We start from the raw sequence: 55,756 nt of genomic DNA, 5'->3' as shown, positions 1-55,756 counted from the left end.
GCGATGCTGCGGGCTGCCTTCGTGCAGGCGCTCCAGGCAGGCCATGCGCTGGCCCGCCTGCTCGGGCGGCAGGCAGGCGAAGATCCCCTGCAGCGCCGGCCCGTGGTGGGGCGACAGCGCCAGCGCCTGGTCGTAGTGCGCGCGCACGGGCGCGTCGGGCCGCAGGCGCCGCTCCAGGTCGCCGAGCTCGGCCCACTCGTCGGCGTTGCGGCTGCGCCGGGCACGCAGCTGCTCGATGCGCATGCGGATGCGCCCGAGCGCCGAATGGTGCTGCTTCCAGACCGTGGCCTGCTCGCGGCACCACTGGTGGTCGAAATGGGCGATCCAGCGATCGGCCTTGTGCCCCATCAGCTCGATGGCGGGGCGCTGCGACCACGCGGGCAGGCCGGGGGCGACGCCCAGCCGCTCGAGGCGGTCGCGCAGCACCGGGTGCGTGTCCTCGAAGCCGCTGTGATTGCGCAGCGCCTGCCGCAGGCTGCGCTGCGCGAAGGCCTCCGGCAGCGGCAGGGCGAGCAGCTTGCGCATCTGCGCGTACGGGCCGATCGGCAGGTCGTGCGCCGCCGCCTGCCCCCAGTGCGTGGGCCAGAAGTGCTGCTCGAGCCAGTCTCCCTTGAGCGCGAGTTCCGCCAGGGCCGCCGCCGCCACCCCGTTGCCCACGAGTTCGCCCGCGATGCGGTCGGCCTGGTATTCGTCCTGGCGCGCCAGCGCGAAGGTGCGCGCCACGAAGCGCGGGAAGTACCAGGCGAGGAAGCCCTGCGTCAGCGTCGCGGCGGGGCCGGCCTGGCCCTCCAGGCTCTCGTACAACCGGCTCCAGCTCGCGCGGGTGCGGTAGATCCAGGCGCTGAAGCGGCCGTGGTCGCGCCGCAGGTGCCCGTATTCGTGCGCCAGCACCGCGAGCACGCGCTGCCGGTCCAGCGCCATCAGCAGCGGCAGCCCGATCGTGAGCTGGTTGCGCGCGCCGCCCAACAGGCCCCAGCGGGGACGCTGCGCGATGCTGGCATCGAATTCGGCATCGAGCCGGACCTCGTCCAGGGCCGGCCCCTTCACCTTGCGCCGGATGCGCTCCAGTGCCTCGAACAGGGCCGGTGCGTCGTGCGGCAGCAGCCGGACGCCCGCCGCGGGCTCGAGGCGGAACCACAGGGCGCGCACGCTGGCCCAGAGCAGGCCACCGGCGGCGGTGAGGCCGAGGATCTGGAAGGCGCGGAAGTGGCCGTGCAGGAGGGCGCCGGCGATCCACGCCAGCGTGCCCGCGGCGAGCAGCAGGCAGCCCAGCACCCAGGCATAGCCCAGGCCGGCGAAGGCCGCCAGGCTGCGGCGGTAGGCCTTGCCGTTTTCTGCGCTCGCATGCTCCGAGAGCCGGACGAGATGCACGAAATCCGCGTGTCGCACGCGCTCGGGGCCTCCCCCCCAAGGTCTTTCAGGCAGCTTGCCTCAAGAGACTGGCGACCGCTCTCGGATAGATCAAATGTTCCTGCGTCAGCACGCGCGCCGCCAGCGTCGCCGCGGTGTCGCCCGGCAGGACCGGCACGACGGCCTGCTCCAGGATGGGGCCGTGATCGAGATCGGCCGTGACCTGGTGCACGGTCGCCCCGGCGAAGCGGCAGCCGGCGTCCAGCGCGCGCTGGTGCGTGTGCAACCCCGGGAAGGCGGGCAGCAGCGAGGGATGGATGTTCAGCAGCCGCCCCCGGTAACGCTCCACGAAGGCAGGCGTGAGGATGCGCATGAAGCCGGCCAGCACCACCAGCGCGGGCGAGTGGCGGTCGATGGCGGCAGCGAGCGCTTCGTCGAAGGCTTCGCGCGAAGCGAACTGCTTGTGGTCCACCACTTCGGCGGCCAGCCCCTGCTCGCGCGCGAAGGCGAGGCCGCCCGCGTCCGGCCGGTTGCTGATCACGGCGGCCACTTCCGCGGCGAAAGCCTTGCGCCAGTTGTCGCGCTGGGCCGCGCGCACAATGGCGGCCATATTCGAGCCCCCGCCCGAGATGAGGATCACGATCTTCTTCATTCCGGCGCATTATCCCAAGCCGATGGAACCCCTCACCCTTGTCGAAGCCCGCGTCCTGGGCACCCTGATGGAAAAGGCCCGCACGGTGCCGGACAGCTACCCCATGACGCTCAATGCGCTGGTGGCGGGCTGCAACCAGAAAAGCGCCCGCGAGCCGGTGACCAGCCTCGCCGAAGCGGAGGTGCAGGAAGCGCTGGACGGGCTGAAGCGCCGCTCCCTCGCGTTCGCCTCCAGCGGCAGCCGCGTCATGCGCTGGGAACACAACTTCCAGCGCGCGATGGTGGTGCCGGAGCAGTCCGCCGTGCTGCTCGGGCTGCTGATGCTGCGGGGGCCGCAGACCGCGGGCGAGCTGCGCATCCACAGCGAGCGCTGGTACCGCTTCGCCGACATCTCCTCGGTGGAAGCCTTCCTCGACGAAATGCGCAACCGCAGCGAACCGAAAGGTGGCCCACTGGTGGTGCAGCTGCCCCGCGCGGCCGGTGCGCGGGAGGCCCGCTGGGCCCACCTGCTGTGCGGGCCGGTCGACGTGGCCGCGGTGGCGGCGAGCGCCGAGTCCGCCGTCGGCGCGAACGGCCTGGCAGCGCGGGTGGCGATGCTGGAAGAGGAGGTGGCGCAGTTGCGCGAGATCGTCACCGACCTCGCCACGCAACTCGGTTTGTCACCGCCCGGACACACGGATACGAACGAGCGTGCTTGAATCGCGACTGCTTCCGGAGACAAACCCATGGATCTAGCCTTCACCCCCGAAGAACAGAAATTCCGCGAGGAGGTCCGCGCCTGGGTGCGCGAGAACCTGCCGCAGGAGATCGCGCACAAGGTGCACAACGCCCTGCATCTCACCCGTGACGACATGCAGCGCTGGGCCAAGATCCTGGGCAAGAAGGGCTGGCTGGGCTACGGCTGGCCGAGCCAGTTCGGCGGCCCCGGCTGGACGGCCGTGCAGAAGCACCTGTTCGAGGAAGAAACGGCCCTGGCCGGCGCGCCCCGCATCGTGCCCTTCGGGCCGGTCATGGTGGCGCCGGTGATCATGGCCTTCGGCTCGCCCGAGCAGCAGAAGCGCTTCCTCCCCGGCATCGCCAGCGGCGAAGTATGGTGGAGCCAAGGCTACAGCGAGCCGGGCGCCGGCTCCGACCTCGCTTCGCTCAAGACGCGCGCCGAGCGCCGCGGCGACAAGTACATCGTCAACGGCCAGAAGACCTGGACCACCCTGGCGCAGCACGGCGACTGGATCTTCTGCCTGGTGCGCACCTCCACCGAGGGCAAGCCGCAGACCGGCATCTCCTTCCTGCTGGTCGACATGAAGTCCCCCGGCGTGACGGTGCGGCCGATCGTCATGCTCGATGGCAGCCCCGAAGTGAACGAGGTGTTCTTCGACAACGTCGAAGTGCCGGCCGCGAACCTGATCGGCGAGGAGAACAAGGGCTGGACCTACGCCAAGCACCTGCTCTCGCACGAGCGCACCAACATCGCCGACGTGAACCGTGCCAAGCGCGAGCTGGAGCGCCTCAAGCGCATCGCGCGCAACGAGGGCGTGTACACGGACCAGCGCTTCCGCGACGAGGTCGCCAAGCTGGAGGTGGACGTGGTGGCGCTGGAGATGCTTGTGCTGCGCGTGCTGTCGGCCGAGAAGTCGGGCAAGAACCCGCTGGACATCGCCGGCCTGCTGAAGATCAAGGGCAGCGAGATCCAGCAGCGCTACACGGAACTGATGATGCTGGCCGCGGGCCCCTACGCCGTCCCCTTCGTCACGGAGGCGATGGAGGCGGGCTACCAGGGCGAGTACGTCGGCGCCGCCTACCTGGCGCCGCTGGCGGCCACCTACCTGAACATGCGCAAGACCACCATCTACGGCGGTTCCAACGAGGTCCAGCGCAACATCGTGGCGCAGGTCGTTCTCGGCTGACGCCGTAGAGCAACCTGCGCGTTGCGCGTATACACCGCTCCCCCGCGCCCCCTCCAGGAGGGGGCTCCAGCAAGTCGCTACGCGAGGCACAGAATGGATTTCAATTTTTCCGACGACCAGGAACAACTGCGCGACGCGGTGCGCAAGTGGGTGGACCGCAGCTACACCTTCGAGCGCCGGCGTGCCATCGCCGGCGCGGGCGGCTTCGACCGCGCCGCCTACGGCGAGCTGGCCGAACTGGGGCTGGCCGGCCTCTACGTCGCCGAAGACCACGGCGGCATGGGCATGGGCCCGGTGGAGGCGATGGTGGTGCTGGAGGAACTGGGGCGCGGCATCGTGCTGGAGCCCCTGAAGCAGACGCTCATCGCCAGCGGCGTGCTGGGGGGCTACGGGCCCGAGGCGCTGCGCTCCGCCTGGCTGCCGAAGGTCGCCTCCGGCGAGGCGCTGGTGGTGCTGGCCCACCAGGAGCGCAAGGCGCGCTACCGGCTGGACGCCTGCGAGGCGCAGGCCACGCAGGCCGGCGGAGGCTGGAAGGTCTCGGGCGACAAGAGCCTGGTGCCCGCCGGCGACCAGGCGGACGCCTTCCTGGTGCCCGCCCGGGCCGACGGCAGGATCGCCCTGTTCCTGGTCGAACGCGGGGCGCAGGGTGTCGCCGCCCGCGGCTACCCCACGCTGGAAGGCGGCCGCGCGGCCGAAGTGTCGCTGCGCGACGCGGCGGCCACGCTGGTCACCGCCGACGGCATGCCCGCGCTGGAGCACGCGGTGGACATCGGCATCGCCTGCACCTGCGCCGAAGCCGTCGGCGTGATCGACAGGACGATGCAGCTCACGGCCGAATACCTCAACACGCGCAAGCAGTTCGGCGTGACGCTCGCCACCTTCCAGGCCCTGCGCCACCGCATGGCGGACATGAAGATGCAGCAGGAGCTGGCGCGTTCCATGAGCTACTACGCGTCGCTGAAGCTGAACGCGCCGGTGGAGGAGCGCCGCCGCGCGATGGCGCGCGCGAAGTACCAGCTCGGGGTGGCCATGCGCTTCGTCGGCCAGAACTCGGTGCAGCTGCATGGCGGCATCGGCGTCACCGACGAATACGCGGGCAGCCACTACTTCCGGAAGCTGACGCAGCTCGAACTCGAATTCGGGGATACCCTGCACCACCTCGGCGAGGTCTCGGCAAGAATGCAGGACACCGCCGGCGTGTTCGCCTGACGGCCCGATGGCCCCGACAACGCCCGCCCGCCGCGGGCGTTTTCTTTTGCATTCGTTGGAGGAACGGACAACATGACCACCCGCCGCGAGGTCCTCGCACTTCCCGGTGTGCTGATTCTCGGCGCCTGCGCCACGCGCCCGGCGTCGAGCGAGCATCCCCCCATCGTCTTCGTCCACGGCAACGGCGATTCCGCCGCGCTCTGGCAGACCACGCTGTGGCGCTTCGAATCGAACGGCTGGCCGCGCGAGCGGCTGTTCGCGCCGGACCTGCCCTATCCGCTCGCCCGCGAGGACGACCGCGTCGAGCAGCCCGGTCGCACGTCGACGGCGCAGCACATGGAGTTCCTGCGCGCGGAAGTCGAGAAGGTGCTGCAGGCCACGGGCGCGCCGCAGGTGGTGCTGGTCGCGAACTCGCGCGGCGGCTACGCGGTGCGCAACTACATCCAGAACGGCGGCGGCGCCGCGCGCGTGAGCCACGCCATCCTGGGCGGCGTGCCGAACCACGGCTTGTGGAACGTCCCGGGGCGCTTGCCCGGCAACGAGTTCGCCGGCAACGGGCCCTTCCTGCAGGCGCTCAACGCGCCCAAGAACGCGCAGGGGGACGAGGTGGCGGGCCCGGTGAAGTGGCTCACGATCCGCTCGGACCGGCTCGACAAGTACGCGCAGCCCCTGGGCACCTGGATCGGGGACCCGAAGCTGCAGACCGGCGTCGGCTACGAAGGGCCGGAGTTGAAGGGCGCCAGCAACGTGGTGCTGCCGCGCGCGGACCACCGCGAGACCTCGTTCTCGGCCGCCGCGTTCGAAGCCGCCTACCGCTTCATCACCGGCCGGGCCCCGGCCACGCGGGAGATCGTGCCCGAGGACCACCTCATGCTCGGGGGCAAGGTCATGGGCCTGGGCCTGTCCTCCACGGACCCGGCCAGCGGCAGCTTCGCCAACAACCTGCCGCTGCCCGGCGCGAAGCTGGAGGTGTACGCCATCGACCCCGCCACGGCGGAGCGGCGCGGCCCGGCGGTGCTGACCCAGGCCGTGGGCGAGAGCGGCGCCTGGGGACCGATGCACGGCCAGCCCGGCACGCACTACGAGTTCGTGGTCGCGGCGCCGGGCTACGCGACGACCCACATCTACCGCAGCCCGTTCCCGCGCTCGAGTTCCATCGTCCACCTGCGCCCGGAGCGGATCCAGGCCTCCGAACGCAAGGCCGTCGCCGTGGCGATGCTGACGCGTCCGCGCGGCTACATCGACCCGGAGCGCGACCGGACCATCTTCGACCGCCGCAGCCCGCCCCCCGGCGTGCAGCCGGGCGCGGGGGTGTCGAGCTCGCGCCTGCAGTTCCTGGACACGGGACGGACCCTGCTGGCCGAGTTCAACGGCGAGAAGCTGGCGGGGCGGACGTGGCCGCTGGCGAACGAGGAGCTGACGGTGCTGGAACTGACGTACTGAACGCCGGCGAGGCCTAGGCGTGCAGCCGCGAATTCTTGGGCAGGTGCGCCATCAGGAATTCCATCTGGTCTGCCAGGATGCGGCGGTTGCGCAGGATGAAGTCCTCCCACAGGCTCGGCACGTAGGGCGTGTACAACAGCGCCATGTTGGCCTGCTCCGGCGTGCGGCTGCCCTTGCGGTGGTTGCAGGTGCGGCAGGCCGTCACCACGTTCATCCAGTGATCCCGGCCGTTCTGCGCGAAGGGGACGATGTGCTCGCGCGTGAGCTCCTCCTCGTGGAAGTGCCCGCCACAGTAGGCGCAGACGTTGCGGTCGCGCGCGAACAGCTTGCCGTTGGTGAGGCCCGGCTTGAGCTCGAAGGGGTTGATGTTCGGCACGCCCTTGGTGCCGATGATGCTGTTGACCGTGATGATCGACTGCAGGCCGCTGAGCGCATTGGTGCCGCCGCGGAACACGGCCACCTCCGCGCCTGCCTCCCACCGCACCTGGTCGGCGGCGTAGTGCAGGACGGCTTGCTCCAGCGAAATCCACGACTGGGGCAGTCCCTGGGCGGACAGCTTCAAGACCTTCAAGACGGGGCCTCCATTCAGCACGGACGTCGCCCCCGCCGGGCGCCAGCGCCCGGAGGCAGCGTGAGACACAATATACCGTGTTTTCGTGCTGCGCCTGTGTCAGGCCATGCGTGCGTCGGCCTCGGCGGCCGGCACCGGCCTGCTATCAAAAACATATCACCCCAATGCAGATCCTGCACGGTTTCCATCACCCCCAGATCGCCGGCGCCTGCGCCGTCACGATCGGCAACTTCGACGGGGTCCACCGGGGCCACCAGGCCATGCTGGCGCTGCTGAACAGCGAGGCGCGCCACCGGCGGGTCCCCAGCTGCGTGCTCACCTTCGAGCCGCACCCGCGCGACTATTTCGCGGCCGTCTTCCGCAAGCCCGAAGTGGCCCCGGCCCGGGTAGCCACCCTGCGCGACAAGCTCACCGAGCTGCGCAAGTGCGGGGTCGACCAGTGCGTGATCCTCAAGTTCGACGCCCGCCTGTCCAGCCAGCAGCCCGAGGCCTTCATCGACGAAGTGCTGGTCCGCGGCCTGGGGGCGAAGTACGTGCTGGTGGGCGACGACTTCCGCTTCGGCGCCCGGCGCGCCGGCGACTACGCCATGCTCGATTCGGCCGGCAGCCGGCAGGGTTTCGACGTGGCGCGCATGAACAGCTACGAGGTGCACGGCCTGCGCGTGTCGAGCTCGGCCGTCCGCGAGGCGCTGGCCCGCGGCGACATGGCTGGCACGGCCGCCCTCCTGGGCCGCCCGTACAGCATCAGCGGCCACGTGGTGCACGGCCGCAAGCTCGGTCGCGAGCTCGGCTTCAAGACCCTCAACCTGCGGTTCTCCCACTGGAAGCCGGCGGCCAGCGGCATCTTCGCCGTGACGGTCCACGGCCTGGGCGAGGCGCCCCTGGAAGGCGTGGCCAACCTGGGGATCCGGCCCTCGCTGGACCCGCGCGACGTCAACGGCGGACGGGTGCTGCTGGAGACCCATTGCTTCGATTGGCCGGCCCGCCTGGGCGAGGAAGGGGCCTACGGTAAAATCATCCGCGTGGAACTGCTGCACAAACTGCACGACGAGCTGCGCTACGACGGGCTCGACGCCCTCAAGGCCGGCATCGCGCGCGACTGCGACGCCGCGCGGGCGTTCTTCGCTTCCACGCACGCCGAAACCCGGCGCCAGACCACGCGCGACCGAATTTAACGACCTTGTCGCCGCGGGCGTCCCGCCCGCGATCCCGCCCCACGCGAGGCACGCCGCGTGGATGCCGGCACCGGGCCGGCATGACAAGAGTCCGTGAAGGCTCCCCAATGAACGACAAGACCGATTACCGCGCCACCCTGAACCTGCCCGACACCCCCTTCCCCATGCGCGGGGACCTGCCCAAGCGCGAGCCGGGCTGGGTGAAGGAGTGGGAGGACCAGGGCCTCTACAAGCGCCTGCGCGAGGCCCGCTGCGGCCGCCAGAAGTTCATCCTGCACGACGGCCCGCCGTACGCCAACGGCCAGATCCACATGGGCCACGCCGTCAACAAGATCCTGAAGGACATGATCGTCAAGTCGCGCCAGCTCAAGGGCCTGGACGCGGCCTACATCCCGGGCTGGGACTGCCACGGCCTGCCGATCGAGAACGCGATCGAGAAGAAGCACGGCCGCAACCTGCCCCGCGACGAGATGCAGGCCAGGAGCCGCGCCTTCGCCACCGAGCAGATCGACATCCAGCGCACCGACTTCAAGCGCCTCGGCGTGCTGGGCGACTGGGAGGACCCCTACCGGACGATGGACTTCGCGACCGAGGCCAACGAGATCCGCGCCTTCAAGCGCGTGATCGAGCGCGGCTTCGTCTACCGCGGCCTCAAGCCCGTGTACTGGTGCTTCGACTGCGGCTCCTCGCTGGCCGAGTTCGAGATCGAGTACGCGGACAAGAAGTCGCAGACGCTGGATGTCGGCTTCCAGGCGGACGATGCCGCCCGGGTCTACGCAGCGTTCGGCCTGCCCGCCGGCGGCGACGACGTCTTCGCGGTGATCTGGACAACCACCGCCTGGACCATCCCGGCCAACCAGGCGCTCAACCTGAACCCCGAGATCGTCTACGCGCTGGTCGACACCCCGCGCGGCAAGCTGATCCTGGCCGAGGTGCTGGTCGAGAAGGCGCTGGCCCGCTACAAGCTGGAAGGCAAGGTGCTGGCCACCACCGAGGGCAAGAACCTCGGCGGCCTCGAATTCCGCCACCCGCTGTACGACGTGGACGCCGGCTACCGGCGCCTGTCGCCCGTGTACCTGGCCGACTACGCCACCGCCGAAGACGGCACCGGCATCGTGCACTCCTCGCCCGCCTACGGCCTGGACGACTTCAACTCCTGCGTCTCGCACGGCATGAAGTACGACCAGATCCTCAACCCGGTGCAGGGCAACGGCGCCTACGCGGCGGACTTCCCGCTGTTCCCCGGCGAAAACATCTGGAAGGCCGTGCCGCACATCCTGGCTACGCTGGACCAGGCCGGCCGCCTGTTCACCACCGAGAACATCGTCCACAGCTACCCGCACTGCTGGCGCCACAAGACGCCCGTGATCTACCGCGCCGCCGCCCAGTGGTTCATCCGCATGGACGAAGGCGAAGGGGTGTTCACCAGGAACAAGGCCCCGAAGACCCTGCGCCGGATGGCGCTGGAGGCGATCGAGGAAACCAGCTTCTTCCCCGAGAACGGCCAGGCCCGCCTGCGCGACATGATCGCCGGCCGGCCCGACTGGTGCATCAGCCGCCAGCGCAGCTGGGGCGTGCCCCTGCCCTTCTTCCTGCACCGCGACTCGGGCGACCTGCATCCGAAGACCATGGAGATCCTGGACCTGGCGGCCGACATGGTGCAGGCCGGCGGTATCGAGGCCTGGAGCAAGGCCTCCACCGAGGAGATCCTGGCGAAGGTGGGCGCCGCCGCCGACGCGCCGAACTACAGCAAGAGCACCGACATCCTCGAAGTGTGGTTCGACTCCGGCACCACGCACAGCACCGTGCTGAAGGGCTCGCATGCGGGCGCGGCGCACGAGAACGGCCCGGAAGCGGACCTCTACCTCGAAGGCCACGACCAGCACCGCGGCTGGTTCCACTCCTCGCTGCTCACGGCCTGCGCGATGTACGGGCGCGCGCCCTACCGCGGGCTGCTCACGCACGGCTTCACGGTGGACAGCCAGGGCCGCAAGATGAGCAAGTCGCTGGGCAACGGCATCGAGCCGCAGCAGGTCAGTTCCAAGCTCGGCGCCGAGATCATCCGCCTGTGGGTGGCCGCCTCCGACTACTCCGGCGACATCGCCGGCGACGACAAGATCCTGGCCCGGGTGGTCGACGCCTACCGGCGCATCCGCAATACCCTGCGGTTCCTGCTGGCGAACGTCAGCGACTTCGATCCGGCGAAGGACGCGGTGCCTCTGGCCGAGATGCTGGAGATCGACCGCTACGCGCTGGCGCGCGCGGCGCAGTTCCAGGCCGAGGTGCTGGGGCACTACGAGGTCTACGAATTCCACCCGGTGGTGGCCAAGCTGCAGGTCTACTGCTCGGAGGACCTGGGCGCGTTCTACCTCGACGTGCTGAAGGACCGCCTGTACACCACGGCCCTGAAGTCGCACGCCCGCCGCAGCGCCCAGACCGCCTTGTGGAACATCACGCACGCGATGCTGCGCTGGATGGCGCCCTTCCTCAGCTTCACCGCGGAGGAGGCCTGGAAGTTGTTCGGCAGCTCCGACTCGATCTTCCTGGAGGAGTACGCCGAGATCGGCAGCCCCGACACCGACCTGCTCGCCAAGTGGGAACGGATCCGCGCCGTGCGCGACGTGGCCAACAAGTACATCGAGGCGCTGCGCACCGAAGGCAAGGTGGGCTCCTCGCTGCAGGCCACGCTGACCATCCGGGCCAACGCCCGCGACCTGGCGCTGCTGCGCTCGCTGGGCGACGACCTCAAGTTCGTGTTCATCACGTCCCGGGTCACGCTCGATCCGCAGCCGATGGCCGACGAGGAGCTGTCGGTGATCGTCACGCCCTCCAGCGGCGCCAAGTGCGAGCGCTGCTGGCACTGGCGCGAGGACGTCGGCAGCGACGCCGGGCACCCGGCGATCTGCGGCCGCTGCGCCGAAACCATTTCCGGCAAGGGCCGGGGGGACAACGAGCACGGGGTGGCAGCCTGATGGCGGCGCGCGGCAATACGCTGGGCGTCCGGGGCGCGGGCGCGGCGCGCGGCAGCATGTGGCCGTGGCTGGCGCTGGCGCTGATCGTGCTGATCGCCGACCAGTTCACCAAGGTGCTGATCCTCGGCTACTACAAGCTCGGGGATTCGACCACCGTCACGTCCTTCTTCAACATCGTCCGGGCCCACAACACCGGCGCCGCCTTCTCCTTCCTGGCCGCGGCCTCGGGCTGGCAGCGCTGGCTGTTCACCGGGATCGGGGTGGTGGCGACGCTGTTCATCCTGTACCTGCTGAAGAAGCATGCGGGGCAGAAGCTGTTCTGCTTCGCGCTGGCGTGCATCCTCGGCGGGGCCATCGGCAACGTCGTCGACCGCCTGCTGCATGGCTACGTGGTCGACTTCCTGCAGTTCCACTGGGAAAACCGCTGGTACTTCCCGGCCTTCAACGTCGCGGACGCGGCGATCACGGTCGGCGCGGCGGGCCTGATCCTGGACGAACTGCTGCGGGTGCGGCGCAGCAAGTAAAGAAGGCGGCAAGACAGCAACACTCGCCCGGTTGACAGGACTCATCCGCAGTCCGGCCGGTGCCTGCGCGGCGTATCATGTCCTGCAGAACATGAAGCATTTGCTGAACCTGCTGGCGGCGGTGGCGCTGCTGGTCTGGGGCACGTATCTCGTTCGCACCGGCATCCTGCGGGTCTTCGGGGCGAACCTGCGCCAGGTGTTGGCGCGCAGCATCAGCACCCGCCCGGCCGCCGGCCTGGCGGGGTTCGGCGTCACGGCCCTGGTGCAGTCCAGCACCGCCACGGCCCTGATCGTCTCCGCCTTCGTCGGCCAGGGCGTGGTGAGCCTGCCCACGGCGCTGGCCATGATGCTCGGCGCCGACGTCGGCTCCAGCATGATGGCGGTGGTCTTCTCCTTCGACCTGTCCTGGCTGTCGCCCCTGTTCATCTTCGTCGGCGTGGTGCTGTTCATCACCCGCCAGTCCACCCCCCTCGGCCGCTTCGGCCGCGTGCTGATCGGCCTGGGGCTGATGCTGCTGGCGCTGCGCCTGGTGTCCGAGTCCACGGCGATCATGGTCCGCTCGCCGGCAGTCAAGGCGCTGCTGCAATCGCTTTACAGCGACATCCTGCTGGAGATCACGGTGGGCGCCCTGATGGCGGTGGTCGCCTACTCCAGCCTGGCCATCGTGCTGCTGACCGCCACGCTGGCGGCCTCCGGCGGCATCCCGCTGGACGTGGCGCTGGGCCTGACCATCGGCGCCAACCTGGGCAGCGGCCTGCTGGGCGTGCTGGCCACCGCCAAGTCCGCCGTGCCGGTGCGGCAGGTGCCGATCGGCAACCTCGTGTTCAAGTGCTTCGGCGTGGTCCTGGCCGCGCCCTTCGTCGGCTATTGGGTGACCTACCTGCGCCCGGCGGTGCCCGACCACGCCACGGCGGTGGTGCTGTACCACCTGGCCTTCAACGTCCTGATCGCGATCCTGTTCATCGGCTTCACGCAGTACGTGGCGCGCTGGGTCGGGCAGTGGCTGCCGAAGCCGGACCGCAACCCCGTCACCGGGCGGCCGCACCACCTCGACCCTTCGGCGCTCGAGACGCCCTCCCTCGCCATCTCGAACGCAGCGCGCGAGGCGCTGCACCAGGCCGACGTGGTGGAGAGCATGCTGCTGGGCATGCTGCGCGTGATCAAGGAGAACGACCTGCGGCTGGCCGAGGAACTGCGCCGCATGGACGACACGGTCGACCAGCTCTACTCCGCGATCAAGTACTACCTCACCAAGATCTCGCGCGAGGCGCTGGGCGAGGAGGAGAGCCGCCGCTGGACCGACATCATCAGCTTCACGATCAACATGGAGCAGATCGGCGACATCATCGAGCGGATCCTGCTGGACATCGAGGAGAAGAAGATCCGCAAGAACCGCAGCTTCTCCGACGCCGGCATGGCGGAGATCTGCGAACTGCACGCCCGGCTGGTGGACAACCTGCGGCTCGGCATGAGCGTCTTCCTCAACGCCTCGGTGCGCGACGCGCAGAAGCTGCTCGAGGAAAAGGCGCGCTTCCGCGACCTCGAGCGCGCCTACGCCGGCACGCACCTCACGCGGCTGACCGAGAATACGGCGCAGAGCATCGAGACCAGCTCGCTCCACCTGGACCTGATCAGCGACCTCAAGCGGATCAATTCCCACATCTGCTCGATTGCCTACCCCATCCTCGACTCGGCGGGCGCGCTGGCGCCCAGCCGGCTCAAGCCGGTGCTTCCGGAACAGCCGTCGCGGGTGCTGTAGCCGCCGCCCTCGAAGCCGCCAGCTCCGGCGCTCCGGCATCGTCCCGCTGCAGGGCGCGGCGGTGCTGCACGCAGTAGTCCACCAGCGCTTCCAGTTCGGTCGACTTGTCGAACACCGCATCGGCGCCGAGCTGCCTGCAGCGCCAGCGCACGTCGCGCGAGGAGTGGTTGCTGAGCACCACCACCTTCTGGCCGGGGCGCCGCCGACGGCAGGCTTCCAGCACGTTGAGGCCGCTGCCTTCGCGCAGGAACAGGTCCGTGATGGCCAGGTCCCAGTCGTTGCCCGCCAGCCAGCGCTTCGCCTCGTGCTCCGTCTCGCTCGTGCCGACCGGCTCGAACTCCGCAAGTTCCTTGAGGGTGGCGATGAGGTTGTGGCGGATCGTCGAACTGTCCTCGACGATGAAGACGCGGAAGGGCATTTGCTGTTCTCCAGGGCGGCCCCTCTCATTCGGGGACCGCCGTATGGGCAACCACTCTAGGCGCAGCGCTACGGTCCGGCTGCAAGCACGCAGGCCATGCCGGTGTAGGAAAGGGCAACTCAGGGTTTCCGCGCTCCCTCGCCGTCATTCCGGCGAGGGTCGACGCGCAGGCGGAATTCGAGCGGCTCAGGCCGCCGTCAGCGGATCGTTCGACGCCGTCGCCGCCGGACTGCGGCCGCCCAGCCGCTGCGACACCGCCGCGGCGCAGTGGCGCAGGCCAGTGACCAGGAGGCTGCCTTCGGAGAGATCCATGCGCTGCGTGTGGCCCAGCGCCGTCAGCGCCAGCACCATCGCCCCGCTGTGGTCGAACACGGGCACGCTCGCCGCGCTGATGCTGGTGCCGTACAGGTCGGCGAACTTGTCGGTGCCCACCAGCCGCACGATGCCGCTGGCCCGCGCCTGGGCCAGCTGCTGTTCGACCTGCACGAGGTCCATGCCCTGCGCCAGTTCCGCCTCGATGAAAGGGGCGGTGGTCTCGCGCGGCAGCCAGGCAGCGAAGGCGAGCCCGGTGGCGGAGGTGAGCACCGGCAGCACGAGCCCGGTGCGCAGGTTGTCGCTCACCGGCTCGCTGGATTCCTCCCAGCGCACGATGGTCGGGCCCTTGTTGCCCCACACGCCGAGCGCCAGGGTTTCGTCGAGTTCGTCGGACAGGCTCACCAGCGCCCGCGTGGCCAGCCGCACCGCCTTCAGGCGCGCGATGTTGGCGCCGCCCGGCGCGGCCAGCAGGCCCAGGTCGTGCGGCTGCGCCACCAGGTACTTGCCGCCGCCGAACACCAGCGGCTGCAGGCCGGTGCGCTCGATGCGGTCCACCTGCCCGAGGAACACCAGGTGGTCGCCCCCGGGGAAGCTGTTGATGCGCCGGCATTCGAGGTAGGCGGCGCAGCCCTGGATCAAGGGCACGCCGCCCAGCCCCGGCCGCGTCGGGCAGCCGTTGAACTTGTCGGCGCCGCCGCTGCCGAAGCGGTTCGAAATCTCGACCTGGTCGTCGGCGAGGATGTTGACCACGAAGCGCTCGGCTTCGCGGAACACCGGATGGCTCGGTGACGTGAGCGACTGGCTCCAGAGGATCAGCGGTGGGTCCAGCGAGACCGAGCTGAAGGAATTGGCGGTCAGGCCATGAGGGCGGCCGTCCTTGTCCACCGTGGTGATGACGGTCACGCCGGTGACGAAGGCGCCCAGCACCTGCCGCAGCGCACGCGAGTCGAAGGATGGCGAGGGAGCCGGCGCGCTCATGCCGTCACTTCAGCTTCAGCAGCCGCGCCGCGTTGCCGCCCACGATCAGGTCGCGCTCCGCCTTGGGCAGCCGCTTCACCTGGGCGACCAGGCCCAGCGGATCCTCCTCGCCCATGTCGTAGGGGTAGTCCGTGCCCAGCACGACGTGGTCGGCCCCGAACCGTTCGACCAGGTGCTTCAGCAGCAGCGGATCGTGGGTGATGGTGTCGAAGAAGAACTTCTCCAGGTACTTCGACGGCGGCCGCTTGATCACGGTGCGGCAGTCGGGCCGCGCCCGCCACGCGTGGTCCATGCGGGCCCAGTAGTGGGCGACGAAGCCGCCGCCGTGCGCCACCAGCACCTTCAGCTTCGGGTGGCGCGCCATCACGCCGTCGAAGATCAGGTGCGACACCGCCACCGTCGAATCGAGCGGGTTGCCGATCACGTTGTTGAAGTAGTGCTGCGTGAGGCGGTCCGCCTGCGTGTAGCCGAGCGGGTGCATGAACAGCAGGATGCCCAGTTCCTCGCAACGGGCGAAGAACTTCTCCAGCCCGAGCTCCGGGTCGGTGAGGTTGCGGCCGTTGACGTTGGTGCAGATCTCGACCCCGCGCAGACCCAGCTCTTTCACGGCGTGATCGAGTTCGCGCACGGCGAGCTCCGCGTCCTGCAGCGGCACCGAGCCGAGCCCGACGAAGCGCTCCGGCGTGCCGGCGACCACCTTCGCGATCCCTTCGTTGACCTCGCGCGCCAGCTGCGCGCCGTAATCCGGTTCGGTGAAGTAGAAGAAGTGGTAGGGCGCGGGGCAGATCGCCTGCACGTCGATGCCCATGCGGTCCATGTCCTTCAGCCGCACGTCCACCCCGGTGAGCTTGGGGGCGCGGCTCTTCATCTGCCGCACGTTGGTCTCGCGCGTGAGCTCGTTGGCGAAGATCACCGTGGGATCGTGCTGCGAGGCGTTCAGGTGCGCCGTCTTCGCGTTCACCTCGGGATTGAGGTAGTGGCAGTGCAGGTCAACGACCTGGATCTTGCCGCGGCGGCCGCGCGCCACGACGCGGGAGGCGGCGGCGCGCAGGGAGGGAGCCTTCAGGTGGGCGGAGCGGGCCGGTGCCGCATGGCCGTGCCGGGGATCGGAGCAGTCCGGTGCGCACGAATACAGCAATTCGCCTCCTGGGGTTTGCTTTCGGCTGATCATAGCCGCCCCGCTGGAAGGCCGGTCAAGGCGGGGCGGCCCGGGCAACGGCCTCGAGCAGGTCGCGGATTGTCGCCGCCTCAATGCGGCGGGTGATGAACACGAGGCGCGTGCGCCGGTCCGCGCCGGGCCATCGATCCAGCGTCACCGGCGGATGGAAGATGTGCTGCACGCCCTGCACCACCACCGGCTGCCCTTCCACGTTGACGATGCCCTTCACGCGCAGCAGGTCCGGCCCGCGCAGCGTCGTGAGCAGTTCCAGCGCAGCGGAGAAGCTGTCCCACGTGAAAGGGGTGTCGAAATGCAGCGCCAGCGTGCGGATGGAGCCGTCGTGCAGCCGGCCCAGGCGCTTCTCGCCGCCCGTGCCCTCGCCTTGCAGCGGCGCGCCGAGGAAGCGCAGCGTCGCCTCGCCGGCGCGCGCGCTCGCAAGGCCGAGGCCCGTCAGCGCCTGAGGATCCACCTCGCCGTGCAGGACCAGCCTCGCCTCGGCGCCGGGGTTGATCTGCGCGATCGCGGCGCGCAGTTCCTCCACCGCTTCGGGCGGCGCGATGTCGCTCTTGGTGAGGAACACGCGGTCGGCCAGCGCGATCTGCTTGGCCGGCTCCGCATGCTCGAGGAGTTGCTGCGCGCCGTTGACGGCATCCACCAGCGTCACCAGCCCGTCGAGCCGGAAGTGCGCGCAGACGAGCGCGTCCGCCAGCAGCGTCTGCACTACCGGCGCCGGATCGGCCAGGCCCGTGGTCTCGATGATCACGCGGTCGAAGTCGGCGACCTCGCCGGCGCGCCGGCGCGCGAACAGGTCGCGCAGCGTTTCCTGCAGGTCGGTGCGTACCGAACAGCAGACGCAGCCGTTGGCCAGCAGCGCGATGTTCTCGGTCGACATCGCCACGAGGTCGTGGTCGATGCCGATCTCGCCCAGCTCGTTGATCACCACGGCGACGCGGTTCATCGCCGGGTGCCGCACCAGCTTCGAGACGAGCGTCGTCTTGCCGCTGCCCAGGAAGCCGGTGACCAGGGTGACCGGCAGCTTGCCCGCGAGCGGGTCGCGCGAACTTCCCGGCATGCTCAGACGTCGAGCTCCAGGACGTAGAGCCCGCCGGTGAAGCGGTCCACGGTGTACACGATGCGGCGTTCGTCCACGTACACGTCGTTGAGCTGCACGGCGCCCGCCGGCGACAGCCGCGGCGCACCCGGCACGAAGTACGCGATCTCCTCCACGCGGTAGGGATTGCTGGTGTCGTACACGCGCACGCCGGCGTTGAAGAAGGTGCCGACGATGAGGGTGTCGGAGCGGAAGGAGGCCGGCCCCGGGAGGTTCTCGTGCAGGTTGTGGGCGCCGAAGCGGCCGCCACGGCGCGCGAACGCTTCGTAGGGCGGGGCGGGGAAGGTGCCGATCGGCACCGGGTTGGCCTCGTTGCGCGCATCGACCACCCACACCAGCTTGGGCCAGTCGGCGCCGTCGTCCTGCACGCACTCGTCGCTCACGATCCAGAGCTGGCGCTCGAACAGGGGCAGCACCGTGTGCGTGAAGCCGTTGAAGGGCGGCGAGGGATTCCAGTGCGACACCACCTGGATCCGCGAGGGATCCGCGATGGCCAGCACGAAGGCGCCGCCATCGATGTAGCCGACGTAGGCGCGGTCCGGCCGCTCGGGGAACACGTTGGTGTTGTGGGCGCGAAAGCCCATGTCGAACTTCTTCGCCAGCCGCGCCGGCGCCGGCGCCTCGTCGCCTTCGCGCGTGCCGGGATACCACCAGCGCCCCGCCTCCACCGGCTTCGCCGGGTCGGACACATCGAGGATGCGGTAGAACTGGTCGTCGAGCGGATTGCGCGGGGTGAAGTCCGGCGCGCCGGACGCCATGTGGATGGTCCTGCCGTCGACGAACCACAGCGCGTGCACGCCGCGCGAGTGCGGCCCGGAGCAGTCGAAGTGCGAGACGAGCTTCGGCTCTTCGGGCCGGCTCACGTCGAACAGGTCCACACCCGCGGGCGCGAGCCCCACCGTGCTGGTCTGATACGCCACCGCCAGGAGATCGCCCACCAGGTCCAGCGAATTGGACCGCATCCTCGTGTGCGGCAGTTCGGTCTGCACGACCAGCCGCGGCGCGCGCGGATCGGTCACGTCGACGCCGGAGAAGTTCTTGGGCGCCGACTCGTGCGCCAGCCACAGGATGCGCCGGCCGTCGCGGGTGAGCTGCAGAGCCATGCCCTCGCCGATCCCGCCGTGGCCTTGCAGCTCGTGCTGCGCGAGCAGCTTCATGTTGAGCGACAGCGTCTGGTCGGCGCGGGCGCCCGGAGCGGTGTGCAGCATGCGGGAAAGTACGCAAGTACCGTGGAACGATCGATCTTAGAGTCGATCGCGACGTGGCGCCACGCCGTGTTTTCCCCGGTCGGGTCGCACGCCATTCCGAAAGGAGTGATCCGATGAGACCCGCGTCCCGCCGTGATGCCCATCGATTCCTGCTGGCCCTGGCGTGCGCCGGCCTCGCCCCCCTGGCGGCCCAGGCGCAGAGCTTCCCGAACAAGCCCGTGCACCTGGTGGTCACCTATCCCGCCGGCGGCAGCTCCGACCTGATGGCCCGCATCATGGGCCAGAAACTGCAGGACCTCTGGGGCCAGCCGGTGTTGATCGAGAGCAAGCCCGGCGCGGCCGGTTCGATCGGCATGGAATACGCCGCGCGCCAGCCGGCCGACGGCTACACCTTCGTGGTCGGCAACCTCGGCCCGGTGGCGGTCAACCCGCTCATCAGCAAGGTGCCCTACAGCATCGAGAAGGACTTCGTGCCGGTGGCGCTCACGGCCGTCGGCGCCAACATCCTCGTGGTGCCGGCGAACTCGCCGTACAAGTCGCTGCAGGAGATCCTCGCCGCCGCGCGGGCGAAGCCCGGCCAGGTCAGCTTCGGCACCAGCGGCCCGGGCAGCATGGCGCATCTCGGCGGCGAGCTGATCATGCGGCAGGCCAGGGTGAAGATGAACGGCATCAACTACAAGGGCGGCGGCCAGGCGGTGAACGACCTGCTGGCGGGCCACATCGACATGATGGTGGCCGACGCGCTGCCGGTCTCGCAGTTCATCAAGACCAGCAGGCTGCGCCCGATCGCCATCACCAGCGGCACGCGCTCGAAGATGTTCCCCGAGATCCCGACCTTCGCCGAGGCGGGCTTGCCGGGCATCGTGGCCGAGAACTGGTGGGGCGTGTTCCTGCCCGCCGGCACGCCGAAGGCCGTCGTCGACAGCTACCACGCCGCGCTGGTGAAGATCATGGCCGACCCCGAGCTCAAGGCGAAGTTCGCCGACCTCGGCGTCGAAGCGCAGGCCAGCACGCAGGACGAGTTCCGCACCTTCCTCGCCGCCGAGGTCAACAAGTACTCGAAGCTGGTGGCGGACAACAACATCAAGGGCGAGTGAAGGTCCGCGTGCGCACCGCCGTCGGCGTCGTCGGCCTCGGCATCATGGGTTCGGCCATCTCGGCCAACCTGGTGCAGGGCGGCTTCGCGGTCCATGGCAGCGATCCCGACGAGAAGGCCCGGCGCACGCTGGTCGAGGCCGGCGGAACCGCCTGCACCAGCGCGACGGAAGTCGCGCGCGAGGCCCGCTTCATCGTCCTGTCGCTGCCCAGCGAAGCCGCGCTGGACGTCGTGGTGGACGAACTGGTCGACGCCGGCGTGCGCGGCCTGCTGGTGGCCGAGACCAGCACGCTGCCCGAGGCGGCCAAGCGGCGCGCGCACGAGCGTCTCGCGGGCCACGGCATCACCCTGCTGGACTGCCCCCTTTCCGGCACCGGCGCGCAGGCCGTGAACCGCGACCTCGCCGTCTATGCGAGCGGCGACGCCGCGGCGATCGAGGCCTTCTCGCCCGTGTTCGAGGGCTTCGCGCGCGTGCGCTACGACGTCGGCGAATTCGGCAACGGCATGCGCATGAAGCTGGTGGCCAACCTGCTGGTGGCGATCCACAACGTGTCCACCGCCGAGGCGATCCTGATGGGAGCGCGCGCGGGGCTCGACCCGGCGCAGATCGTCCGGGTGGTGGCCGATGGCGCCGGCGGCTCGCGCATGTTCCAGGTCCGCGGCCCGGTGATGGTGGACCGCGGCTGGGACAAGGCCACCATGAAGGTGGCGACCTGGCAGAAGGACATGCGGCTGATCAACGAGCAGCTGCAGGCCACCGACACGCCCGCGCCCCTGTTCGCCGCCTGCATGCCGATCTACAACGCCGCGATGGCGCTGGGGCATGGCGATGCCGATACGGCGGCGGTGTATGCCGTGCTCGAACAGCTGGTGGGCGGCGCGCCGGCTAAGGATCCCCGAACGCCGCCACCATCACCAGCGAAGCGTCGATCGTGAAGCCCTCGCCTTCCAGCAGGGACTCCACTTCGGCCGGCGCCATGCACCGGAAATCCGCCACCTCGCCATCCTGGTTGGCAGGCTCCACCCCGGCCGGCAGCGTGCACGCATACCAGTCGATGAACTCGACGACATAGCCGTGCGCCAGCTCGCGGAAGGGCCGCCGCGTCAGCAGCCGCCCGCCATGGCGCAAGCCCTGCACCTGCGCCAGCCGCAGCCCCGCCTCCTCCCAGGTCTCGCGCGCGAGCGCCTCGTCCTGCGAATCGCTCGCGGGCACGAGGCCGCCCACCAGCGTGTCCCACAGTCCCGGATCGGTCGGCTTGTCGAAGGCCCGTTGCTGCACCCAGTGGCCGCCCCGCGGGTCCGTCGCGACGAGGTGCACGGCGTGGGTGGCGATGCCCAGCGGGCGCACCAGGGCGCGCTCGACGGTGCCCAGCAGCGCGCCCGCCTCGTTGCGCACCGCGATCTGCTCGTCGCGCCAGGTGTGGGCCAGCCCCTTGTCGCGCAGCACGAACGCGATCTGCGCGAGCGAAGGCGTCAGCTCGCCCGGGATCTCCCAGGCGCCGCCCCGGGACACCAGCAAGGGGTCGCCCTCCAGCCCGGCGCGCAGGAACAGGTCCGGCTCGACCGAGCCGATGCGCTGGCCGCGCCAGGCGAGCGGCACGCGCGCGTGCCGCGGCACGCAGTCGGCCGCGTCGCGCAGGTGCGCGCGCCATGCCGCGCCGAGCCGCAGCGCGCCCACCGCGTCAGACGGTGAGGATCGTGCAGCCGGTGGTCTTGCGCGCCTCCAGGGCCTGGTGCGCCTCCCGCACCTGCGCCAGCGGGAAGCGCTGGTCGATGCGGATCTGCACCTTGCCGCCGGTCACGGCCGCGAACAGGTCGTCCGCCATCTCCTGCGTGGACTCGCGCGTGGCGATGTGCGTGAACAGCGTCTGGCGCGTGACGTACAGGGAACCCTTGTTCCCGAGGATGCCGGGCGCGAACGGCGGCACCGGGCCGGAGGCGTTGCCGAAGCTCGCCATCAGGCCGAAGGGCCGCAGGCAGTCGAGCGACTTGTCCCAGGTGTCCTTGCCGACCGAGTCGTAGACCACCTTCACGCCCTTGCCGCCGGTGATCTCCTTGACCCGGGCAAGGAAGTCTTCCTTGCCGTAGTTGATCATGAACTCGGCGCCGAGCGACTTCGCCAGCGCGCACTTCTCGTCGCTGCCCGCCGTGCCGATCAGGCGCAGGCCCATGGCCTTGGCCCACTGCACGGCGATCAGGCCGACGCCGCCGGCAGCGGCATGGAACAGCACGAAGTCGCCTTCCTTCAGGCCTCCCTGCGGCTGCGTGCGCTTCAGCAGGTACTGCGCGGTGAGGCCCTTGAGCATCATGGCCGCGCCGGTCTCGAAGCTGATGGCATCGGGCAGCTTGACCACGGTCTTCGCCGGCATCACGCGCTCTTCCGAATAGGAGCCGGGCGGATGGCTGGCGTAGGCCGCGCGGTCGCCGGCCTTCAGGTGCGTCACGCCCTCGCCCACCGCCTCGACGATGCCCGACGCTTCCATGCCCAGCGTGAGCGGCATGGGCAGCTGGTAGAGGCCCGAGCGCTGGTAGACGTCGATGAAGTTGAGGCCGACCGCCTTGTGGCGGATGCGGATCTCGCCCGCCGCGGGCTGGCCCACCTCGACGTCGACCAGTTCCATCTGCTCGGGGCCGCCGTTCTGGCGGATGCGGACTGCCTTGACCATGGCGTGTCTCCTTGTGCTTGCCTGGATTCGAATGCCGCGCATGGTGCCACGAATCCGTCAGCGCCGCCTCAGCGCGCGCGCAGGCCTCCGGCGTAAAGTCGCGGCCTCGCCCCATGCCGCCGCGCCTCACCCTTTCGACCGCCCTGCTGCTCACCCTCCCGCCCATGCTGTGGGCGGGCAACGCCGTGGTGGGGCGGATGGTGACGCCCCTGGTGCCGCCGCTCACGCTCAACTTCCTGCGCTGGGCCATCGCCTTCCTTCTGCTGCTGCCCTTCGGCTGGCGGCTGCTGCGCGCCAGCAGCCCGATCTGGCCGCGCATGCGCCGCTACGCGGTGCTGGGCCTGCTCGGCATCGGCTGCTACAACGCGCTGCAGTACCAGGCGGTGAAGACCTCGACGCCGATCAACGTGACGCTGGTCGCGGCCAGCATCCCGTTCTTCATGCTGGCCGTGGGGGCGCTGTTCTTCGGCCAGCGCATCACCGGCCGGCAGATGACGGGCGCGGCGCTCTCGATCGCCGGCGTGCTGGTCGTGCTGTGCCGCGGCGACGCGGCGCAGCTCGCCCACGTGCACTTCGTGGCGGGCGACCTCTTCATGCTGCTGGCCACCGCCGCGTGGGCGCTCTACAGCTGGCTGCTCACCCGGCCCGGGGACCCGCCGGAGGTGCGTTCCCACTGGGCAGGCATCCTGGTCGCGCAGATGGTGCCCGGGGTCGCGTGGTCGGCGCTGTTCGCCGCCAGCGAAACGCTCCTGGGCGCGCCGCCGATCCAGTGGGGCTGGCCGCTCGCGGCGGCGCTGGCCTACGTGGCGGTGGGCCCCGCGATCCTCGCCTACCGCAGCTGGGGCCTGGGCGTGCAGCGCGTCGGGCCCACGATCGCCGCCTTCTTCTCGAACCTCACGCCGCTGTTCGCGGCGCTGTTCTCGGCGGCCTTCCTGGGCGAGCCGCCGCGCCTGTTCCACGCCCTGGCGTTCGTCCTGATCGTCGCGGGAATCGTGGTGTCGTCGCGGCGGTGAAAACAGGGGAAAACCAAAAGCCGAACGCAGAGGGCGCAAAGGTTACGCAGAGGACGCAGAAAAATCCGTGAAGGATGTCCTTCTGCGTCCTTTGCGCTTCTTTGCGCCCTCTGCGTTCGGCTGTCCGGTTTGGTCCTGCTTTTGGTCTTAGTAAGTGCCCGGGTACGCGCCGCCGTCGATCAGGAAGTTCTGGCCCGTGATGTAGCTCGCCTGCGCGCTGCAGAGGAAGGCGCAGGCGGTGCCGAATTCCTCGGGCGTGCCGAAGCGGCGGGCCGGGATCGTGTTCATGCGCTGCTGGCGCATTTCCTCCACCGTCTTGCCGGTCTTCTTCGCGCTGCCTTCCAGCGTCGTCTTGATCCGGTCGGTGTCGAACACGCCGGGCAGCAGGTTGTTGATCGTCACGTTGCTGGACGCCAGCTTGCTCGTGCGCGCCACGCCGGCAACGAAGCCGGTCAGCCCGCTGCGCGCGCCGTTGGACAGGCCCAGGATGTCGATCGGCGCCTTCACCGCGCTGGACGTGATGTTCACGATGCGCCCGAAGCCGCGTTCGGCCATGCCGTCCACCGTGGCCTTGATCAGTTCGATCGGCGTCAGCATGTTCGCGTCCACGGCCTTGAGCCAGGCCTCGCGGTCCCAGTCGCGGAAGTCGCCGGGCGGCGGCCCGCCGGCATTGGTGACGACGATGTCGTAGTCCTTGCGGAAGGCGAACACCTTGGCGCGGCCTTCGGCCGCGGTGATGTCCACCGCGATCGGTTCGACCTGCGTTCCGTCCGGAACTTCGGGGTCCTTGCGCAGGCGCTCGGCGGCCGCCTGCAGCGCCTCTTCGCCGCGCGCCACGATCACCACGTTCACGCCCTCGCGCGCCAGTGCCTGCGCGCAGCCGTAACCCAGTCCCTTGCTGGCGCCGCAGACCAGCGCCCACTTCCCCGTGATGCCCAGCTTCATACCATGCCCTGCCGTGATGTCAAAAGAAGAACGCATGATACGCATCGCAGGCCGCGTCCTCGCGTTCGCGGCGGCCCCGGCAAGGGCGCGCAGGCGCGTCGCGTCGGCTAAGCCGACTGCGAATGTCCGAGCAGCCGCGTGTGCAGGCGGCGGATCGACCACCACACCGCCCCGGCCACGAAGGGAATGGCGGCGGCGGCGGTCGTTTCCGGGCTGAAGGGCCAGCCCAGCGCCCCGGCGCCCTTGGCGAGGTAGCTGACCAGGCCGACGATGTAGTAGGTGATCGCCGCCACCGACAGGCCTTCCACGGTGGCCTGCAGCTGCAACTGCAGGTCCTGCCGCCGGTTCATGGTCGCCAGCAGGCCCTGGCTGCTTTGCTGCTGTTCGATCTCCACCCGCGTGCGCAGCAGGTTGCTGATGCGCGAGACGCGCTGCGACAGCGCATCCTGCCGCCGCACCGACCAGGCGCAGGTGGCGCGGGCGGGCGACAGGCGCCGCTCGATGAACTCGCCGAGCTTCTGCAGGCCGGGCAGGCGCTGCTCATGGACGTCCTGCAGCCGCTGGTCGACCAGCTCGAAGTACGCGGCACTCGCCGAAAAGCGGGAATGCGTCGCGGCGTAGTTGCTCTCGACCTGCCCCGCCAGGCGCGTGAGGCGGTCCAGCAGCTGCGGCTCCTCGTGGCGGCCGGCCACGCGGATCGCTTCGGCCAGGGAGGCCAGTTCGCTCTCGGCCTGCGCCAGCAGCGCGGCGGACTCGCGGGCCGCCGGCAGCCCCAGCAGGGCCGCCATGCGGTAGGTGTCGATCTCCAGCAGCCGCTGCACCAGCCGGCCGAGCCGGCGCGGCGGCAGGTGGTCCGCCAGCAGCACCATGCGCGACCAGCCGTCGGCATGCAGCTCGAAATCGGTGAACACGCGCGCGTGGCCGTCGGAGACGGAGGAGCCGACCAGCGTCTCCTCGCGCAGCACGTGGCCGGTGAGCACCGTGTCCTCCTGCGACTCGCCCGCCAGCACCCAGAGGTGCAGCGCCGCGAGCACCTGCCCCGGCAGGCCCTCCAGCCAGTCCTGCGGCACGGCCTGCAAGGCGGTGGCCGGTTCCTGCCGGCCGAATCCCGCGGCATCGAAGGGCCGCGAGAAGGTCCAGGCGACGAACTCCGTGTGCAGCTCCCAGCGGATGCGGATCGCGCCCACGTCCAGCCGCACGTGCGTGGTCTGCGCGTCGGGCTGCGGCAGGTGGTGGTCGCGCAGGAGGGCGGCGAGGTGCGCGCGGCTGGCTTCGCGCTGGGCCGCGTCGCCCACCAGCACCAGGTGCGACAGCGCCAGCGGCGCCATCATCGCCTCCGGCGGGCGGGCGTGGATCTCGTTGTGCAGCGCCACCCTTTGCGGGTGGGCCGGAGGGTGGTGCATGGGAGGGGTCTTCGCGGCGGACGCGATCATTGTCGCGGAAAGCGAATGACCTTCAGTAGTCCGCCGAACGGCCCATGGACACGCCCCATCGCATCAGCATCCAGCGCCACTTCGTCACGGCGCGGAAGGCCTGCGTGGCGCCGCTCGCGTCATGCACGGCGCGGCCGGCCACCAGCGACAGCGTGATCGTCCGGGCCGCGTCGGCGCTGGCCGGGCAGGTCCAGTTGCGGCCGTCCTCGATCTGGCAGCCGGTGAAGCGGCCCGAGGGCTCGGGCCGGCCCAGCGTCCAGAACAGCACCTCCTTGCGCCGCGGCAGCGCGCGGAAGCGGAAGCGGTCCGCGGGCGCGAGCCGGCCGGTGCAGGTCTCGCCGCGCCATTCCCCGCTGCAGGCCACCGTGTAGATGGTGGATTCGCCCTGGATGGTCACGAAGTCCGTCAGCCAGGCCCACAGCGCCAGCAGCAGCAGGACGGGGATGAACAGCAGGATGGCGGCCGAATGGTTGCGCACGATGACCGCATGCTAGCGCCTGTCGAGCTATCAGGGAAAGAAAAAAAACGGCCCGCGAGGGGCCGTTTCGGTCTGGCGGGTGACGCCGCAGGTCAGTCTTCGACGAAGGCTTCCTCGCGCTTCGCCTTGATCGAAGGCAGCGCGACGATCACGACCAGGAGCAAGGCGGCCGCGAGCAGGCCCGCCGACAGCGGACGCGTGACCAGCACGCTCCAGTCGCCGCGCGACAGCAGCAGCGCCCGTCGCAGGTTTTCTTCCATCATCGGCCCCAGGATGAATCCGAGCAGCAGCGGCGCCGGCTCGCATCCCAGCTTGATGAACAGGTAGCCGATCACGCCGAAGATCGCGACCATCCAGATGTCGAACACGTTGTTGTTGGTGGAGTAGACCCCGATCGCGCAGAACAGCACGATGGACGGGAACAGCCAGCGATAGGGCACCGTCAGCAGCTTGATCCACATGCCGATCAGCGGCAGGTTCAGGATCACCAGCATCGCGTTGCCGATCCACATCGAGGCGATCAGGCCCCAGAACAGCTGCGGGTTGCTGGTCATCACCTGCGGGCCCGGCTGGATGTTGTGGATGGTCATGGCGCCCACCATCAGCGCCATCACCGCGTTGGGCGGGATGCCCAGCGTCAGCAGCGGGATGAAGGAGGTCTGCGCGCCGGCGTTGTTGGCCGACTCGGGGGCCGCCACGCCGCGGATGTTGCCGCGCCCGAAGGGCACTTCACCGGGCTGGAGCTTGGTCTTCTTCTCCACCGTGTAGGCGGCGAAGGCCGCCAGCAGCGCGCCGCCACCGGGCAGGATGCCCAGCATCGAACCCAGCGCGGTGCCGCGCAGCACCGCGGGCAGCATGCGCTTGAAGTCCTCCAGCGTCGGGAACAGGCCCTGCACCTTGGCCGTGAACACCTCGCGGTGCTCGTCGCTCTTGCCCAGGTTGGAGATGATCTCGCCGTAGCCGAACACGCCCATGGCGATGGTGATGAAGCCGATGCCGTCGGTCAGTTCCGGGATGTCGAAGGAGAAGCGCGCGACGCCGGAGTTCACGTCGGTGCCCACCAGCCCCAGCAGCAGGCCCAGCACGATCATGGCGATCGCCTTGACCAGCGAGCCGGAGGCCAGCACCACGGCGCCGATCAGGCCCAGCACCATCAGCGAGAAGTATTCGGCCGGGCCGAACTTGAAGGCGACTTCCGTCAGCGGGGCGGCGAAGGCGGCCAGGATCAGCGTGCCGACGCAGCCGGCAAAGAACGAGCCGAGGCCGGCCGCGGCCAGCGCGGGGCCGGCTCGGCCCTGGCGGGCCATCTGGTAGCCGTCGATCACTGTCACCACGGAGGACGACTCGCCCGGCAGGTTCACCAGGATGGCCGTGGTGGAGCCGCCGTACTGCGCGCCGTAGTAGATGCCGGCCAGCATGATGAGGGCCGACACCGGCGGCAGCGCATAGGTCGCCGGCAGCAGCATGGCGATGGTCGCCACGGGGCCGATGCCGGGCAGCACGCCGATCAGCGTGCCGAGCAGGCAGCCGATGAAGGCGTACAGCAGGTTGATCGGCGTGAAGGCGACGCCGAAGCCCAGGGAGAGGTTGGCAATGAGATCCATATCGTTCTTCCTCTCAGCCGCTGATGAAGCTCGGCCAGACCGGGAACTGCAGTTTCAGCAGGACGATGAAGGCCAGGTAGCTGCCGATGGCCAGGATGGTCGCCAGGATCGCCACTTCCTTGTTCTTGTGCTCGTCGCCGGCCATGCTGGCGATGAAGGTCAGCGCGTAGATGGCGACGATCAGGCCCATGGCGGGGATGCCGATCTTGGGCAGGCCCGCGAGCAGGATGCCGAAGACGAGGTTGGCGCCGATGATGAAGCCCAGGGGCTTCCAGGCCCACGTGCCGATCGGCTCGCCGTCTTCCGTCTCGACCACCATGGCCTCGAACGTGATGAAGAGGCCGATCAGGGTGAGCAGGATCCCGAGCATCAGCGGGAAATAGCCGGGGCCCATGCGGGCGCCTTCACCGATCGTGTAGTTGGTGGCGCCCCATGCGAATGCGACGCCGGTGGCCATGAACATGAGCCCGGACCAGAAATCCTTCTGGCTCTTGATTTTCATGTTGTCTCCTGAGACGGGATTTGCGACCGGCGGATTGTGGAGGATGGAGGGGCCGCCCTCGATGTGGGTTCCACCTACAACCCGTTACGGGGCTGTTGCCGAGGAGACAGCCGCGACGCGGCGCTCACTCCATCGAAGGTGTCGCCGTCAGGACTTCTTCCAGCGTGGTCAGGCCCTCGGCCACGCGCAGCGCGCCGGCCAGCCGCAGTGGGCGCATGCCATCCGCCACGGCCAGGCGGCGCAGTGCCGGCGCCGCCGGGTCGCGCATCACCTGCTCCTTGAAGGCTTCGCCGACCGTCAGCAGTTCGTACAGCCCCATGCGGCCCAGGAAGCCCGTCATGCGGCAGTCGACGCAGCCCACGGCGCGGTACGGCTGCGAAGTGCCGGTGAGCTTCCAGGGCTTCACCACCTCGGCCAGCGCGCTGCGCGGGGTTTCGGTGTCCGGGGCGCGGCACTGGGGGCAGAGGGTGCGCACCAGCCGCTGGGCCAGCACGCCGATCACGGTGGCATTGATCAGGTAGCCCGGCACGCCGAGTTCCATCAGCCGGGTGATGGCCGAGGGAGCGTCGTTGGTGTGCAGGGTCGAGAACACGAGGTGCCCGGTGAGGGCCGCCTGCACCGCCATTTCCGCGGTGGTGAGGTCGCGGATCTCGCCCACCATGATGATGTCGGGGTCCTGCCGCATCAGCGCCCGCAGGCCCTCGGCGAAGCCGAAGTCCAGCTGGGCCTGCACCTGCGTCTGGTTGAAGGACGGCTCGATCATCTCGATCGGGTCCTCCACGGTGCTGACGTTGACCTCCTCGGTCGCCAGCCGCTTCAACGTCGAATAGAGGGTGGTCGTCTTGCCGGAGCCGGTCGGGCCGGTGACCAGGACGATCCCGTGCGGGCGCTTCACCAGCCCTTCCCAGCGCTGCGCGTCGTGCGCCGAGAAGCCCAGCGCGTCGAGGTCCTTGACCGTGGTGTCGGGGTCGAAGATCCGCATCACCATCTTCTCGCCGAAGGCCGTGGGCAGCGTCGACAGGCGCATCTCCACCTCGTCGCCGCGCGGGTTGCGGGTCTTGATCCGGCCGTCCTGCGGGCGGCGCTTCTCCACCACGTCCATGCGACCGAGCAGCTTGATGCGCGCCGTCATCGCGTTCAGCACCGCCGGCGGCATCTGGTAGACCGGGTGCAGCACGCCGTCGATGCGGAAGCGGATCACGCCCTGCTCGCGTCGCGGCTCCAGGTGGATGTCGCTCGCGCGCTGGTCGAAGGCGTACTGCCACAGCCAGTCCACCACCTGCACCACGCTCTGGTCGTTGGCATCGAGCTGGCGGTTGGACTTGCCCAGTTCGACCAGCTGCTCGAAGCTGCCCGCGCCCGCGTTGCCGCCGGCGCGCTGGGCCGCGCGCACCGACTTCGCCAGGGCGAAGAATTCCGCCGTGTAGCGCAGGATCTCCTGCGGGTTGGCGACCACGCGGCGCACCGTGCGGCGCGACTGCCGCTCGACCTCGTCCACCCAGTCGGTCACGAAGGGTTCGGCGGTGGCCACCACCACCTCGGTCGGCGTGACCTGCACCGGCAGCACGTGGTGGCGCTCGGCATAGCCGGCGCTCATGGTGTCGGCCACCTTGGCCACGTCGACCTTCAGCGGGTCGATGCGCAGGTAGTCGAGCTGGGCGCGCGTGGCGAGGTACTGGGTCAGGGCCTCGATGTCCAGCGGCTTGCCGTCCGCGGCGCGGGTCATCGCGACGGCCGCCAGCCGCACCAGCGGGTGCTGCGCGCTCTCCGCGTGGGAGCAGCGGGCGATGGTGCGGCGGGCCTCCTCGTGGCCGATCACGCCGTCCTCGCTGAGCCACTCCACCATCTGGCGCCAGTGCACCGGGCCGTGCGGCGCCGTGCGGGCGGAGATCTTCAGCTTCGGATGCGCGGTCATGCGGCAATGGTAGCCGCCGGGGTCAGGTGCTCGGCTTGAAAACGCGCAGCCACTTGCGCGCCGGCAGGCCCCAGCGTGTTTCGATCACGTCCGCGCGCGCCGCGAGCTCGCCGCGTGCGGGCCGCACCGGCTCGCGCAGCGCCAGCACCACGGTGTTGCCCTCGCGCGTCGGCCGGAAGGCCCACACCGCCTCGGCGCCGAACGCGCCCTGGATCCGCTTCAGGCTGCGCTCGTAGCTGGAGGCGCGCCCGAACAGGTTGACGGTCATGCAGCCGTCCTCGGTCAGGAGCGAGCGGCAGTGGCGGTAGAACTCCTCGCTATCCAGCACGGGCGCGGCCGCTTCGTGGTCGTAGAGGTCGACCTGCAGCGCGTCGACCTGGCCGCGCCAGTGTTCGTGGGCGACGACTTCCGCGGCGTCCCCCAGGATCACGGACAGGCGCGAATCGTCCCGGGGCAGCTTGAACCACAGCCGGCAGGCGGCGATCACCTGCGGGTTCAGCTCGATGGCCGTGGTCTTCATGCGCATCCGGCGATGGCAGAACTTGGTCAGCGCGGCTGCCCCCAGCCCGAGCTGCATCGCATGCCGCTTCGAGACCCCGGGGGGGTCCACGAACAGCAGCCAGGCCATCATGCGCTGCACGTACTCCAGCTCGATCTCGAAGGGCTCGTCGAGCCGCATCGAGCCCTGGATCCATTCGGTGCCGAGGTGCAGGTAGCGGGTATCGCCCTCGTCGGAGAAGTTGACTTCGGGGAGCTGGTGGGGCGCGGAGGATTTCACGGCCGCGCATTATCCCCGCACGCCCCGTAAGGCCGTTCGGGCCCGCGCGGGGCCCGGTCGTCGCGCCGCTGCGGCCGGAACGCCACGCCGCCCACCCTCGGTGAGCGAAGTCACTTACGCGGGACCGCGAAGGTTACAGAATGTTGATATCCGGGTTTTCCCGAACCAGCAATGACCCAACTGATGCCGATCCCCCGCTCCAGCAAGCTCGAAGGACTGCCCGACCCGGTGCGGCGCGCCAGCCGCACCGCGGCCCTGCGGGAGGCGGCGAACTCCGTGGCCACGCCGACGCGTTCGCCCTCCTCGCTGGCCGCCGCCGCCCAGCAGGTGCTGCACTCCCTGACCGGCAAGCGGGTGCCGCGGCTGGGCAGCCTGCGCGAGCGGCTGCAGCAATCCGAGGCGACCTGGAGCCCCGCGGAACTGGATCGCGCGCTGCACGCGCTGCAGGAGGCGAGTGCGGCCGTGGATTTCCTGCCGCCCCGCGGCGGCGCCTTCCCGCTGGCCGAGTTCCACCGGCAGTGCGCCGCGGTCGGCGCGGCGGCGCGCCGGCTCGCCACGACGGCCCTGCACTTCATCGGCCGCCATGCCGTCGATGCCTCCACCACGCGCATGCTGTGGGCGGAGCTGCTGATGGAGTCCCGCTCCATCCACAAGCGGGTGCGCCACGGACTGGCGTGGTTGCGCAACATGGAGCAGGAGCTGGCCCTCCGCCGCCAGGCGGCGACGGCGCCGGTGTCCCGGCAGGCGCTGCAGGAGCTCGCCCGCCGCGGCGAGGCGCTGCAGGACAAGCTGCACGCGGTGGAGGATTTCTGCGGCGCCGCGCGGGCCGCGCGCTCGCTCGGCACGCAGGTCCTGGACCATCGCGCGGCCCTGTGCCGCCTGCTGCAGGACGAGGTCCGGCCGGCCGGCCTCACGCTGCAGCACCAGCTGCAGGCCATGCAGGAGGTGGCCGAGGCGCGTCCGCCGGAGCCGGCGGAACTGCTGGCCGCCATCGAGGCCCGGCATGCGCTGGAGGTCGCCGTCACCCGCGCAGTCGCCGAGCTGCACCACCTGGAAGCGCTGCAGGCGGAGCTGGACACGCAGCTCGCCTGGATGCAGCAGAAGGCGAAGCCGCTGGCGGAAGCCAGGAGCCCAGGCTCCTAGATCCGCAGCAGGGCGCCCAGCCGCGGCAGCGCCGCGCAGGCATTGCGGCTGGTCACCGCCGCCAGTTCCTCCGCTTCCATGCCCCGCAGCGCGGCCAGCGCCGCGCCGATCGCCGGCAGCTCGCCGGGCTCGTTGCGTCCCTGCGGCGCGCCGCCCGCCCGCTCCTGCGCCGTCCGGTACAGCCAGCGCGGCGGGATGTCCGGCGCATCCGTCTCCAGCACCAGGGCGGTGGCCGGCAGCTCGCGGGCCAGCCGGCGGATCTGCAGCGCGCGCTCGTAGGTGACGGTGCCGCCGAAGCCGAGCCGGAACCCGAGCTTCACGAACTCGCGCGCCTGCTGCTGGCTGCCGTTGAACGCGTGGACGATGCCCCCGACCGGTGCGCGGCGCAGCTCGCGCAGCAGCTGGTCGGCCGAGCGGCGGACGTGCAGCAGCACCGGCAGGCCATGGCGGCGCGCCAGTTGCAGTTGCTCACGATAGAAATGCTCCTGGCGCGCGGCATCGAGGTCCGGCACGAAATAGTCCAGGCCGATCTCGCCCACCGCGACCAGGCGCGGATCGTCGCGCGCCGCCGCCAGCGCGCGGTCGAGCAGCACGAGGTCCCCGTCGCCGGCCGCGCCGGTACATAGAGGATGGATGCCCAGCGCGTAGCTGTCACCATGCCGGTGCGCGAGCTCCCGCACCGCATCAAAGTTGCCCGGAAGCACCGCCGGCAACACGCAGTGCCGCACGCCGGCGGCCCGTGCGCGCTCGCGCACGGCGTCGGTCTCGCCGGCGAATTCACCGGCGTCGAGGTGGCAATGCGTATCTATCCACATAGAGGGTTTCCACATCCACCCCGGATGATGGCGCAAGCCGTGCAGAGCCCGGCAAACCGTGATACCGTGTGCCATCGCCAGGGCTGCATCGGCGTGGCCCGCGAACTTTCCGGACAGCCCAAGGATCACGGATGCGCAGGCCAGCCCTTTACAGTTCCAGCCGCCCTGCCCGCCCCGCGGCGGCCGATCAACCCGGCGCGTCCGCGGGCACCGCCGAGCCGCAGCCGCCCGATGCTGCAGCGGCGGCGGCGCCGCAACGCAAGCGCCGTCCCTTCCTGTCCCCTTCCAGTCCCGCGCTGCAGTGGTCGGCGATCCTGCTGCTCGGCGTCGCCCTCGCCCTGAGCCTCGCGCTGCGGCCCATGCCGCGCAAGCTCACGCAGGAAGACATCAACGCCGCCGTGCTCAAGACGATGGAGACGCAGGTCATGCCGTCGGAATACGCGCGGGCCTACGAGAACGTGAGGCCGGCGGTGGTGCGCGTGGTGAGCTACGTGAAGAAGAGCCGGCTGAGGGACGCCGAGACCCGGCTCTCCACCAAGAGCGCCAAGCCGAAGCCGCTGGGTCCGGCCACGACGGACCAGACCGGCGACAGCGACGAAGTCGAGAACGGCGTCGGCACCGGCGTGGTCATCATCGACAAGGGCGTGATCCTCACCAACCTGCACGTGGTGCACGGGGCCGACCACGTCCGGGTGGTGTTCTACGACGGGCTGGAGGCCGACGCCACGATCACCGGCGTGCAGGCGGAGAACGACCTCGCCGTGCTGCAGGCCAACAAGATCCCGGACGACCTGATCTCCGCCACCATGCGCTCCACCAGCGACCTCGCGCCCGGCGACAAGGTGCTGGCCGTGGGCTTCCCGTTCGGCATCGGTCCCTCGGCCTCCGGCGGGATCGTCTCCGGCCTCGGCCGCGTGTTCCGCTCGCCCGAGGGCAAGCAGGAGATGAAGAACCTGATCCAGTTCGACGCCGCCGCCAATCCGGGCAACTCCGGTGGCCCGCTGGTGACCATGGACGGTGAAGTGGTCGGCATCGTGACCGCCATCCTCAACCCCACATCCGCGCGGACGTTCATCGGCATCGGCTTCGCCGTGCCGATCGAGAACGCCGCCTCCGCCGCCGGGCTGCCGCCGTTCTGACGGCCGCCTTTTCCTTCCCGCTGCACGAGGTTTCATGGACACCAACGCCCGCACCGACAGCGCCACGGCGCAACTGATGGAACAGATCCTGTACGAGGTCAAGCGCGTCGTCGTCGGGCAGGACAGGTTCCTGGAACGGGTGATGGTCGCCATGCTGGCGCAGGGCCACCTGCTGGTGGAAGGCGTGCCGGGACTGGCCAAGACGCTGACGGTGAAGACGCTCGCCAACACCATGCGCGGGCAGTTCAAGCGCATCCAGTTCACGCCCGACCTGGTGCCGGCCGACCTGGTGGGCACGCGCATCTACAACCAGAAGACGGGCGAGTTCGCCACCTCGCTGGGCCCGGTGTTCGCCAACCTGCTGCTGGCCGACGAGATCAACCGCGCTCCCGCCAAGGTGCAGAGCGCGCTGCTGGAGGTGATGCAGGAGCGCCAGGTCACCATCGCCGGCGAGACGCACAAGGTGCCCAGCCCCTTCCTGGTGATGGCCACCCAGAACCCGATCGAGACCGAGGGCACCTACCCCCTGCCGGAAGCGCAGGTGGACCGCTTCATGATGAAGGTGCTGGTGGACTATCCCAGCGACGAAGAGGAATTCGTGATCGTGCAGCGCGTCACCGGCCCGGCCGTCGACGTGGCGGCGGTGGCCAGCACCGATCAGCTCGCGCAGCTGCAGCGCGAATGCCGGCAGGTCTACGTCGATCCCTCGCTGGTGCAGTACGCGGTGAAGCTGGTGTCGGCCACCCGCACGCCGGAGCGCCACGGCCTCAAGGAGCTCTCCCGCTTCATCACCTACGGCGCCAGCCCCCGCGCCACCATCAACCTCACCGAAGGCGCCCGCGCGCTGGCGATGCTGCGCGGCCGCGGCTACGCGCTGCCGGAGGACATGGTGGACCTCGTGCCGGACGTGCTGCGCCATCGCGTGGTGCTGTCGTACGAGGCGCTGTCGGAGGGCCTCAGCTCCGACGCCGTGGTGCAGAAGGTCATGGCCAAGATCCCGCCGCCGGCCAAGCCGCTGGAACATGAAAAGCTGGTGGCGTAAGGGCGCCGCGGCGCCCGCCGGGCCCGAGCCCTCCGGCGCGGCCGGCAGCGGCATGCAGGCGCACCACGCCGACCACGTGCTGCGCCGGCTCGAATGGAAGGTGATCCGGCGCCTCGACGGCCTGCTGCAGGGCGACTACCGCACGCTGCTGCGCGGCACCGGGCTGGACCTCGCCGACCTGCGCGAATACCAGGTGCACGACGACGTGCGCCACATCGACTGGAACGTGACGGCGCGCATGCAGGCGCCCTACGTGCGCGTCTTCACCGAGGACCGCGAGATGTCGGCCTGGTTCCTGATGGACCTGAGCCCCTCGGTGGACTTCGGCTCCAGCGAGCTGCGCAAGCGCAACGTCTCGGCCGAATTCGTGGCGGTGCTGGCCCGCCTTCTGACGCGGCACGGCAACCGCGTGGGCGCGATGCTGTACGGCTCGGGCGTGGACACGATCATCCCCACCCGCAACGGCCGGCGCCACGTGCTGCACCTGCTGCACAAGATGCTGGACCGGCCGCCGCCCGTCGAAGGCCACGTCACGCGGCTGAAGGAGCTGCTGGAGTCCGGCGCCAGCCTGATCAAGCGCCGCTCGACGGTCTACGTCGTCTCGGATTTCATCAGCGAGCCCGGCTGGGAAAAGCCCCTGGCGCAGCTCGCGCAGCGGCACGAGGTGGTGGCCGTGCGCGTTCTCGACCCGCTGGAGCTCGAACTGCCCGACCTCGGCCTGCTCACCCTGCGCGACGCCGAGACGGGCGAGCAGGTGGTGGTGGACACGCACGATGCCGGGTTCCGCAAGCGTTTCGCGCGCATCGCCGCGCAGCGCGAGGCGGAGCTGCGCGAGGCCCTCACGCGCAGCAGCGTCGACGCACTGGAGCTGGCCACCGACGCCGAACTCGTCGACGCGATCGTGCGCTTCATCGAGATGCGCAAGCGCCGCAGCCAGCTGGCCGCCGGCAGCCTGCCCGCGCACCTGAAGCGCGTCGCCTGAATCCCGGAGATCCGACATGCAATTCCTCTGGCCCCAGTTCCTCTGGCTGCTGCTGGCCCTGCCGTTGCTGGTCGGGCTGTACCTGCTGCTGCTGCGGCGCAAGAAGAAGCTCGCGGTGCGCTATGCCTCGCTGGCCTTCGTCAAGGAGGCCATGGGCCGGGGCCAGCAGGTGCGGCGCCACGTGCCGCCCCTGCTGTTCCTGCTGGCGATGACGGCCCTGGTGCTCGCCGCCTCGCGCCCGGTGGCGGTGGTCACGCTGCCCTCCAACCAGCAGACGATCATGCTGGCCATGGACGTCTCCGGCAGCATGCGCGCCACCGACGTCCAGCCCAACCGGCTGGTGGCGGCCCAGAACGCGGCCAAGGCCTTCATCGGCGAGCTGCCGCGGCACGTGAAGGTGGGCATCGTCGCCTTCGCCGGCTCGGCCCAGGTGGCGCAGCTGCCCACCACCAACCGGGAAGACCTGGTCACGGCCATCGACCGCTTCCAGCTGCAGCGCGCCACCGCGACCGGCAACGCCATCGTGATCTCGCTGGCCACGCTGTTCCCGGACCAAGGCATCGACCTCGAGAACATGCAGAGCGGGCGCGAGCGCCCGCGCGGCCAGTCGCTCGACAACGAGAAGAAGGGCAAGAAGGAGTTCACGCCGGTCGCGCCGGGGTCCTATCCCTCGGCCGCGATCATCATGCTCACCGACGGGCAGCGCACGACCGGCGTGGACCCGATCGAGGCCGCCAAGATGGCCGCCGACCGGGGCGTGCGCGTCTACACGGTGGGCATCGGCACGGTCGACGGCGAGACGATCGGCTTCGAAGGCTGGTCGATGCGCGTGCGGCTGGACGAGGAAACGCTCAAGCAGATCGCCAACAAGACCTCGGCCGAGTACTTCTACGCCGGCACCGCGCAGGACCTGCGCAAGGTCTACGAGGCGCTCAGCTCCAAGCTGACCGTGGAGAAGAAGGAGACCGAGATCTCGGCCCTGTTCGCGATGGCGGCGGCGTGCCTCGCGCTGCTGTCGGCGGGGCTGTCGTTGGTGTGGTTCAACCGGATCCTCTGACGCGTCCATGAAAAACCAGGCAGCCGAACGCAGAGGACGCAGAGATTTCGCAGAGGACGCAGAAAAACTCCCTTGAAGGTGTTTTCTGCGTCCTTTGCGTACCTTTGCGTCCTCTGCGTTCGGCTGTCTGGTTTTCCTGGTCCCTCAGAAGACCGGCTCGCCCAAGCGCCCTGAACTCAGGTGCAGCGTCCGCCCGCAGCGCGCGGCCAGCTGCTCGTCGTGCGTCACCATGACGAACGCCGTGCCGCGCTCGCGCGCCAGCCGCAGCATCAGCGCGAACACCACGTCGGCGGTCCCGCGGTCCAGGTTGCCGGTCGGCTCGTCGGCCAGCACGCACGCCGGGTGCGCCACCAGGGCCCGGGCGATCGCGACCCGCTGGCGCTCGCCGCCCGAGAGTTCGGCCGGGCGGTGCTTCATGCGGTCCTTCAGGCCCACGGCGGCCAGCATCTCGGCCGCGGCGGCGTGCATCTGCTCCACCGGCATGCGGCGGATGCGCAGGGGCATGCCGACGTTGTCGAGCGCGCTGAACTCCGGCAGCAGGTGGTGGAACTGGTAGACGAACCCCAGGTGCGCGTTGCGCAGGCGTCCCTGCGTCGCCGGGTCCAGCGAGTGCAGTTCGCGCCCCATCAGCTGCACCTTGCCGGCGGTGGGCGCATCCAGCCCGCCCAGCACGTGCAGCAGGGTGCTCTTGCCCGAGCCGGAAGCTCCCACGATGGCCAGCGTCTCGCCGGCGTGCACCTCGAGGTCCACGCCCTTGAGCACCTCGACGTCCAGCGGCCCCTCGGTGAAGCGCTTGCTCACGCCCTGGCAGGCGAGCACCACGCCCGCGTGCGGCTCCACCGCGGTCAGCGCGGCCTCGGCTTCCGGCCGCAGCGTCGGTTCATTCATAGCGCAGCGCCTCCGCCGGGTTGACCCGGCTGGCGCGCCAGCTCGGATAGATCGTGGCCACGAAGGCCAGCGCCAGCGAGATCACCGCGATCGGCACGATGTCGTTGGCCTGCGGGTCGCTGGGCATGCGGCTGATCAGGTAGATGTCCTTCGGCAGGAAGCTCGCGTTCAGCGCGTGCTCCAGCGCCGGCACGATCACGTCGATGTTGACGGCCACCAGCAGCCCGAGCAGCAGCCCCGCCAGCGTGCCGATCACGCCCACCGCCGCGCCCTGCACCACGAAGATGCCCATGATGCTGCCGGGGCTCGCCCCCAGCGTGCGCAGGATGGCGATGTCGGCGCGCTTGTCCGTGACGGTCATCACCAGCGTGCTCACGAGGTTGAAGGCGGCCACCGCGACGATCAGCGTCAGGATGATGAACATCATCCGCTTCTCGAGCTGCACCGCCGCGAACCAGGTGCGGTTCTGCCGGGTCCAGTCGCGCACCAGAAAGTCGCCCGTGAGGCTCGTGGAGAGCTCCGCGGCCACCTCGCGCGCCCGGTTCAGGTCGCGCAGCTTCAGGCGGATGCCGGTCGGCCCCTCCAGCCGGAAGATGCGGGCGGCGTCGTCCAGGTGCAGCAGCACCAGCCCGCTGTCGTACTCGAAGTGGCCGGAGTCGAAGGTGCCCACCACCGTCATCTGCTTCAGGCGCGGGACGACGCCGGCCGGCGTGACCTGCCCGCCCGGCGCGATCAGGGTGACCGCATCGCCTTCGCGCACGCCCAGGTTGCGCGCCAGTTCCGCGCCTAGCACGATGCCGAACTGGCCGGGCACCAGCTTGTCCAGCGTGCCTTGCGAGGTCGAGGCGAGGTCCGTCACCTGGGCCTCCAGCTTCGGGTCGATGCCGCGCACGACGGCGCCCCGCATGTCCTCGCCGCGCGCCAGCAGCGACTGCGTGGCGATGAAGGGTGCCGCGCCGACCACCTCGGGATTGCGGCGCACCTCGGCGAGGGTGCGGGCCGTGTCCTGCAGCACCCCGCCGCCGGGGCCGTAGACCTCGACGTGCGAGACCACGCTCAGCATCCGGTCGCGGACCTCCTTCTGGAAGCCGTTCATCACCGAAAGCACGATGATCAGCGCGGCCACGCCGAGCGAGATACCGAGCATCGAAACGCCGGAAATGAAGGAGATGAAGCCGTTGCGCCGCGTGGCGCGGCCGGCGCGGGTGTAGCGCCAACCCAGCACGAGCTCGTAAGGAAGGGCCATTGCGCCCCGTTCAGACAGGGTATTCCATCGGCCGGCATTGTGGCATCCCCGACAATATGGCTGTGTCAGACGGAGTCCACTTGCTTGTCCCCTTCGCCCGCTGCCGGGCCGAGGCCGCTTCCGAAGCCCTGCGGGGGCTCGCCCTTCCCAACCTGCAGAAGCTGCTGCGGCGGCTGGTTCTGGAGGGCACGGACACGGGCGATCCGCACAGCCTCTCCCTGCCGCACGAGCGGGTGCTGGCGCAGGCCCATGGGCTGGCCCCGGTCGACGGCCTGATCCCCCTCGCCGCCGTGCAGGCGCAGCAGGAGGGCGCGGGCGAGGGCACGGAGGGCTGGGCCTGGATCACGCCGGCGCACTGGCGGGTGGGCCAGGACCACATCGACATGGCGCATCCGCAGGAGCTGCAGCTCGATGGCGACGACTCGCGGGCGCTGCTGGCGGCCATGTCGCCCTACTTCGCCGAGGACGGGATCGCCCTGTCCTTCGACGCGCCCCTGCGCTGGCTGGCGCGCGGCGAGGCGTTCCGCACGCTGCCCAGCGCCTCGCTGGACCGCGTGGTCGGCCACCGGATCGAGGATGCCTGGATGCCCGGCGGCAGCGCCGGCCGGCCGCTGCGCCGGCTGCAGCAGGAGATGCAGATGCTGCTCTACACGCTGCCGCTCAACGAGGAGCGCGAGCGCGGCGGGCTGCTGCCCGTCAACTCCTTCTGGATCAGCGGGACCGGCGCGCTGCCGCCCGGCCACGCGCCGGGCACGCCGCCCGGCCTGCAGGTCACGCCCTACCTGCGCGAAATGGCCCTGCAGGCCGACTGGAGCGGCTGGGCCGCGGCCTGGCACAAGATCGACGAGCGCGAAGGCGCACGGCTGCTGTCCGAACTCGAACGCGGCGTGCCGGTGCGCGTCACCCTGTGCGGCGAAACGGGCGCGCGGACCTGGACTTCCGAGGGCGCGGGCAGCTGGCGCCGCGTGGCCGGCTGGTTCGGCAGCAGCACGGTGGCGCAACTGGTGGAGGGCCTGTGAAGTTCGTCACCCGCGATGCGCCGCCGCGCGCCGTCTGGGCCCTGGAACAGGCCGGCATCCATCCGCTGCTGGCGCGCCTGTACGCCGCCCGCGGCGTGCTGGCCCGCGAGGAACTGGACAACGGGCTGGCCCGACTGCTGCTCCCCGCGAGCCTGAAGGGCGCGACCGAAGCCGCGGTGCTGCTGGCCGACGCGATCGCCGCGGGGCAGCGGATCTGCATCGTGGCCGACTACGACTGCGACGGCGCGACGGCGTGCGCCGTGGCCGTGCGCGGCCTGCGCCTGCTCGGCGCGCGCGAGGTCGGCTACCTGGTGCCCGACCGCGTGGTGGACGGCTACGGCCTCACCGCCCCGATCGCGCACCGGGTGCACGCCACCGGCGCGCACGTGCTGGTGACCGTCGACAACGGCATCGCCAGCCTCGAAGGCGTGGCCGCGGCCCGCGCGCTGGGGCTGCAGGTGCTGGTGACCGACCACCACCTGCCCGGGGCGGTGCTGCCCGAAGGGGGGCTGATCGTCAACCCCAACCAGCCGGGCTGCGGCTTCGAGAGCAAATCCCTCGCCGGCGTGGGCGTCATGTTCTACGTGCTGCTGGCGCTGCGCGCGGAGCTGCGCCGGCGCGGCGTGTTCGACGAGCGCTCGCAGCCGAAGCTCGACGCGCTGCTGCCGCTGGTGGCGCTGGGCACCGTCGCCGACGTCGTGAAGCTCGATGCCAACAACCGCCGCCTCGTCGCGCAGGGGCTCAAGCGCATCCGCGCCGGCGCCCTGCCCTGCGGTCTCGCCAGCCTGTTCGCGGCGGCGGGCCGCAAGCCCGAGGCGGCCACCACCTTCGACTTCGGCTTCGCGCTGGGGCCGCGCATCAACGCGGCGGGCCGGCTGGCCGACATGACCATCGGCATCGAGTGCCTGCTGGCCGACGATTCCGCCCGCGCGGACGAACTGGCGCGGGCGCTGGACGGCATCAACCGCGAGCGGCGCGAGATCGAGGGCGACATGCGCGAGCAGGCCATCGCGCTCGCCGAGGCGCTGTTCGAGGAAGGCGAGGAGCCGCCACCCGCGATCTGCGTGTTCGATCCCGACTTCCACGAGGGCGTGGTGGGCATCGTGGCCTCGCGCATCAAGGACAGGCTGCACCGCCCGACCTTCGTCTTCGCGGCCAGCCAGGCGCCCGGGCGCGAGCACGAGCTGAAGGGTTCGGGCCGCTCGATTCCCGGCTTCCACCTGCGCGATGCGCTGGACCTGGTGGCCAAGCGCCATCCCGGCGTGCTGCTGCGCTTCGGCGGCCACGCCATGGCGGCCGGCTGCACGGTGGCCGAGGAGCATTTCGACGTCTTCGAGCAGGCGCTCGCCCAGGTCGCGCAGGAGTGGCTCGACGCCGCCACGCTGCTGCGGCGGCTGCACACCGACGGCCCCCTGGCGCGCGAATACTGCCGGCCGGACCTGGTCGACACCCTGCACGGCGAGGTCTGGGGCCAGGGTTTCGCGCCGCCGGTGTTCAGCGAGGAGGTCGAGGTCGTCTCGCAGAAGCTGGTCGGCGAGAAGCACCTGTCGCTGAAGATCCGCCACCAGGGCCAGCCCATGGACGCGATCTGGTTCGGCCACACGCAGCCGCTGCCGGCGAAGGTGAAGATCGCCTTCCGGCTGGAAGCGGACGAATGGCAGGGCACGCGGCGGGTGCGCTTTCTCGTGGAAGGCGCTGAGCTGTAGCGCGCTGGGCTGTAGCGTCCGAGCTTCCCCTGCGGCGCGGAAGCCGCCATGATCTCGGGCCATGGCCCTGAAGAACGCCTTCTACGCGCAGTCCGGCGGGGTCACCGCCGTCATCAACGCATCGGCCTGCGGCGTCATCGAGACGGTGCGTGCCAACCGCGACCGCATCGGCAAGGTCTTCGCCGGGCGCGACGGGATCATAGGCGCGCTCACCGAGGACCTGATCGACACCGACAAGGAGTCGGCCGCCACCATCGCGCAACTGCGCCACACGCCGGGGGGCGCCTTCGGCTCCTGCCGCTACAAGCTCAAGTCGCTGGAGAGCCACCGGCGCGAATACCAGCGCCTGATCGAGGTGTTCGCGGCGCACGGCATCGGCTACTTCTTCTACAACGGCGGCGGCGACTCGGCCGACACCTGCCTCAAGGTGAGCCAGCTCGCCGAGGCCATGGATTATCCGATCCAGGCGATCCACATCCCGAAGACGGTGGACAACGACCTGCCGCTCACGGACTGCTGCCCCGGCTTCGGCTCGGTGGCGAAGTACGTGGCGGTGTCGGCGCTGGAAGCCTCGCTCGACGTGCGTTCGATGGCGCGCACCTCGACCAAGGTGTTCGTGCTGGAAGTGATGGGCCGGCACGCCGGCTGGATCGCCGCGGCGGGCGGGCTGGTGGAGGACCACGGGATCCCGGTGGTCGTGCTGTTCCCGGAGATCCCCTTCGAGGAAGAGCAGTTCCTGGCGCGCGTGAGCGAGCTCGTCGCGCGGCACGGCTTCTGCACGGTGGTCGTCTCGGAGGGCTGCCACCACGCCGACGGCCGTTACCTGGCGCAGCAGGGGCCGCGCGACGCCTTCGGCCACGAGCAGCTGGGCGGAGCGGCACCGGTCGTGGCGCGCATGATCCGGCAGGGCCTCGGCCACAAGTTCCACTGGGCCGTCGCCGACTACCTGCAGCGCGCCGCCCGCCACATCGCCTCCACCACCGACGCGAAACAGGCGTACGAAGCCGGCGCCGCGGCGGTGAAGCTCGCCCTCAAGGGGCACAGCGCCGTGATGCCCACCATCGAGCGGATCAGCGACAAGCCCTATCGCTACCGCTTCGGGATGGCGCCGCTGACGGAGGTGGCGAACGTCGAGAAGCACATGCCGCGGCACTACATCTCGGAAGACGGCTTCGGCATCACCGAGGGCTGCAAGCGCTACCTGCGCCCGCTGATCCGCGGCGAGGACTACCCGAAGTACAAGGACGGGATGCCGGTGTACGTGACGCTGAAGAACGTGCCGGTGCGCAAGAAGCTCGCGACCTTCGACCTGCACTGAGCGCGGGCTACGCCGTTCCCAGGACCGGCATCGCGCTGTGCTGCGGATCGTCGAAGTAGGCGAACAGCCTCGTGGCGATCGCCTCGAGCTCCGGGTCGTCCGTCGCGCGCGCGCAAGCCAGCTGCCACATCGCGTATTCGCGGTCGCCCAGCATCATGTCGGTGTTGACGCAGCGGCCCCGCCCTGCCATCAGCAGCGCGAAGCTCGCGAGCAGCCCGGTGGGGCAGTAGCGCCCGAAGCCCTGGTCTTCCTCCGACGATTCCTGCACGGAAGCGGCCGCACCAGCGCGCGCCCCGAGCGCGGAATGCCGATGCGGGGTGCTCATGGAAGCCTCAGCGGTAGGTGAAGCTGACCGGCACCGCGCCCGTCGCGGCGGCCTGGCCGGCAGCGTGCCGCGCCTGCGCGCCCGGATCGAGGCGGATGGTGCAGCTGGCGATGGTGGAACCGGGGATGTACTGCAGGCAGTCCGTCAGGGCCATCTGCTGGACGATCGTCTCGTTGTGTCGCGCTTCGGCCTTGCGCACCTGGTGGCTGCACAGGAGCCAGAACGCGAACAGTTGCCCGAGCGCGATGGCCGCCATGAGCATCCACAGCCACCGGCTGCGTGACGATGTTGCGGGTACTGCGGCAGTCGTCAGGGTGGACATGGTGGCTTCCTTGGGTGCATTCAATGCTAGGCCTGCCGCCGCGGCCGCGCCAGTGTGGCGGGCGCGATCCGCTGTAGGACAAAATCCTGACGCGGGGGCCGAACGCATTCGAGGAATGATGGACTTCCGCGTGCACGCGTGCACCGCCCGTGCGGGTGAACCCCCACGAGCCTTGTGGCACAAGGGCGCGGCGATGCACGGGAGCGTTGCGCGCCAGCCACCGGCGGCCGGATTCCTGCTCGGCCGTGCGCTTCCGCCAGAGCAGGCGCACGCTGCAGTGCGCCGACGATTCGACGATCGGTTGTTGCTTTTTTGGCTTGCGCGAAGGGCGCGCGCGAAAGGCTACGCCTTCGGCAGGGTCACGCCGTGCTGGCCCTGGTACTTGCCGCCGCGGTCCTTGTAGCTCACGTCGCAGGCCTCGTCGCTTTCGAAGAACAGGACCTGCGCGCAGCCCTCGCCCGCGTAGATCTTCGCGGGCAGCGGCGTGGTGTTGGAGAACTCCAGCGTCACGTAGCCCTCCCACTCCGGCTCGAACGGCGTGACGTTGACGATGATGCCGCAGCGCGCGTAGGTGCTCTTGCCCAGGCAGATGGTCAGCACGTTGCGCGGGATGCGGAAGTACTCCAGCGTGCGCGCGAGCGCGAAGCTGTTGGGCGGGATGATGCAGACGTCGTCGTGGAAGTCGACGAAGCTCTTCTCGTCGAAGTTCTTCGGGTCCACCACCGTGCTGTGGATGTTGGTGAAGACCTTGAATTCCGGCGCGCAGCGGATGTCGTAGCCATAGCTGGAGGTGCCGTAGCTGATGACGCGCCGCCCCTCGACCTCGCGCACCTGCTTCGGCTCGAACGGGTCGATCAGGCCATGTTGTTCCGCCATGCGGCGGATCCACTTGTCGCTCTTGATGGTCATCGGGAGGCACTCACTTCTGGGAGTGGCTATTCTAGGTGGGCGCCGCCCCGCACCCTTGACCGCGCTCAGTTCGCCTTCACGCCCGCCTTGACCAGGAGCCCGCCGAGGGTGTCGATCTCGTTCATCAGGTGCACGCGCAGGGCCGCCGGGGTGGCCTGCTCCGGGCTCACCGCCGCCACGCCCATGCCCTCCAGCCGGGCGCGCACCTCCGGATCGACCACCGCCTTCTGCAGGGCGGCCGTGAGCTGCTCCAGCACCGGCTTCGGGGTGCCCCTGGGCGCGTAGAGGCCGAAGGAGATGTTGATGTCGAAGCCCTGCACCCCCGCTTCCGACAGCGCGGGCACCTCCGGCAGCGAGCCCAGGCGCGCCTTGCCGGCGGCCGCGTAGGCCTTGATGCGGCCGCCCTTCACCGAGGGCACGGTGCCCGAGGTCTGGTCGCACAGCACGTCCACCTGGCCGCCCATCACGTCGTTGAGCGCCGGCCCCGTGCCCTTGTACGGGATCTCGTTCAGCTTCACGCCCACCGCGTTCATCAGCATCAGACCGCACAGGTGGGAGGCGGACCCGATGCCCGCATGCGCGAGGCTCACCTTCGGGCCGTTCGCCCGCAGGTAGGCGACGAACTCCTCGAGGTCCTTCGCGGGAAAGCCGTTGCGCGCCACCACCACCATGGGCCCGCTGGTGGCAGAGCCGATCGGCTCGAAGTCGTTGACCGGGTGGTACGGCAGGTCCCTGTACATCGCCAGGTTGGTGGCGTGGCTCACGTGGATCATCAGCAGCGTGTAGCCGTCCGGCGCGGAGCGCGCCACCTTCGCCGTGCCGATGGTGCCCGACGCGCCGGCGGGGTTGTCCACCACGACCTGCTGGCCCAGCGTCTTCTGCAGGGCCGCCGCGAATACGCGCGTGATCGCATCGCCCGGGCCGCCCGGCGAATAAGGCATCACCAGCGTGATCGGCCGCGCCGGCCACGCCTGGGCCGAGGCGCCGGCGGCGGCGCAGGCCAGGCCCAGGGCAAGCAGCGCGCGGGCGCAGCGCGGGATGGCACGGTGCATGGCGTTCCCCCTTGGAGGAGGAACAGTCTATGCAGCGGGGCCCGGCACCTTGCTGGTGATAACCCCATCCACCGCGACCCGCTCCACCACGCGGTCGTCGCCCAGCACGATCATGGCGAACAGCAACTCGTCCAGGTTGCGCGCCTGCTGCGTGCGGCGCGCCAGCAGGGGCGTGGCGCGCGGATCCAGCAGCACGAAATCGGCCTCGCAGCCGGGGCGCAGGTTGCCCGCCACGCCCTCGAGCCCGAGCGCGCGCGCGGCGCCCGCGGTGTGCTGCCACCAGAGGTGCTGCGGGCCCAGGCTCACGCCGGGCTTGGTCTGGCCCTCGCGTCCCACGTAGTACGCCGCCAGCATGGTGTGGAAGGGGCTGAAGCTGGTGCCGCCGCCCACGTCGCTGGCCAGCCCGTAGCGCAAGCCCACGTGCCGGGCGCCGGCGTAGTCGAAGAAGCCGCTGCCCAGGAACAGGTTGCTGGTGGGGCTCACCGCCGCGGCCGCCCCGGTGTCGCGCAGCAGGGCGCGGTCCTCGTCGTCGATGTGGATGCAGTGCGCGTAGATCGCGCGCTCGCGCAGCAGCCCGAAGTCGCCGTACACCGAGACATAGCTGCGGGACTGCGGAAACAGCTCGCGCACCCAGCGGATCTCGTCCTGGTTTTCGGCCACGTGCGACTGGATCCACACGTCCGGGTAGCGCGCGGCCAGTTCGCCGGCGCCGCGCAGCTGCGCTTCCGTGCAGCTCGGCGCGAAACGCGGCGTGATCGCGTAGCCGAGCCGGCCGCGGCCCTGCCAGCGGCGGATCAGTGCCTCGGTGTCGACGAGGGACTGCTGCGTCTCGTCGCGCACGCCCTCGGGCGAATGGCGGTCCTGCAGCACCTTGCCGGCGATCGTGCGCATGCCGCGGCGCTCGCTCTCCTCCAGCAGCGCATCCACCGAATGCGGATGCGAGGTGCAGAACGCCAGCGCGGTGGTCACGCCGTTGCGCAGCAGCTCGTCGAGGAACACGCCCGCCATCGCGACCGCGTACGCTTGGTCGGCGAAGCGCGCCTCGTGCGGGAAGGTGTAGTCCTCCAGCCAGGGCAGCAGGCCTTCGGCCGGCGAGCCGATCACGTCCGTCTGCGGGAAGTGCACGTGCAGGTCGATGAAGCCGGGCGCGAGGATGCGGCCGGGAAACTCCGTCACGCGCACGCCCGGGTAGTTGCCGGCCAGAGCGGCGTACGAACCAGAGGCGCGGATCACCTTGCGCCCGGACGCATCGGGCCCGACGACCAGCAGGCCGTCGGATTCGTAGCGGGCGGAGCCGTCGTCGTCGAAGGAAAGGAGCGCTGCGCGGTAGGCCTGCATCGCGCTATTTTGCGATCTTCCCCTGCACGCCGGCCACGAGGAAGTTCATGTTCAGGATCTGCTCGTCGCCCAGGGCCTGCCCCTTCGCTACCACGGCCTTGCCTTCGTTGTCCGCGATCGGCCCCGCGAAGGGCTTGAGCTTGCCCGACGCGATGTCCTTCTGGCGCGCGAGCACCTCGTCCTGCACCGCCTTGGGCACGCCGGGGCCGAAAGCGCCGACGCGGACCATGCCTTCCTTCACCCCGCCCCAGACGTTGCCGGTCTTCCAGGTTCCGTCGAGCACGGCCCTGGTGCGCTGCTGGTAGTAGTCGCCCCAGACGTGCATGACCGCCAGGGCCTGCGCCTGCGGCGCGACCTTGCGCATGTCGGAGTGGTAGGCGATCGCCAGCTTGCCGCGCTCCTGCGCGGCCGCCATCACGGCGGTGGAAGCACTGTTGAACGTGAGCACGTCCGCGCCCTGGTCGATCAGCGCCATGGCCGCGTCGCGCTCCTTGCCCGGATCGAACCAGGTGTTGAGCCACACCACCTTCACCTGCGCCTGCGGGTTCACCGAGCGCATGCCGAGCGCGAACGCGTTGATCCCCTGCAGCACTTCCGGGATGGGGAAGCCCGCGACGAAACCGGCCACGTTGCTCTTCGACAGGCGGCCCGCCGCGATGCCGGCAAGGTAGCGGCCCTCGTAGTAGCGCGCATTCGCGGTCGCCACGTTGGGCGCCGTCTTGTAGCCCGTGATGGACTCGAACTTCACCTCGGGATGGTCCTTCGCCACCTTCAGCGTGGGCTCCATGTAGCCGAAGCTGGGCGTGAAGATCAGCTTGTGCCCCGTCGCGACGAGGTCGCGGAGCACGCGTTCCGCGTCCGGGCCTTCGGCGACGTTCTCGACGAACGAGGTCTTCACGCGGTCGCCGAACGCGGCCTGCACGGCCTGGCGCCCTTCCTCGTGCTGGTGCACCCAGCCGGCGTCGGTGACAGGTGCGACATAGAGGAAGCCGACCTTGAGCGGTTCGGCCTTCTGCGCGTGCGTGGGAAAGGAAAAGACACAAGCCGCCAATGCGAGGGCGGCGAGGTTTTTGTACATGGTGTTCCTCTACATGGCCCCGGAATTCGACAAAGAAAAAGGCCGCCGGGGCGCGACCTTTTGCGTATTTTAGGGCGTCCCGCGGAGAGGGCCGCCAGCCCCGGCCACGGAAGCCGAAAACGAAAACGCGACGGCTCAGGCGTCCGAGCGCGCGCCGCGGTCCGGCCCCGCGAGCTTCGGGCCGTGCTGGTCCAGCCAGCGGCGCACGATCTCGGCGTCCTTGATCCGCGTGACCTTGCTGGCCGAATCGAGGAAGACCATGATGAGGTTGCGGCCCTTGAGCCGGGTCTGCACGACCAGGCACTGGCCCGCCTCCGAGATGTAGCCCGTCTTCTGCAGGCCGATGTTCCACGCACCCTCCCGCACCAGCCGGTTGGTGTTCACGTAGCTCAGCTCGCGCCCGTCGGCGGCTTCCACCTCGTAGCCGCGCGAGGTGGAATACCTGCGCAGCAGCGGATGCGCGTAGGCGGCCTCGGCCAGCACCGCGAGGTCGCGCGCGCTGGACTTGTTGCCGCTCGACAGCCCGGTCGGGTCCACGTAGCGCGTCTGCCGCATGCCCAGCTGCCGGGCCTTGTTGTTCATGGCGCTGACGAAGGCCGCCTCGCCGCCGGGGTAGGTGCGCCCCAGGGCGTGCGCCGCGCGGTTCTCGCTGGACATCAGGGCCAGGTGCAGCGCTTCGCGGCGGGTGAGCTGGGTGCCCACCTGCAGGCGCGAGCTGCTGAACTTCAGCCGGTCGACATCGGCGCCGGTGATGGTGATGGGTTCGCCGAGCGGCAACTGCGCCTCGGCGACGACCAGGCCGGTCATGAGCTTCGTGAGCGACGCGATCGGCCGCACGTCGTCGTCGTTCTTGCCCAGGAGCACCTGGTCGCTGTCCTGGTCGATGACGTAGGCGACGCTGGCCTTCAGCGGCAGCTTCAGCGGGTCGGCAGGGAGACGCGCGGGAGCGGAAATCTTCACGGGCCTGGCGCCGCGCTTCGCCGTTGCCACTTTGTTCGCCTTCGCGCTGGCGACCGGCTTCTGCAGTCCCGCCGCGAAGCCCTCCAGCGGGGCGAGGAACACGAACGAGACCAGCAGGGCGCCCCACCAGCGGGTCGCGAGAGTCCTTTGCGCTTCAGTCATCCCGTACTGGGGTCGGCGTGTCGGCGAAAGTTCCGTGCTTCACGGGGCATTGACCTACACGCCGCGAAAACTGCATACGGAAGTGAACGGGCCGAATGGATCGGCTTGCCTATACTGGCCCGCTCAGTGACGGAGACGGACATGAGTTCCCTGAACGGCGCCGACGCCCTGGTGCGCATGCTGCAGCTCTATGGCGTGAAGCACATCTTCGGCCTCTGCGGCGACACCAGCCTCCCCTTCTACGACGCGATGGCGCGGCTCGACCACGGCATCGACCACGTGCTCACGCGCGACGAGCGCAGCGCCGCCTACATGGCCGACGGCTATGCCCGCGTGACCGGCCGGCCCGGCGTGTGCGAGGGCCCCAGCGGCGGCGGCGCGACCTACCTGCTGCCCGGCATCGTGGAAGCGAACGAATCGGCCGTGCCGGTGCTGGGCATCACCTCCGACGTCTCCGTGGGCGCGCGCGGCAAGTTCCCGCTGACCGAGCTGGACCAGCTCGCGCTGTACCAGCCGCTCACCAAGTGGAACGCCCGCATCGACCGTGTCGACCAGATCCCGCACGCGGTGCGCAGCGCCTTCCGCGCCATGACCACCGGCCGGCCGGGCGCCACGCACATCTGCCTGCCCTACGACCTGCAGAAGCAGCCCATCGCCCCGGAGGAGGTCTGGGCCCAGCCCGGGCACGATCGCTATCCTGCCTACCGCGTCGCGCCCGATCCCGCCGATGTCGAACGGGCGGCGGGCAAGCTGGTGGCGGCGCGCGCCCCCGTGTTCATCTGCGGCGGCGGGGTGGTCATCTCGGGCGCCAGCGCGGAGCTGGACCGGCTTGCGACCCTGCTGAACGCGCCCGTCTGCAGCACGGTCAGCGGCAAGGGCTGCCTGCCCGGCGACCATCCCCTGAGCGCAGGCGTGGTGGGCACCAACGGCGGCGTGGAGGCCACGCGGGCGGTGGTCGCGCAGGCGGACCTCGTGATGTTCGTCGGCGCGCGTGCCGGCTCCACCACCACCGAGCACTGGAAGATGCCGGCGCGCGACCGCACGATCCTGCACCTCGACATCGATGCGATGACCATCGCCACCAACTACCGGACCGACGTGGCGCTGGTGGCCGACGCGAAGCTGGGCCTGGCCGCGCTGGCCGAAGCGGTGCGGCAGCGCCTGGCCCATCGTCCGCACGACGCCGCCGACGGACGCGCGCTCACGGCGGCCTGCCGCGCGCGGAAGGACGCTTTCTTCGCCGGCCTGGCGGAGTCGCGCGACCGCCCGATCAAGCCGGAGCGCGTGCTCGATGCGCTGAACCGGCTGCTGCCGCGCGACGCGATCGTCGTCGCTGATCCCGGCACGCCCTGCCCCTATTTCTCGGCCTACTTCGACGCGCCTGAGGCCGGCCGCCACTTCATCACCAACCGCGCCCACGGCGCGCTCGGCTTCTCGCTCTCGGCCGCCATCGGCGCCTGGTTCGGCCGGCCGGACGCCATGGTGGTGTCCGTGATGGGCGACGGCAGCTTCGGCTTCACCTGCGGCGAGCTGGAGACCGTGGTGCGGCGCGGCGTGCCGCTGAAGATGGTGGTGTTCTCCAACGCGGTGTTCGGCTGGATCAAGGCCAGCCAGCAGACCGGCTACGGCGGGCGCTACTTCTCGGTGGACTTCGGCCGCACCGAGCACGCCCGCGTCGCCGAGGCCTTCGGCGTGAAGGCCTGGCGCGTGGAAGACCCGGCCGAGGTGCACGGCGCGCTGAAGGCGGCGCTGGCGCACGACGGGCCGGCGCTGGTCGACGTGGTCTCGCAGGAACTGCAGGACACGGCCGTGCCGGTGAGCCAGTGGATGGGTTGAACGCGAAGAAAGGCAGACGATGAGCAGCAGCCCGAACCGCCGCACGATCCTCGCCGCGCTCGCGGCGCTGGCCGGCGGCACCCCCGCCGTGGCCCAGACCGACGCACCGGTGCGCCTGGTGGTGACCTTCCCGCCCGGCGGCAGCACCGACATCGCGGCGCGCATCTTCCAGCCCGAGCTGGCGATGCGCCTCGGCCGCCCCGTGGTGGTGGACAACAAGCCGGGCGCGGCGAGCCAGCTCGCGACCAGCTTCGTTGCCAAGGCGCCGCCGGACGGCAACACGCTGCTGGTCAGCTTCGACACGCACGCGATCAATCCCATCGCCAAGCCGAAGCTGCCCTACGACACCTTCAAGGACTTCGCGGGCGTCACGCTCGCGGTGCGCTTCCCGCTGGTGATCGGCGCCTCGGCCTCGGTGGCGGCGAAGGACCTGCGCGGCTTCCTCGACCAGGCGCGCTCGCAGCCGGCGAAGTTCAGCTATGCCTCGACCGGCCTGGGCTCCATGAACCACCTGGTCATGGAGGACATCAAGCGCCGCGCGAACGTGGACGTGCTGCACGTCCCCTACGGCGGTGGCGGTCCCGCGGTGCAGGCGGTGCTCGGCGACGTGTCGCAACTCACGCTCCTGAGCTTCGCCGCGCTGAAGGGCCAGATCGCGGCTGGGAAGATCAAGCCGCTGGCCGTCACCGGCGCCAGGCGCCTGCCCGAATTGCCGGACGTTCCCACGGTGGCCGAATCGGGCTTCCCCGGCTTCGAGGCGTATTCGTGGATCGGCATCTTCGCCCCGGCGGCGACGCCGCCCGAGGTGCTGCGCAGGCTGACCGAGGATTTCCGCGCGACGCTGATGGCGCCCGAGGTGCACGGCAAGCTGACGCAGGCCGGCTTCGAGGTGATGGCCACCGACGGCGCCGGCGTCGAGCGCCATGCGCGCCAGGAGTACGAGCGCTGGGCTGCGTTCGTGCGCAACACCGGCCTGAAGCTCGAAGAGTGAGCTCCCTCCTCGCCCTGGACCACGTCGTGATCGCGGTCCGTGACCTCGAACGCACGGTGGCCGATTACACCGCCACCGGTTTCACCGTGGTCGCGGGGGGCCGCCACCCGGGACGCCACACGCGCAACGCGCTGGTGGTGTTCGAAGACGGCGCCTACATCGAGCTAATCGCCTACGACGCGCCCTCGCCGGAGGAACGCTGGTGGCGCGTGCTGGACGCCCACGGCGAAGGCCTGGTCGATTTCGCCCTGCTGCCGCGGGACCTCGCGGCCACCGTGGCCGCCGCGCGCTCGCGCGGGCTGGCCGGCCTCGTTGACCGCCCGGGCGGGCGGGCGCGGCCGGACGGCGTGCGCATCGAATGGCAGAGCGCGCGGCCCTCGACGTCCGACCTGCCCTTCCTTTGCTTCGACGTGACCCCGCGCGCGCTGCGGGTGCCGGAGGGGGAGGTGCGGCGCCATGCCAATGGCGCGCTGGGCATTTCCGAAGTCGCCGTGGCCGTCGGCGACCTGCCCGCGACGCTGGAACGCTATCGCGCCTACCTCGGGCCGGAGGCCGTGGACGGCGAGCAGGTGCGGCTGGCGGGTGCGCGCATCACGTTGCGCGAGGAACCGCTGCGCGCGCGGGGCGACGGGCCTGGCGCCGTGCAGCTGCGCTTCGCGGACTCAGGCCGCGGCGAAGGCGGCATCGAGCCGCTCGAGGTACTTCTTCTTCGCTGAAGCGTCCGCGAAGCTGCCTTCGAAGCTGTTGCGCGCGAGCCGGTAGGCATGCTGCGCGTCCAGGCCCGTCGCGGCGAAGGTCTCGAGGAAGTTGGCGTTGACGTAGCCGCCGAAGTAGGCCGGGTCGTCGGAGTTGACCGTGGCCACGAGGCCGGCGTCCAGCAGCTCGCGCAGGTTGTGCTGCTCCAGCTTGGGGAACACGCGGAGCTTCAGGTTGGACAAGGGGCAGACCGTGAGCGGGATGTGCTCGTCGGCCAGGCGCTTCATGAGCGCCGGGTCCTGCGCGGACTGCACGCCGTGGTCGATGCGCTCCACCTTCAGCACGTCCAGCGCGGACCAGACATAGGCCGGCGGCCCTTCCTCGCCCGCGTGGGCGACGAGGTGCAGCCCCTGCTGGCGGCATTTGGCGAACACGCGCGCGAACTTCTCGGGCGGATGCCCCAGCTCGCTGGAATCGAGGCCCACGCCGATGAAGCGGTCGCGCAGGGGCAGCGCCTGCTCCAGCGTGTCGAAGGCCTCCTCCTCGCTGAGGTGGCGCAGGAAGCACAGGATCAGTTCCGCGTCGACGCCGAGCTGCTTCGCGTCCTGGCAGGCCCGGTGCAGGCCATGGATCACGGTTTCCATGGGCACGCCGCGCGCCGTGTGCGTCTGGGGGTCGAAGAAGATTTCCGCGCGCAGCACGTTGTCGGCCTGCGCGCGCTGCAGGTAGGCCCAGGCCATGTCGTAGAAGTCCTGCTCCCTCAGCAGCACGCTGGCGCCGGCGTAGTAGATGTCCAGGAAACTCTGCAGGTTGCTGAAGGCATAGGCGCGCCGCAGTTCCTCCACGCTGGCGTAGGGCAGGCGCACGCCGTTGCGCCGCGCCAGCTGGAAGATCAGCTCGGGTTCGAGCGAGCCCTCGACGTGGATGTGCAGTTCGGCCTTGGGCATGGCGGCCAGCAAGGCCGGGAGGCGCTCCGGGGGCACGGCAGGAACGTTGCTCATCGGCAGACTCCGAAGGTGATTCCCAGACCCGAAAGATACCGGCGATAGGCCGCCGATGCGCGGTCGGCCACGGTGTGCAGTTCCGCCCGGGGATCCAGCGGCAGGCACCGGGGCTGCTGCGATTCCAGCACCGGCTGGTCCTGGCGGAAGATGGTGTCCTGGAAGGCGCGCAGCTTCGCGTCGGGCGACTCGAAGTCGGCCACCGCGAGCCGGAACCAGGCGAGGCTGCGTTCGGGATCGAGCGGGCAGATGAACAGGCCGATCGCTTCGCGCCACTCCGGCAGCGCGGTGGTTCCGCGCTCCGGGATCTTGGTGAGCAGCGCGCTGTACGGCCCGGTCACCTCGTAGCCGTATTCCACCTGCGCCGGCGCGGTGGAGTGCAGGTTGGACTGCGGCTGCCAGGCCTTGCAGCCGGTGGCACGCAGGCCGGTCGGCGTGGGCTCGACGCGATAGTCCTCGATGGCAGCGGCGCCGCGCTCGCCCAGCCAGCCCTCGTGCACGAAGGCGAAATGCGACCGGTCGAGGAAGTTCTCGACCAGGCGCGGCGCGCTGGTGGCGACCTCGTAGGGGCCGCAATTCACCTTGCGCAGGCGGGCGTCGCCTTCGGCGTCGAAGGCCGGCGGCTGCGTCTCGGCCTCCTCTAGCCGGACCCACACGAGCCCGTGCGCCTCGCGCGCCGCGAAGCCGCGCACGCAGTGCGTCGCGGGCGGCGTGAAGGCAGGCAGGGCGGGCACGTGCACGCACTGGCCGGAAGGCCCGAACTGCCAGCCGTGGTAGGCGCACTCGAGCCGCCCCTGCGCGATGCGCCCCAGCGAGAGGCGCGCACCGCGGTGGGGACAGCGGTCCGGCCACGCATGCACCGCGCCCTGCGCGTCGCGCCACAGGACCAGGTCCTCGCCGAGCAGGCGCGCAGCCACGGGCGCCGTGCCCAGCGCCCCGGCCGATGCCACCGGATGCCAATGCTGCCGTTCGATCATCGCTTCCCCAATGAAAAAGGGCCGCGCACAGGCGGCCCTTGCATGCGCCATGCCGGTTTACTTCTTGTCGCCGCCCGGCACCTTGCCTTCCACGCCCTTGACGTAGAAGTTGATGCCGCCGAGGAACTTGTCGTCGGCCGCGGCGTCCTTGGCCAGGACTTCCTTGCCGGTGTTGTCGGCCAGGGGGCCCTTCCAGATCACCAGGCTGCCGTCCTTCAGGCCGGCCTTCACCTTCTCGAGCTGCTGCTTGGCCGCATCGGGCACGTCGGCGGCGACGTTGACGAAGTCGATCGCGCCTTCCTTCACGCCCCACCAGGCCTGGCCCGTGGTCCACTTGTTGTCGAGGGCGTCACGCACGGCCTTGATGTAGTACGGGCCCCAGTTGATCACCGCCGAACCCAGGTGCGCCTTGGGGCCGTAGCTGCTCATGTCGCTGTCCCAGCCGAAGGCGCGCTTGCCCATCTTCTCGGCCGTCTGCAGCACGGCGGAGGAGTCCGTGTTCTGCATCAGCACGTCGGCGCCGCCGTTGATCAGCGCCGTGGCGGCTTCGGTTTCCTTCGGCGGATTGAACCAGTCG

The 55,756-nt window shown here is 70.1% G+C and carries 52 protein-coding genes (2 of these 52 only partly in view); 22 read left to right on the top strand and 30 right to left on the bottom strand.

From position 1 onward, the window contains the following. Positions 1-1,371: the 5' portion of a M48 family metallopeptidase gene (locus JJ685_RS23370; RefSeq protein WP_330901828.1), read on the bottom strand. It extends 462 nt beyond the left edge of the window; only the first 1,371 of its 1,833 coding nucleotides appear in the window; its start codon is at positions 1,369-1,371; its stop codon lies beyond the left edge, outside the window. Positions 1,372-1,417: 46 nt separating this feature from the next. Further along, positions 1,418-2,002, bottom strand: a complete 585-nt coding sequence (gene purN, locus JJ685_RS23365) for a phosphoribosylglycinamide formyltransferase (RefSeq protein WP_201676765.1) — start codon at positions 2,000-2,002, stop codon at positions 1,418-1,420. Here purN and JJ685_RS23360 point away from each other — a divergent pair. From JJ685_RS23360 to JJ685_RS23345, 4 genes are all read left to right on the top strand, one after another. After that, entirely contained in the window at positions 1,980-2,699 is a 720-nt protein-coding gene (locus tag JJ685_RS23360; RefSeq protein ID WP_236599221.1) for a YceH family protein, read from the top strand. The two genes, purN and JJ685_RS23360, sit on opposite strands and share 23 nt — an antisense overlap. A 27-nt stretch (positions 2,700-2,726) precedes the next feature. Beyond that, positions 2,727-3,905: an acyl-CoA dehydrogenase family protein gene (locus tag JJ685_RS23355; protein WP_201676764.1), complete on the top strand. Its 1,179-nt coding sequence runs from the start codon at positions 2,727-2,729 to the stop codon at positions 3,903-3,905. A gap of 93 nt (positions 3,906-3,998) precedes the next feature. Further along, complete coding sequence (locus tag JJ685_RS23350) at positions 3,999-5,114, top strand: acyl-CoA dehydrogenase family protein (protein WP_201676763.1); 1,116 nt, start codon at positions 3,999-4,001, stop codon at positions 5,112-5,114. A 72-nt stretch (positions 5,115-5,186) separates the two neighbouring features. Then, positions 5,187-6,557, top strand: a complete 1,371-nt coding sequence (locus JJ685_RS23345; protein ID WP_201676762.1) for an alpha/beta fold hydrolase — start codon at positions 5,187-5,189, stop codon at positions 6,555-6,557. Positions 6,558-6,570: 13 nt separating this feature from the next. Here JJ685_RS23345 and JJ685_RS23340 read toward each other — a convergent pair whose 3' ends face one another. Continuing rightward, positions 6,571-7,128 (bottom strand): HNH endonuclease, encoded by a 558-nt coding sequence (locus tag JJ685_RS23340; RefSeq protein WP_201676761.1) that lies wholly within the window; start codon positions 7,126-7,128, stop codon positions 6,571-6,573. A gap of 164 nt (positions 7,129-7,292) precedes the next feature. Between JJ685_RS23340 and JJ685_RS23335 the strand changes: the two genes are divergently transcribed. The 4 genes from JJ685_RS23335 to JJ685_RS23320 all read left to right on the top strand — a co-directional run bounded on the left by JJ685_RS23335 (position 7,293) and on the right by JJ685_RS23320 (position 13,558). Then, the gene (locus JJ685_RS23335; protein WP_201676760.1) at positions 7,293-8,303 is read left to right on the top strand and encodes a bifunctional riboflavin kinase/FAD synthetase; all 1,011 of its coding nucleotides are present in this window, start codon (positions 7,293-7,295) and stop codon (positions 8,301-8,303) included. Between the two features lie 107 nt (positions 8,304-8,410). After that, positions 8,411-11,275 carry an isoleucine--tRNA ligase gene (gene ileS / locus JJ685_RS23330; RefSeq protein WP_201676759.1) on the top strand — a complete coding sequence of 955 codons (2,865 nt, stop codon included), beginning with the start codon at positions 8,411-8,413 and terminating at the stop codon, positions 11,273-11,275. Then, the gene (gene lspA / locus JJ685_RS23325; RefSeq protein ID WP_201676758.1) at positions 11,275-11,799 is read left to right on the top strand and encodes a signal peptidase II; all 525 of its coding nucleotides are present in this window, start codon (positions 11,275-11,277) and stop codon (positions 11,797-11,799) included. Before ileS ends, lspA begins: the two co-directional genes overlap by 1 nt. Positions 11,800-11,890: 91 nt before the next feature. Beyond that, positions 11,891-13,558 (top strand): Na/Pi cotransporter family protein, encoded by a 1,668-nt coding sequence (locus tag JJ685_RS23320; protein ID WP_201676757.1) that lies wholly within the window; start codon positions 11,891-11,893, stop codon positions 13,556-13,558. Here the strand turns inward: JJ685_RS23320 and JJ685_RS23315 are convergent. The 5 genes from JJ685_RS23315 to JJ685_RS23295 form a co-directional block, all read right to left on the bottom strand. Beyond that, positions 13,518-13,976: a response regulator gene (locus JJ685_RS23315; protein WP_201676756.1), complete on the bottom strand. Its 459-nt coding sequence runs from the start codon at positions 13,974-13,976 to the stop codon at positions 13,518-13,520. The genes JJ685_RS23320 and JJ685_RS23315 overlap by 41 nt on opposite strands. Before the next feature lie 186 nt (positions 13,977-14,162). Beyond that, positions 14,163-15,269, bottom strand: coding sequence for a flavin reductase (locus tag JJ685_RS30325; RefSeq protein WP_201676755.1), 1,107 nt, complete (start codon positions 15,267-15,269; stop codon positions 14,163-14,165). 4 nt (positions 15,270-15,273) lie between these two features. After that, positions 15,274-16,407, bottom strand: a complete 1,134-nt coding sequence (locus tag JJ685_RS23305) for an amidohydrolase family protein (RefSeq protein WP_201676754.1) — start codon at positions 16,405-16,407, stop codon at positions 15,274-15,276. Between the two features lie 55 nt (positions 16,408-16,462). Beyond that, positions 16,463-17,500: a CobW family GTP-binding protein gene (locus JJ685_RS23300; RefSeq protein WP_201676753.1), complete on the bottom strand. Its 1,038-nt coding sequence runs from the start codon at positions 17,498-17,500 to the stop codon at positions 16,463-16,465. A 2-nt stretch (positions 17,501-17,502) separates the two neighbouring features. Next, entirely contained in the window at positions 17,503-18,747 is a 1,245-nt protein-coding gene (locus JJ685_RS23295) for an LVIVD repeat-containing protein (RefSeq protein WP_201676752.1), read from the bottom strand. 113 nt (positions 18,748-18,860) lie between these two features. Between JJ685_RS23295 and JJ685_RS23290 the strand changes: the two genes are divergently transcribed. After that, positions 18,861-19,844, top strand: coding sequence for a Bug family tripartite tricarboxylate transporter substrate binding protein (locus JJ685_RS23290; RefSeq protein ID WP_201676751.1), 984 nt, complete (start codon positions 18,861-18,863; stop codon positions 19,842-19,844). An 8-nt stretch (positions 19,845-19,852) separates the two neighbouring features. Next, positions 19,853-20,779 (top strand): NAD(P)-dependent oxidoreductase, encoded by a 927-nt coding sequence (locus JJ685_RS30320; protein ID WP_201676750.1) that lies wholly within the window; start codon positions 19,853-19,855, stop codon positions 20,777-20,779. Here JJ685_RS30320 and JJ685_RS23280 read toward each other — a convergent pair. Both JJ685_RS23280 and JJ685_RS23275 read right to left on the bottom strand, forming a co-directional pair. Then, positions 20,730-21,521, bottom strand: coding sequence for an NUDIX hydrolase (locus tag JJ685_RS23280; protein ID WP_201676749.1), 792 nt, complete (start codon positions 21,519-21,521; stop codon positions 20,730-20,732). The genes JJ685_RS30320 and JJ685_RS23280 overlap by 50 nt on opposite strands. A gap of 4 nt (positions 21,522-21,525) precedes the next feature. Further along, entirely contained in the window at positions 21,526-22,509 is a 984-nt protein-coding gene (locus tag JJ685_RS23275; RefSeq protein WP_201676748.1) for a quinone oxidoreductase family protein, read from the bottom strand. Between the two features lie 113 nt (positions 22,510-22,622). Between JJ685_RS23275 and JJ685_RS23270 the strand changes: the two genes are divergently transcribed. Next, the gene (locus JJ685_RS23270; RefSeq protein WP_201676747.1) at positions 22,623-23,522 is read left to right on the top strand and encodes a DMT family transporter; all 900 of its coding nucleotides are present in this window, start codon (positions 22,623-22,625) and stop codon (positions 23,520-23,522) included. A gap of 147 nt (positions 23,523-23,669) precedes the next feature. Here the strand turns inward: JJ685_RS23270 and JJ685_RS23265 are convergent, their stop codons facing one another. The 7 genes from JJ685_RS23265 to JJ685_RS23235 all read right to left on the bottom strand — a co-directional run bounded on the left by JJ685_RS23265 (position 23,670) and on the right by JJ685_RS23235 (position 31,177). Continuing rightward, a complete protein-coding gene (locus JJ685_RS23265; protein ID WP_201676746.1) occupies positions 23,670-24,467 on the bottom strand; it encodes an SDR family oxidoreductase in 798 nt (265 codons plus the stop codon). A 107-nt stretch (positions 24,468-24,574) separates the two neighbouring features. Further along, complete coding sequence (locus JJ685_RS23260) at positions 24,575-25,870, bottom strand: DUF3422 family protein (RefSeq protein WP_201676745.1); 1,296 nt, start codon at positions 25,868-25,870, stop codon at positions 24,575-24,577. A gap of 52 nt (positions 25,871-25,922) precedes the next feature. Beyond that, entirely contained in the window at positions 25,923-26,378 is a 456-nt protein-coding gene (locus tag JJ685_RS23255) for a hypothetical protein (protein WP_201676744.1), read from the bottom strand. A 92-nt stretch (positions 26,379-26,470) separates the two neighbouring features. After that, a complete protein-coding gene (locus JJ685_RS23250) occupies positions 26,471-27,982 on the bottom strand; it encodes a tripartite tricarboxylate transporter permease (RefSeq protein WP_201676743.1) in 1,512 nt (503 codons plus the stop codon). Positions 27,983-27,995: 13 nt separating this feature from the next. Next, positions 27,996-28,484 carry a tripartite tricarboxylate transporter TctB family protein gene (locus JJ685_RS23245; RefSeq protein WP_201676742.1) on the bottom strand — a complete coding sequence of 163 codons (489 nt, stop codon included), beginning with the start codon at positions 28,482-28,484 and terminating at the stop codon, positions 27,996-27,998. 124 nt (positions 28,485-28,608) lie between these two features. After that, positions 28,609-30,399: a GspE/PulE family protein gene (locus JJ685_RS23240; protein WP_201676741.1), complete on the bottom strand. Its 1,791-nt coding sequence runs from the start codon at positions 30,397-30,399 to the stop codon at positions 28,609-28,611. A 22-nt stretch (positions 30,400-30,421) separates the two neighbouring features. Next, a complete protein-coding gene (locus tag JJ685_RS23235) occupies positions 30,422-31,177 on the bottom strand; it encodes a spermine/spermidine synthase domain-containing protein (protein WP_330901827.1) in 756 nt (251 codons plus the stop codon). 171 nt (positions 31,178-31,348) lie between these two features. Here JJ685_RS23235 and JJ685_RS23230 point away from each other — a divergent pair, with 171 nt between their 5' ends. Then, positions 31,349-32,320, top strand: coding sequence for a hypothetical protein (locus JJ685_RS23230; RefSeq protein ID WP_201676740.1), 972 nt, complete (start codon positions 31,349-31,351; stop codon positions 32,318-32,320). On the opposite strand, the gene JJ685_RS23225 is transcribed toward JJ685_RS23230, so the two are convergent. Next, positions 32,317-33,135 (bottom strand): TatD family hydrolase, encoded by an 819-nt coding sequence (locus tag JJ685_RS23225; protein ID WP_236599220.1) that lies wholly within the window; start codon positions 33,133-33,135, stop codon positions 32,317-32,319. The genes JJ685_RS23230 and JJ685_RS23225 overlap by 4 nt on opposite strands. Before the next feature lie 131 nt (positions 33,136-33,266). Here JJ685_RS23225 and JJ685_RS23220 point away from each other — a divergent pair, with 131 nt between their 5' ends. From JJ685_RS23220 to JJ685_RS23205, 4 genes are read left to right on the top strand one after another with little or no spacing between them, the layout of a single operon-like run. Beyond that, positions 33,267-34,274, top strand: a complete 1,008-nt coding sequence (locus tag JJ685_RS23220) for a S1C family serine protease (RefSeq protein WP_201676738.1) — start codon at positions 33,267-33,269, stop codon at positions 34,272-34,274. A 34-nt stretch (positions 34,275-34,308) separates the two neighbouring features. Beyond that, on the top strand, positions 34,309-35,316 hold the full coding sequence (locus JJ685_RS23215; RefSeq protein ID WP_201676737.1) for an AAA family ATPase: 1,008 nt from the start codon (positions 34,309-34,311) through the stop codon (positions 35,314-35,316). Further along, the gene (locus JJ685_RS23210; protein ID WP_201676736.1) at positions 35,297-36,298 is read left to right on the top strand and encodes a DUF58 domain-containing protein; all 1,002 of its coding nucleotides are present in this window, start codon (positions 35,297-35,299) and stop codon (positions 36,296-36,298) included. The genes JJ685_RS23215 and JJ685_RS23210 overlap by 20 nt, the downstream gene beginning before the upstream one ends. A 16-nt stretch (positions 36,299-36,314) precedes the next feature. Further along, a complete protein-coding gene (locus JJ685_RS23205; protein ID WP_201676735.1) occupies positions 36,315-37,355 on the top strand; it encodes a VWA domain-containing protein in 1,041 nt (346 codons plus the stop codon). A gap of 144 nt (positions 37,356-37,499) precedes the next feature. On the opposite strand, the gene lolD is transcribed toward JJ685_RS23205, so the two are convergent. Further along, positions 37,500-38,243 carry a lipoprotein-releasing ABC transporter ATP-binding protein LolD gene (gene lolD, locus JJ685_RS23200; protein ID WP_201676734.1) on the bottom strand — a complete coding sequence of 248 codons (744 nt, stop codon included), beginning with the start codon at positions 38,241-38,243 and terminating at the stop codon, positions 37,500-37,502. After that, positions 38,236-39,489 (bottom strand): lipoprotein-releasing ABC transporter permease subunit, encoded by a 1,254-nt coding sequence (locus JJ685_RS23195; protein ID WP_201676733.1) that lies wholly within the window; start codon positions 39,487-39,489, stop codon positions 38,236-38,238. Before JJ685_RS23195 ends, lolD begins: the two co-directional genes overlap by 8 nt. A gap of 80 nt (positions 39,490-39,569) precedes the next feature. Between JJ685_RS23195 and JJ685_RS23190 the strand changes: the two genes are divergently transcribed. The 3 genes from JJ685_RS23190 to JJ685_RS23180 all read left to right on the top strand — a co-directional run bounded on the left by JJ685_RS23190 (position 39,570) and on the right by JJ685_RS23180 (position 43,532). Continuing rightward, a complete protein-coding gene (locus JJ685_RS23190; RefSeq protein ID WP_201676732.1) occupies positions 39,570-40,508 on the top strand; it encodes a hypothetical protein in 939 nt (312 codons plus the stop codon). Further along, the gene (gene recJ / locus JJ685_RS23185) at positions 40,505-42,214 is read left to right on the top strand and encodes a single-stranded-DNA-specific exonuclease RecJ (protein WP_201676731.1); all 1,710 of its coding nucleotides are present in this window, start codon (positions 40,505-40,507) and stop codon (positions 42,212-42,214) included. Before JJ685_RS23190 ends, recJ begins: the two co-directional genes overlap by 4 nt. Before the next feature lie 61 nt (positions 42,215-42,275). Continuing rightward, complete coding sequence (locus JJ685_RS23180; protein WP_201676730.1) at positions 42,276-43,532, top strand: 6-phosphofructokinase; 1,257 nt, start codon at positions 42,276-42,278, stop codon at positions 43,530-43,532. Positions 43,533-43,539: 7 nt separating this feature from the next. Here the strand turns inward: JJ685_RS23180 and JJ685_RS23175 are convergent, their stop codons facing one another. From JJ685_RS23175 to JJ685_RS23145, 7 genes are all read right to left on the bottom strand, one after another. Beyond that, the gene (locus JJ685_RS23175; RefSeq protein WP_201676729.1) at positions 43,540-43,857 is read right to left on the bottom strand and encodes a hypothetical protein; all 318 of its coding nucleotides are present in this window, start codon (positions 43,855-43,857) and stop codon (positions 43,540-43,542) included. A 7-nt stretch (positions 43,858-43,864) separates the two neighbouring features. Continuing rightward, positions 43,865-44,179: a hypothetical protein gene (locus JJ685_RS23170; RefSeq protein ID WP_201676728.1), complete on the bottom strand. Its 315-nt coding sequence runs from the start codon at positions 44,177-44,179 to the stop codon at positions 43,865-43,867. Between the two features lie 342 nt (positions 44,180-44,521). Further along, positions 44,522-45,088: a dCTP deaminase gene (gene dcd / locus JJ685_RS23165; protein ID WP_201676727.1), complete on the bottom strand. Its 567-nt coding sequence runs from the start codon at positions 45,086-45,088 to the stop codon at positions 44,522-44,524. Positions 45,089-45,153: 65 nt separating this feature from the next. Continuing rightward, on the bottom strand, positions 45,154-46,140 hold the full coding sequence (locus JJ685_RS23160; RefSeq protein ID WP_201676726.1) for a tripartite tricarboxylate transporter substrate-binding protein: 987 nt from the start codon (positions 46,138-46,140) through the stop codon (positions 45,154-45,156). Positions 46,141-46,167: 27 nt separating this feature from the next. Next, the gene (gene guaD / locus JJ685_RS23155; protein ID WP_201676725.1) at positions 46,168-47,478 is read right to left on the bottom strand and encodes a guanine deaminase; all 1,311 of its coding nucleotides are present in this window, start codon (positions 47,476-47,478) and stop codon (positions 46,168-46,170) included. Between the two features lie 4 nt (positions 47,479-47,482). Then, positions 47,483-48,556 (bottom strand): BMP family ABC transporter substrate-binding protein, encoded by a 1,074-nt coding sequence (locus JJ685_RS23150; RefSeq protein WP_201676724.1) that lies wholly within the window; start codon positions 48,554-48,556, stop codon positions 47,483-47,485. 135 nt (positions 48,557-48,691) lie between these two features. After that, positions 48,692-49,678, bottom strand: coding sequence for a D-alanyl-D-alanine carboxypeptidase family protein (locus JJ685_RS23145; RefSeq protein WP_201676723.1), 987 nt, complete (start codon positions 49,676-49,678; stop codon positions 48,692-48,694). Positions 49,679-49,819: 141 nt separating this feature from the next. On the opposite strand from JJ685_RS23145, the gene JJ685_RS23140 reads away from it, so the two are divergent. From JJ685_RS23140 to JJ685_RS23130, 3 genes are read left to right on the top strand one after another with little or no spacing between them, the layout of a single operon-like run. Continuing rightward, positions 49,820-51,514: a thiamine pyrophosphate-binding protein gene (locus JJ685_RS23140; RefSeq protein WP_201676722.1), complete on the top strand. Its 1,695-nt coding sequence runs from the start codon at positions 49,820-49,822 to the stop codon at positions 51,512-51,514. 19 nt (positions 51,515-51,533) lie between these two features. Next, positions 51,534-52,505, top strand: coding sequence for a tripartite tricarboxylate transporter substrate binding protein (locus JJ685_RS23135; protein WP_201676721.1), 972 nt, complete (start codon positions 51,534-51,536; stop codon positions 52,503-52,505). Beyond that, complete coding sequence (locus JJ685_RS23130) at positions 52,502-53,221, top strand: VOC family protein (RefSeq protein ID WP_201676720.1); 720 nt, start codon at positions 52,502-52,504, stop codon at positions 53,219-53,221. The genes JJ685_RS23135 and JJ685_RS23130 overlap by 4 nt, the downstream gene beginning before the upstream one ends. On the opposite strand, the gene JJ685_RS23125 is transcribed toward JJ685_RS23130, so the two are convergent. The 3 genes in view from JJ685_RS23125 to JJ685_RS23115 are tightly spaced (at most 57 nt apart) and all read right to left on the bottom strand, a layout consistent with a single transcriptional unit that may run on beyond the window. Continuing rightward, positions 53,168-54,202 carry an adenosine deaminase gene (locus JJ685_RS23125; protein WP_201676719.1) on the bottom strand — a complete coding sequence of 345 codons (1,035 nt, stop codon included), beginning with the start codon at positions 54,200-54,202 and terminating at the stop codon, positions 53,168-53,170. The genes JJ685_RS23130 and JJ685_RS23125 overlap by 54 nt on opposite strands. Then, positions 54,199-55,179: an aromatic ring-hydroxylating dioxygenase subunit alpha gene (locus JJ685_RS23120; RefSeq protein WP_201676718.1), complete on the bottom strand. Its 981-nt coding sequence runs from the start codon at positions 55,177-55,179 to the stop codon at positions 54,199-54,201. The genes JJ685_RS23125 and JJ685_RS23120 overlap by 4 nt, the downstream gene beginning before the upstream one ends. A gap of 57 nt (positions 55,180-55,236) precedes the next feature. Next, positions 55,237-55,756, bottom strand: the 3' portion of a protein-coding gene (locus tag JJ685_RS23115) for a BMP family ABC transporter substrate-binding protein (protein WP_201676717.1). Its footprint extends 650 nt past the window's final position; the window shows 520 of its 1,170 coding nt (coding positions 651-1,170); the start codon falls outside the window, past its right edge; the stop codon is at positions 55,237-55,239.

Origin of the sequence: Ramlibacter monticola (assembly GCF_016722785.1) — a bacterium.
In the GTDB taxonomy this organism is placed as follows: domain Bacteria; phylum Pseudomonadota; class Gammaproteobacteria; order Burkholderiales; family Burkholderiaceae_C; genus Ramlibacter; species Ramlibacter monticola.
Note: the sequence above shows the minus strand (reverse complement) of the source record. Positions and strands in the feature narration are given on the sequence as shown.

Coding starts and splice junctions, on each gene's coding strand:
- JJ685_RS23360 (WP_236599221.1), top strand. CDS start 1,980: ATGAGGATCACGATCTTCTTCATTCCGGCGCATTATCCCAAGCCGATG.
- purN (WP_201676765.1), bottom strand. CDS start 2,002: ATGAAGAAGATCGTGATCCTCATCTCGGGCGGGGGCTCGAATATGGCC.
- JJ685_RS23355 (WP_201676764.1), top strand. CDS start 2,727: ATGGATCTAGCCTTCACCCCCGAAGAACAGAAATTCCGCGAGGAGGTC.
- JJ685_RS23350 (WP_201676763.1), top strand. CDS start 3,999: ATGGATTTCAATTTTTCCGACGACCAGGAACAACTGCGCGACGCGGTG.
- JJ685_RS23345 (WP_201676762.1), top strand. CDS start 5,187: ATGACCACCCGCCGCGAGGTCCTCGCACTTCCCGGTGTGCTGATTCTC.
- JJ685_RS23335 (WP_201676760.1), top strand. CDS start 7,293: ATGCAGATCCTGCACGGTTTCCATCACCCCCAGATCGCCGGCGCCTGC.
- ileS (WP_201676759.1), top strand. CDS start 8,411: ATGAACGACAAGACCGATTACCGCGCCACCCTGAACCTGCCCGACACC.
- lspA (WP_201676758.1), top strand. CDS start 11,275: ATGGCGGCGCGCGGCAATACGCTGGGCGTCCGGGGCGCGGGCGCGGCG.
- JJ685_RS23320 (WP_201676757.1), top strand. CDS start 11,891: ATGAAGCATTTGCTGAACCTGCTGGCGGCGGTGGCGCTGCTGGTCTGG.
- JJ685_RS23315 (WP_201676756.1), bottom strand. CDS start 13,976: ATGCCCTTCCGCGTCTTCATCGTCGAGGACAGTTCGACGATCCGCCAC.
- JJ685_RS30325 (WP_201676755.1), bottom strand. CDS start 15,269: ATGAGCGCGCCGGCTCCCTCGCCATCCTTCGACTCGCGTGCGCTGCGG.
- JJ685_RS23300 (WP_201676753.1), bottom strand. CDS start 17,500: ATGCCGGGAAGTTCGCGCGACCCGCTCGCGGGCAAGCTGCCGGTCACC.
- JJ685_RS23295 (WP_201676752.1), bottom strand. CDS start 18,747: ATGCTGCACACCGCTCCGGGCGCCCGCGCCGACCAGACGCTGTCGCTC.
- JJ685_RS23290 (WP_201676751.1), top strand. CDS start 18,861: ATGAGACCCGCGTCCCGCCGTGATGCCCATCGATTCCTGCTGGCCCTG.
- JJ685_RS23275 (WP_201676748.1), bottom strand. CDS start 22,509: ATGGTCAAGGCAGTCCGCATCCGCCAGAACGGCGGCCCCGAGCAGATG.
- JJ685_RS23270 (WP_201676747.1), top strand. CDS start 22,623: ATGCCGCCGCGCCTCACCCTTTCGACCGCCCTGCTGCTCACCCTCCCG.
- JJ685_RS23265 (WP_201676746.1), bottom strand. CDS start 24,467: ATGAAGCTGGGCATCACGGGGAAGTGGGCGCTGGTCTGCGGCGCCAGC.
- JJ685_RS23260 (WP_201676745.1), bottom strand. CDS start 25,870: ATGCACCACCCTCCGGCCCACCCGCAAAGGGTGGCGCTGCACAACGAG.
- JJ685_RS23250 (WP_201676743.1), bottom strand. CDS start 27,982: ATGGATCTCATTGCCAACCTCTCCCTGGGCTTCGGCGTCGCCTTCACG.
- JJ685_RS23245 (WP_201676742.1), bottom strand. CDS start 28,484: ATGAAAATCAAGAGCCAGAAGGATTTCTGGTCCGGGCTCATGTTCATG.
- JJ685_RS23240 (WP_201676741.1), bottom strand. CDS start 30,399: ATGACCGCGCATCCGAAGCTGAAGATCTCCGCCCGCACGGCGCCGCAC.
- JJ685_RS23230 (WP_201676740.1), top strand. CDS start 31,349: ATGACCCAACTGATGCCGATCCCCCGCTCCAGCAAGCTCGAAGGACTG.
- JJ685_RS23225 (WP_236599220.1), bottom strand. CDS start 33,135: ATGTGGATAGATACGCATTGCCACCTCGACGCCGGTGAATTCGCCGGC.
- JJ685_RS23220 (WP_201676738.1), top strand. CDS start 33,267: ATGCGCAGGCCAGCCCTTTACAGTTCCAGCCGCCCTGCCCGCCCCGCG.
- JJ685_RS23215 (WP_201676737.1), top strand. CDS start 34,309: ATGGACACCAACGCCCGCACCGACAGCGCCACGGCGCAACTGATGGAA.
- JJ685_RS23210 (WP_201676736.1), top strand. CDS start 35,297: ATGAAAAGCTGGTGGCGTAAGGGCGCCGCGGCGCCCGCCGGGCCCGAG.
- JJ685_RS23205 (WP_201676735.1), top strand. CDS start 36,315: ATGCAATTCCTCTGGCCCCAGTTCCTCTGGCTGCTGCTGGCCCTGCCG.
- lolD (WP_201676734.1), bottom strand. CDS start 38,243: ATGAATGAACCGACGCTGCGGCCGGAAGCCGAGGCCGCGCTGACCGCG.
- JJ685_RS23195 (WP_201676733.1), bottom strand. CDS start 39,489: ATGGCCCTTCCTTACGAGCTCGTGCTGGGTTGGCGCTACACCCGCGCC.
- JJ685_RS23180 (WP_201676730.1), top strand. CDS start 42,276: ATGGCCCTGAAGAACGCCTTCTACGCGCAGTCCGGCGGGGTCACCGCC.
- JJ685_RS23175 (WP_201676729.1), bottom strand. CDS start 43,857: ATGAGCACCCCGCATCGGCATTCCGCGCTCGGGGCGCGCGCTGGTGCG.
- JJ685_RS23170 (WP_201676728.1), bottom strand. CDS start 44,179: ATGTCCACCCTGACGACTGCCGCAGTACCCGCAACATCGTCACGCAGC.
- dcd (WP_201676727.1), bottom strand. CDS start 45,088: ATGACCATCAAGAGCGACAAGTGGATCCGCCGCATGGCGGAACAACAT.
- JJ685_RS23160 (WP_201676726.1), bottom strand. CDS start 46,140: ATGCACCGTGCCATCCCGCGCTGCGCCCGCGCGCTGCTTGCCCTGGGC.
- guaD (WP_201676725.1), bottom strand. CDS start 47,478: ATGCAGGCCTACCGCGCAGCGCTCCTTTCCTTCGACGACGACGGCTCC.
- JJ685_RS23150 (WP_201676724.1), bottom strand. CDS start 48,556: ATGTACAAAAACCTCGCCGCCCTCGCATTGGCGGCTTGTGTCTTTTCC.
- JJ685_RS23145 (WP_201676723.1), bottom strand. CDS start 49,678: ATGACTGAAGCGCAAAGGACTCTCGCGACCCGCTGGTGGGGCGCCCTG.
- JJ685_RS23140 (WP_201676722.1), top strand. CDS start 49,820: ATGAGTTCCCTGAACGGCGCCGACGCCCTGGTGCGCATGCTGCAGCTC.
- JJ685_RS23135 (WP_201676721.1), top strand. CDS start 51,534: ATGAGCAGCAGCCCGAACCGCCGCACGATCCTCGCCGCGCTCGCGGCG.
- JJ685_RS23125 (WP_201676719.1), bottom strand. CDS start 54,202: ATGAGCAACGTTCCTGCCGTGCCCCCGGAGCGCCTCCCGGCCTTGCTG.
- JJ685_RS23120 (WP_201676718.1), bottom strand. CDS start 55,179: ATGATCGAACGGCAGCATTGGCATCCGGTGGCATCGGCCGGGGCGCTG.